Origin of the sequence: Pararhodobacter sp., assembly GCF_036802785.1 — a bacterium.
Taxonomy (GTDB): Bacteria; Pseudomonadota; Alphaproteobacteria; order Rhodobacterales; family Rhodobacteraceae; genus Pararhodobacter.
The window spans coordinates 1-43,987 of the sequence record NZ_DAIRVN010000034.1 but is presented as its reverse complement, the minus strand read 5'-3'; the positions used below and the strand labels follow the sequence as shown (position 1 = coordinate 43,987).

43 protein-coding genes are annotated in these 43,987 nt (G+C 65.6%); 19 read left to right on the top strand and 24 right to left on the bottom strand.

Features of this window, described 5'->3' with window-relative positions:
• From V7Q53_RS12810 to V7Q53_RS12760, 11 genes are all read right to left on the bottom strand, one after another.
• On the bottom strand, positions 1-256 hold a 256-nt coding region (locus V7Q53_RS12810), incomplete at its 3' end, for an iron-sulfur cluster assembly protein (RefSeq protein ID WP_333828962.1).
• Positions 257-345: 89 nt separating this feature from the next.
• Positions 346-1,332: a formate dehydrogenase subunit gamma gene (locus V7Q53_RS12805; RefSeq protein WP_333828961.1), complete on the bottom strand. Its 987-nt coding sequence runs from the start codon at positions 1,330-1,332 to the stop codon at positions 346-348.
• Positions 1,333-1,356: 24 nt separating this feature from the next.
• The gene (gene fdh3B / locus V7Q53_RS12800) at positions 1,357-1,953 is read right to left on the bottom strand and encodes a formate dehydrogenase FDH3 subunit beta (protein ID WP_333828960.1); all 597 of its coding nucleotides are present in this window, start codon (positions 1,951-1,953) and stop codon (positions 1,357-1,359) included.
• A gap of 16 nt (positions 1,954-1,969) precedes the next feature.
• On the bottom strand, positions 1,970-4,924 hold the full coding sequence (locus tag V7Q53_RS12795) for a formate dehydrogenase subunit alpha (protein WP_333828964.1): 2,955 nt from the start codon (positions 4,922-4,924) through the stop codon (positions 1,970-1,972).
• Between the two features lie 6 nt (positions 4,925-4,930).
• Entirely contained in the window at positions 4,931-5,140 is a 210-nt protein-coding gene (locus V7Q53_RS12790; protein WP_333828959.1) for a hypothetical protein, read from the bottom strand.
• Between the two features lie 54 nt (positions 5,141-5,194).
• Entirely contained in the window at positions 5,195-5,800 is a 606-nt protein-coding gene (locus V7Q53_RS12785; RefSeq protein ID WP_333828958.1) for a TorD/DmsD family molecular chaperone, read from the bottom strand.
• Between the two features lie 168 nt (positions 5,801-5,968).
• Positions 5,969-6,598 (bottom strand): DUF3306 domain-containing protein, encoded by a 630-nt coding sequence (locus V7Q53_RS12780; protein ID WP_333828957.1) that lies wholly within the window; start codon positions 6,596-6,598, stop codon positions 5,969-5,971.
• Positions 6,595-7,110 carry a DUF3305 domain-containing protein gene (locus V7Q53_RS12775; protein WP_333828956.1) on the bottom strand — a complete coding sequence of 172 codons (516 nt, stop codon included), beginning with the start codon at positions 7,108-7,110 and terminating at the stop codon, positions 6,595-6,597. Before V7Q53_RS12775 ends, V7Q53_RS12780 begins: the two co-directional genes overlap by 4 nt.
• A gap of 42 nt (positions 7,111-7,152) precedes the next feature.
• Positions 7,153-8,145 (bottom strand): DUF6352 family protein, encoded by a 993-nt coding sequence (locus tag V7Q53_RS12770; RefSeq protein ID WP_333828955.1) that lies wholly within the window; start codon positions 8,143-8,145, stop codon positions 7,153-7,155.
• Entirely contained in the window at positions 8,145-8,696 is a 552-nt protein-coding gene (locus V7Q53_RS12765; protein ID WP_333828954.1) for a DUF6505 family protein, read from the bottom strand. The genes V7Q53_RS12770 and V7Q53_RS12765 overlap by 1 nt, the downstream gene beginning before the upstream one ends.
• A complete protein-coding gene (locus V7Q53_RS12760; RefSeq protein WP_333828953.1) occupies positions 8,693-9,403 on the bottom strand; it encodes a biotin/lipoate--protein ligase family protein in 711 nt (236 codons plus the stop codon). The genes V7Q53_RS12765 and V7Q53_RS12760 overlap by 4 nt, the downstream gene beginning before the upstream one ends.
• Positions 9,404-9,535: 132 nt before the next feature.
• On the opposite strand from V7Q53_RS12760, the gene V7Q53_RS12755 reads away from it, so the two are divergent.
• The 3 genes from V7Q53_RS12755 (at position 9,536) to V7Q53_RS12745 (ending at position 12,984) form a co-directional block, all read left to right on the top strand.
• On the top strand, positions 9,536-11,521 hold the full coding sequence (locus V7Q53_RS12755) for a 4Fe-4S binding protein (protein ID WP_333828952.1): 1,986 nt from the start codon (positions 9,536-9,538) through the stop codon (positions 11,519-11,521).
• Between the two features lie 228 nt (positions 11,522-11,749).
• A complete protein-coding gene (locus V7Q53_RS12750) occupies positions 11,750-12,580 on the top strand; it encodes a cyclase family protein (protein ID WP_333828951.1) in 831 nt (276 codons plus the stop codon).
• Positions 12,580-12,984 (top strand): carboxymuconolactone decarboxylase family protein, encoded by a 405-nt coding sequence (locus V7Q53_RS12745; protein ID WP_333828950.1) that lies wholly within the window; start codon positions 12,580-12,582, stop codon positions 12,982-12,984. The genes V7Q53_RS12750 and V7Q53_RS12745 overlap by 1 nt, the downstream gene beginning before the upstream one ends.
• Before the next feature lie 254 nt (positions 12,985-13,238).
• Here V7Q53_RS12745 and V7Q53_RS12740 read toward each other — a convergent pair whose 3' ends face one another.
• On the bottom strand, positions 13,239-14,213 hold the full coding sequence (locus V7Q53_RS12740; protein ID WP_333828949.1) for a quinone oxidoreductase family protein: 975 nt from the start codon (positions 14,211-14,213) through the stop codon (positions 13,239-13,241).
• Positions 14,214-14,325: 112 nt separating this feature from the next.
• On the opposite strand from V7Q53_RS12740, the gene V7Q53_RS12735 reads away from it, so the two are divergent.
• From V7Q53_RS12735 to V7Q53_RS12710, 6 genes are all read left to right on the top strand, one after another.
• Complete coding sequence (locus tag V7Q53_RS12735) at positions 14,326-15,228, top strand: LysR substrate-binding domain-containing protein (protein ID WP_333828948.1); 903 nt, start codon at positions 14,326-14,328, stop codon at positions 15,226-15,228.
• A 194-nt stretch (positions 15,229-15,422) separates the two neighbouring features.
• The gene (locus V7Q53_RS12730) at positions 15,423-16,580 is read left to right on the top strand and encodes an ABC transporter substrate-binding protein (protein WP_333828947.1); all 1,158 of its coding nucleotides are present in this window, start codon (positions 15,423-15,425) and stop codon (positions 16,578-16,580) included.
• Positions 16,581-16,669: 89 nt separating this feature from the next.
• Positions 16,670-17,662 carry an ABC transporter ATP-binding protein gene (locus tag V7Q53_RS12725; RefSeq protein ID WP_333828946.1) on the top strand — a complete coding sequence of 331 codons (993 nt, stop codon included), beginning with the start codon at positions 16,670-16,672 and terminating at the stop codon, positions 17,660-17,662.
• Positions 17,659-18,639, top strand: coding sequence for an ABC transporter permease (locus tag V7Q53_RS12720; protein ID WP_333828945.1), 981 nt, complete (start codon positions 17,659-17,661; stop codon positions 18,637-18,639). The genes V7Q53_RS12725 and V7Q53_RS12720 overlap by 4 nt, the downstream gene beginning before the upstream one ends.
• Entirely contained in the window at positions 18,629-19,438 is an 810-nt protein-coding gene (locus tag V7Q53_RS12715; protein ID WP_333828944.1) for an ABC transporter permease, read from the top strand. Before V7Q53_RS12720 ends, V7Q53_RS12715 begins: the two co-directional genes overlap by 11 nt.
• Positions 19,439-19,464: 26 nt before the next feature.
• On the top strand, positions 19,465-20,889 hold the full coding sequence (locus tag V7Q53_RS12710; RefSeq protein WP_333828963.1) for a gamma-aminobutyraldehyde dehydrogenase: 1,425 nt from the start codon (positions 19,465-19,467) through the stop codon (positions 20,887-20,889).
• 267 nt (positions 20,890-21,156) lie between these two features.
• Here V7Q53_RS12710 and V7Q53_RS12705 read toward each other — a convergent pair whose 3' ends face one another.
• The 8 genes from V7Q53_RS12705 to V7Q53_RS12670 all read right to left on the bottom strand — a co-directional run bounded on the left by V7Q53_RS12705 (position 21,157) and on the right by V7Q53_RS12670 (position 28,679).
• On the bottom strand, positions 21,157-21,762 hold the full coding sequence (locus V7Q53_RS12705; protein ID WP_333828943.1) for a superoxide dismutase: 606 nt from the start codon (positions 21,760-21,762) through the stop codon (positions 21,157-21,159).
• 111 nt (positions 21,763-21,873) lie between these two features.
• Positions 21,874-22,440: a sarcosine oxidase subunit gamma gene (locus V7Q53_RS12700; protein ID WP_333828942.1), complete on the bottom strand. Its 567-nt coding sequence runs from the start codon at positions 22,438-22,440 to the stop codon at positions 21,874-21,876.
• Positions 22,433-25,432, bottom strand: a complete 3,000-nt coding sequence (locus V7Q53_RS12695) for a sarcosine oxidase subunit alpha family protein (RefSeq protein WP_333828941.1) — start codon at positions 25,430-25,432, stop codon at positions 22,433-22,435. The genes V7Q53_RS12700 and V7Q53_RS12695 overlap by 8 nt, the downstream gene beginning before the upstream one ends.
• On the bottom strand, positions 25,429-25,752 hold the full coding sequence (locus tag V7Q53_RS12690; protein WP_333828940.1) for a sarcosine oxidase subunit delta: 324 nt from the start codon (positions 25,750-25,752) through the stop codon (positions 25,429-25,431). The genes V7Q53_RS12695 and V7Q53_RS12690 overlap by 4 nt, the downstream gene beginning before the upstream one ends.
• A 93-nt stretch (positions 25,753-25,845) precedes the next feature.
• Entirely contained in the window at positions 25,846-26,160 is a 315-nt protein-coding gene (locus V7Q53_RS12685) for a hypothetical protein (RefSeq protein ID WP_333828939.1), read from the bottom strand.
• A 237-nt stretch (positions 26,161-26,397) separates the two neighbouring features.
• Positions 26,398-26,580, bottom strand: coding sequence for a hypothetical protein (locus V7Q53_RS12680; protein ID WP_333828938.1), 183 nt, complete (start codon positions 26,578-26,580; stop codon positions 26,398-26,400).
• A 147-nt stretch (positions 26,581-26,727) separates the two neighbouring features.
• A complete protein-coding gene (locus V7Q53_RS12675; RefSeq protein ID WP_333828937.1) occupies positions 26,728-27,435 on the bottom strand; it encodes a hypothetical protein in 708 nt (235 codons plus the stop codon).
• Positions 27,435-28,679 (bottom strand): sarcosine oxidase subunit beta family protein, encoded by a 1,245-nt coding sequence (locus V7Q53_RS12670; RefSeq protein ID WP_333828936.1) that lies wholly within the window; start codon positions 28,677-28,679, stop codon positions 27,435-27,437. The genes V7Q53_RS12675 and V7Q53_RS12670 overlap by 1 nt, the downstream gene beginning before the upstream one ends.
• A 231-nt stretch (positions 28,680-28,910) precedes the next feature.
• Between V7Q53_RS12670 and ccmI the strand changes: the two genes are divergently transcribed.
• From ccmI to V7Q53_RS12655, 3 genes are read left to right on the top strand one after another with little or no spacing between them, the layout of a single operon-like run.
• Positions 28,911-30,179, top strand: coding sequence for a c-type cytochrome biogenesis protein CcmI (gene ccmI / locus V7Q53_RS12665; RefSeq protein ID WP_333828935.1), 1,269 nt, complete (start codon positions 28,911-28,913; stop codon positions 30,177-30,179).
• A 4-nt stretch (positions 30,180-30,183) separates the two neighbouring features.
• Positions 30,184-30,657, top strand: coding sequence for a Holliday junction resolvase RuvX (ruvX, locus tag V7Q53_RS12660; RefSeq protein ID WP_333828934.1), 474 nt, complete (start codon positions 30,184-30,186; stop codon positions 30,655-30,657).
• Between the two features lie 15 nt (positions 30,658-30,672).
• A complete protein-coding gene (locus tag V7Q53_RS12655; protein ID WP_333828933.1) occupies positions 30,673-30,987 on the top strand; it encodes a DUF1289 domain-containing protein in 315 nt (104 codons plus the stop codon).
• A 10-nt stretch (positions 30,988-30,997) separates the two neighbouring features.
• On the opposite strand, the gene V7Q53_RS12650 is transcribed toward V7Q53_RS12655, so the two are convergent.
• Positions 30,998-31,432 carry a SufE family protein gene (locus V7Q53_RS12650; RefSeq protein ID WP_333828932.1) on the bottom strand — a complete coding sequence of 145 codons (435 nt, stop codon included), beginning with the start codon at positions 31,430-31,432 and terminating at the stop codon, positions 30,998-31,000.
• A gap of 177 nt (positions 31,433-31,609) precedes the next feature.
• Between V7Q53_RS12650 and V7Q53_RS12645 the strand changes: the two genes are divergently transcribed.
• The gene (locus tag V7Q53_RS12645; protein WP_333828931.1) at positions 31,610-32,065 is read left to right on the top strand and encodes a hypothetical protein; all 456 of its coding nucleotides are present in this window, start codon (positions 31,610-31,612) and stop codon (positions 32,063-32,065) included.
• Between the two features lie 143 nt (positions 32,066-32,208).
• Here V7Q53_RS12645 and rnd read toward each other — a convergent pair whose 3' ends face one another.
• Complete coding sequence (gene rnd, locus V7Q53_RS12640; protein WP_333828928.1) at positions 32,209-33,375, bottom strand: ribonuclease D; 1,167 nt, start codon at positions 33,373-33,375, stop codon at positions 32,209-32,211.
• A 214-nt stretch (positions 33,376-33,589) separates the two neighbouring features.
• On the opposite strand from rnd, the gene V7Q53_RS12635 reads away from it, so the two are divergent.
• Positions 33,590-34,747 (top strand): PQQ-dependent sugar dehydrogenase, encoded by a 1,158-nt coding sequence (locus V7Q53_RS12635; protein WP_333828927.1) that lies wholly within the window; start codon positions 33,590-33,592, stop codon positions 34,745-34,747.
• Positions 34,748-34,789: 42 nt separating this feature from the next.
• On the opposite strand, the gene V7Q53_RS12630 is transcribed toward V7Q53_RS12635, so the two are convergent.
• Positions 34,790-35,275 carry a hypothetical protein gene (locus V7Q53_RS12630; RefSeq protein ID WP_333828926.1) on the bottom strand — a complete coding sequence of 162 codons (486 nt, stop codon included), beginning with the start codon at positions 35,273-35,275 and terminating at the stop codon, positions 34,790-34,792.
• Positions 35,272-37,419, bottom strand: coding sequence for an efflux RND transporter permease subunit (locus tag V7Q53_RS12625; protein WP_333828925.1), 2,148 nt, complete (start codon positions 37,417-37,419; stop codon positions 35,272-35,274). Before V7Q53_RS12625 ends, V7Q53_RS12630 begins: the two co-directional genes overlap by 4 nt.
• Before the next feature lie 106 nt (positions 37,420-37,525).
• Here V7Q53_RS12625 and V7Q53_RS12620 point away from each other — a divergent pair, with 106 nt between their 5' ends.
• The 5 genes from V7Q53_RS12620 to V7Q53_RS12600 all read left to right on the top strand — a co-directional run bounded on the left by V7Q53_RS12620 (position 37,526) and on the right by V7Q53_RS12600 (position 43,921).
• Positions 37,526-38,323: an IclR family transcriptional regulator gene (locus V7Q53_RS12620; RefSeq protein WP_333828924.1), complete on the top strand. Its 798-nt coding sequence runs from the start codon at positions 37,526-37,528 to the stop codon at positions 38,321-38,323.
• 87 nt (positions 38,324-38,410) lie between these two features.
• Complete coding sequence (locus V7Q53_RS12615; RefSeq protein ID WP_333828923.1) at positions 38,411-40,501, top strand: 3-hydroxyacyl-CoA dehydrogenase NAD-binding domain-containing protein; 2,091 nt, start codon at positions 38,411-38,413, stop codon at positions 40,499-40,501.
• Between the two features lie 2 nt (positions 40,502-40,503).
• A complete protein-coding gene (locus V7Q53_RS12610) occupies positions 40,504-41,679 on the top strand; it encodes an acetyl-CoA C-acyltransferase (RefSeq protein ID WP_333828922.1) in 1,176 nt (391 codons plus the stop codon).
• A 12-nt stretch (positions 41,680-41,691) separates the two neighbouring features.
• Positions 41,692-42,885 carry an acyl-CoA dehydrogenase family protein gene (locus tag V7Q53_RS12605; RefSeq protein WP_333828920.1) on the top strand — a complete coding sequence of 398 codons (1,194 nt, stop codon included), beginning with the start codon at positions 41,692-41,694 and terminating at the stop codon, positions 42,883-42,885.
• A gap of 10 nt (positions 42,886-42,895) precedes the next feature.
• On the top strand, positions 42,896-43,921 hold the full coding sequence (locus V7Q53_RS12600) for an acyl-CoA dehydrogenase family protein (protein WP_333828918.1): 1,026 nt from the start codon (positions 42,896-42,898) through the stop codon (positions 43,919-43,921).
• Positions 43,922-43,987 lie beyond the last annotated feature (66 nt).

The window sequence follows — 43,987 nt, the reverse complement described above, 5'->3', positions numbered from 1 at the left end:
TGTCGGCGGTCAGCACCACCATCGCCTGCGCCACGCCGGGTAGGGCGCGCAAGGCGGCCTCGGCGGCGTCGCGCACCGGGGTAAAGCCTGCGGCTTCATGCGGGGCGATCCTGATCGCCAGACTGACCCTGCCGTCATTCACCGTCAGCCCCGCCACCCTGTCCGATGCTGCCAGCGTGCCGCCATCCGGCAGACGCACCGATGCCAGCGCGGCGCGGGCGCGGTCGGTCAGCGGGGGGGCGGCATTGGTGTTCATCGGGGTTCCGGGGGGCTAAGAAATGGCCCGGCACGAGGGGGTGCCGGGCCTTGATACGCTTGCCGGACAGCGCCGGAAGGGGGGGCGGCCTATTCTGCCGGGGTTGTCCGCGCATCATTGCGGACGCGCGTTTCCTTGACCTCATCCACCCAGAGCGAGTGATGCTCTTTCGCCCAGTTCTCATCCACTTCGCCGTTGCCCATGGCGTCAAACGCGCCCTCCATCCCGAGCGTGCCGATATAGATATGGCCCAGGATAAGCGCTGACATCCCTGCGGCGACAAGCGCGTGGATCACCTGATAGAACTGCCAGTCGGCCACGGTGCCCGCCTCGGCGGGGAACAGCAGCATGATGCCGGTGTAAGACATCGCCGCGCCGCCCAGAACCACCGCCCAGAACACAATCTTCTGGCCAAAGTTGAACTTGCGTGCAGGCGGATGGACGCCCTTTTTCAGGATTCCGCCGCCCTGCTTGATCCATTCCAGATCAATCCTGGCCGGGACATTGTGGATCACCCACAGCAGGAACACCATGATCAGCGCGGCCATGAAGGGCCATGCAAGGTAGTTATGCGCGATCTTGCCCCAGGCGGTCATCGTGCCGAACGCCCTTTCGCCGACCAGCGGCAGAATGACGGTGCGCCCGATGATCAGATTGAGCCCGGTCAGCGCCAGCACGATAAAGGTGGAGGCCAGCAGCCAGTGTGCGAACCGCTCCACCGAGGTGAAACGCAGGATCTTGCGGCCGGAAAAGCCGCCTTCGACACGGATGCGCCCGCGGATCAGATAGAACAGCACCAGCACCGCCAGCGTAACCAGTATCGCCGCAATCGACAGGGTGTGCAGCGTGGCCCCCTGCATGGCGGCCCAGAGCTTGTTGTCGGGGTTGATCAGCGCGGCGGCTTCAGGATTGGGGATCGACACGCGGCCACCAACGACCTCGCCCGATTGCAGGCCGCGCATCAGCGCCTCTTCGTTGACCGAACTGGCCGTCGGGTTGACCTGCGCCAGTGCCGCACTGGCCCCGGCCAGTGCCAGCCCCGATGCAGCAGCAAGGCGGGACAGTATCTGTTTCATGCTTTCATCCTCCCGTTTGCGGCCCTAGACCGAGACCGACTCGCCATACGCCGTACGCCAGCCCCAGGCGCCTGAGCCATAGCCGCGCGTGACCACGCGCTCGCGGTAGATATCGGCGATGATGTCACCATCCCCGGCCAGCAGCGCCTTGGTCGAGCACATTTCGGCGCAGAGCGGCAGCTTGCCTTCGGCCAGACGGTTTGCACCGTATTTCTGGTATTCGACGGCGCTGAGGTCAGCCTCGGGCCCGCCCGAGCAATAGGTGCATTTATCCATCTTGCCGCGGGTGCCGAAATTGGCCGTCTGCGGGTATTGCGGCGCGCCGAAGGGGCAGGCGTAGCTGCAATAGCCGCAGCCGATGCAGGTGTCCTTGTTGTGCAGCACAACTGCATCGGCGGTGGTGTAGAAGCATTGCACCGGGCAGACCGCCGCGCAGGGCGCGTCGGTGCAGTGCATGCAGGCCATGGAAACCGAGCGCTCGCCCGGAAGGCCGTCATTGATGGTAACCACCCGCCGCCGGTTGATGCCCCAGGGCACCTCGTGCTCGTTCTTGCAGGCGGTGACGCAGGCGTTGCATTCGATGCAGCGGTCAGCGTCGCAGAGGAATTTCATCCGTGCCATTTTTATCCTGCCTCCCTTACGCGGCTGCGATCTGGCAAAGCGTGGCTTTGCCTTCATGCATGCCGGTCACCGGGTCATAGCCATAAGTTGTGATGACGTTGACCGATTCACCCAGAACGATCGGGTCGGTCCCTTCGGGGTACTTGCCCCGCTGGTCCTCGCCCTGGAACCAGCCCGCAAAGTGGAACGGCATGAAGGCCAGACCGGGGTTGACCCGTTCGGTGACCAGTGCCTTCACCTTTGCGCGGCTGTCGCCTTCGGCCCCCGTCACCCAGACCCAGCCACCATCGACGATGCCGCGCGCGGCTGCGTCCTGGGTGTTGATCTCGACGAACATGTCCTGCTGCAGTTCCGCCAGCCATGGGTTCGAGCGGGTCTCTTCGCCGCCGCCCTCGTATTCGACCAGACGGCCCGAGGTGAGGACGATGGGGAAGCGCTCTGCCACCCGGTTGTCGACATTGGCCATCTGGATGCTATGCCCGATATTGGGCATCCGCTGGGTGCGGCCGTCTTCGCGCGTGGGGTATTCGGCCACCAGATCGGGGCGCGGCGAATAGATCGGCTCGCGGTGCACCGGGATCGGATCAGGCAGGTTCCACGCCACGGCGCGGGCCTTGCCGTTGCCGTAGGGCACGCAGCCATGCTCAATGGCGACCCGCTGAATGCCGCCGGACAGGTCGATCGACCAGCTGACCGCGCCCGCATTGTCGCCGCCGATGCCCTCGATGACAGCCAGTTCTTCGGCGGTCAGGTCAGCGTCCCAGCCCAGTTGCTGCAGCAGCGCATAGGTGAATTCCGGGTAGCCGTCCTGAATATCCGAATCCACCGGCCAGCTGCCTTCGGCGAGAAGGGTCTCGCCCTCGCGTTCCAGCCCGAAGCGGGGGCGGAAAGCGCCGCCGCCATCCTTCACCGCGATATTGGGGTTGTAAAGGATATGCGTGCCGGGGTGGCGGAACTCCGGCGTACCCCAGCAGGGCCACGGCAGACCGTAGTAATCGCCGCGCACCTCTTCGGGGGCATCGGGGCCGGCGCGCAGCGTCACCAGATCAAAGTGCTGCTGGTTGTTCATATGGGCCTTCAGCCGCTCAGGGCTCTGGCCGGTGTAGCCGGTTGACCAGCCGCCGCGATTGATCTCCTGCAGGATCGATTCCGCAGTTGGTTCCATGCTGAACTTGCCCTGAACCATCTCATAGTTCTTGAACATCTCGTCAGCAAAACCCAGCCGCTGGGCCAGCCCGTACATCACCGCGAAATCGTTGTCCGATTCAAAGATCGGCTCGACAATCTTCTGGCCCCACTGGACCGAGCGGTTAGAGGCGGTGCGCGAGCCGGAGACCTCGAACTGGGTGCAGACCGGCAGCAGATAGGTGTTGTCGGTACGCGAATGGAGTGCGGCAAAGGTTGTCGGGTGCGGGTCGGCGACGACCAGCAGCTCCAGCGCATCCATACCGCGCTGGGCGTCCTGCATCCGGGGCACGGTGTTGCCGCCGTGGCCGAAGACAAGCATCGCTTTCAGGTTGTCGCGCTGATCGATCTCGTCGGCATCCATCAGCGTGGCGTCGAACCAGCGGGTCGAGGTGATGCCGGGCACCTCCATATTGGCGACCGCATCGCGCGCCTCGCGCCCGCCTTTGGCCGGAACGGCGTCAAAGCGGCTGACGAAGTATTCATAGGGCACATCCCAGACGCGCGCCCAGTGGCGCCACGCCCCTACACCCAGACCGTAATAGCAGGGCAGGTTGCCCACATCGAGGCCGAAATCCGTGGCGCCCTGCACGTTGCAATGGCCGCGGAAGATGTTCGCCCCGGTACCGGGAAAGCCCACGTTGCCGGTGGCCAGCAGCAGGTCACAATAGGCGCGCACATTGGCGGTGCCCACGGTGTGCTGCGTGCCGCCCATGCACCAGATGAAGGTCGAGGGCTTTTGCGTTGCAAAGGTTTCCGCCACGCGGCGCAGCGTGTCACCCGGAATGCCCGATATGTTTTCAACCACTTCGGGCGGGTAGGCGCGCACGAATTCGCGGATCTGGTCCATGCCGTGAACGCGCTGGGCGATGAACTCGTCATCCTGCCAGCCGTTTTCAAAGATGTGCCACATGATGCCCCAGATGATGGCAATATCGGTGCCGGGGCGCATACGGACAAATTCGGTGGCATGGGCGGCCGTGCGGGTGAAGCGCGGGTCGATGACAATGACATTCGCCCGCTGCGTCTCTTTGCCCTCAAGGACGTGCTGCAACGAGACGGGGTGCGCCTCGGCGGCATTGGAGCCCATGAAGATAACGGTCTTGGAGTTGCGGATATCGTTGTAGCTGTTGGTCTGTGCGCCGTAGCCCCAGGTGTTGGCCACGCCCGCCACTGTGGTCGAATGGCAGATGCGCGCCTGATGGTCGACGTTGTTGGTGCCCCAGAACGCCGCGAGCTTGCGGAACAGATAGGCGCCTTCGTTCGAGAATTTGGCCGAACCCAGCAGATAGACGCTGTCGGCGCCGCTGGTTTCGCGGATGTCCTGCATCTTGGCGCTGATTTCGTCCAGCGCCTGCTCCCATGAGATGCGCTGCCACTGGCCGCCCACCTTCTTCATCGGATATTTCAGGCGGCGGTCGCCATGGACCACCTCGCGGACCGAGGCGCCCTTGGCGCAATGGGTGCCGCGGTTGATCGGGCTGTTCCAGCTGGGTTCCTGACCCACCCAGACGCCGTTCTGCACTTCGGCGGTGACGGTGCAACCGACCGAGCAATGGGTGCAGATGTTGCGCCGCCGCTCGATATCCTGGCTGTGATCGGTCGGTCCGGCCTCGGCGCGGCGGGTCATGCCTGCGCCGACGGTCCCCAGCGCGGCCAGCCCGGCCACGCCCAGCCCAGATGCGCGCAGGAAGCTGCGCCGGTCAACGGGCTTGGTGGCAAGGCCTGCTGCCATTTGCGAAAGGCGGCCGCCCTGCGCGGCCTCACGGGTTCTGCGTTTGACCAGCATCTCTTATTCCTCCCGGCGGTAGTAGCGGTTGGTGCGGTAGAAGGCTTCGACATGCTCGGTCACGCGGTAGCGCGCGCGGGTCCGTTCATCGCCGGTCTGCTGCGCGAGCACCGGGCGCGCGCCGCCTGCTGTCAGCGCGGTAGCCGCGCCCGCCCCCAGCGCCGCGCCAAACAGGCTGCGGCGGCTGATGTCACTATCCCGATCTTTCGTCATGTCCAACCTCCCTGGGTTCCGGGCTTGCGCCCGAAGACATTCAACAATTGCAACTCAGGCGGCCAGGGCAAATGCCCGTGCCTCGATATCCACCAGCAAGCGGCCGATTTCGGCCAGCGGACGGTAAAAGTTGGCGCTGGGGGCAACCGCAAGGTCGTCCATGCACTGGCCTGCCCATGGCGCGACATGGCGGCGGAAGAACGCAGCCTGATCGGCGGGGGCCACGCTCAGCTCGCCCGCGGCCATCTGGCCCATCACCTCGAACAGCAGCGCGATATGGTCTTCAGGTTCGTGCCGGCCCTGCGCGCGCGCGATCCCCAGCCGCTTCAGCTCGCCGCGCAGCTCCGCCAGCGGGCGCTCGTTCAGGAAGCCTGTCAGGTAGAAACTGGCATAGGGCAGCAATTCGCCCCGGCCCACGCCGATGAACAGCTCGAAATACTCGCGCTCCACCTGCGCGGCGCTGCTTTGCGCCGCCGCGCGCGCCAGTGCGGCATAGGCCTGACCCATCGCCGTGGCATCACCCCGAAGGTTTGAAATACCCTCCAGCGTCGCGGCGTCGGGCGGATTGGCAAGCAGACGGGAGAGGAAGCGATACTGCTCGCTCCGCATCAGATCGAACTCGTCGCTCGCTCGCCCGGGACCGGGCTGGCTTGCTGGCATCTGAAACGCCTCCCATTGCGCAGCGAAGGGCTGCTATGCAGATTTCCTCGTTTCCCTGCATTTGATACAGTATAGCTTCAGGTTCAAAGGACGGTCAATTGAAACCGGGGGCAGGGGATACGACCTTTGTCTAGGCGGGCCGCCCCTTGACGCGCGGCGCTTGGGCGTTCAGCCCGGCATCGCGCCGCCGTGCCGCCTGCCCTGAGACCTGTCCTGAACGCTTTCCTGAGCCCGCTCCGGGGCGACGGTGGGTGACGCCTGCACGGCGGGCTCTTCCGTCAGCCCTGCTTCAGTATCTTCCGCTGGTTCCGCGTCAGGCGATGCTTCCGCCACGGCCTCATGTCCGGCGTCCGGGGCCGCTTCCGGCGGCTCAACTGGCCTGGGGCCGGGGCCGCGCAGTCCTTGCAGCATCTTCTGCACGGCGTCGGGGCTTATCCGCCCTCCGGCACCGGGCACGCCGCCGGGGGTGTTCCAGTCCCAATGATAATCAACCGCGCAATCCTTGTGATCGCGAATCGCCGGGGTCAGCAGCCACATCTTGCGCATCGCGGCATTCTTCAGCGCCGAGGGCACGCCGGGCCGCAGAAAGGGCGCGAGGCTGCTTTCCGGTGTCAGTTCTTCGATCCGGGGCAGGGCGGCCAGTATCTCGTCGCTCAGCAGGGGTTCTTCGGTTTGCCCGGATGTGCCTTCTGCAGGGCTTTCGTGCAGGTCTTCGGCAGGCGGCGCGCTGCGCCCCTCCTCATCCTTGCGCCCCTCTTCACCTTTGCGGCGTGACCAGCGGTCCAGAAAGCCGCTCATGGCTTGCCCCCGCGATCATGCCATTTCTGGCCCTGCGCGAGAATGCGCGGTGCGCGCGATTGCATCGCATCGGGGTCAACGGGCTGGCGCTTGCGCTTCTTGAACGGGATTTCGACATGATGCGCGGCGACGAAAGCCGCGAGTGCATCGCGCACCGTGGCGGGCATCGGCAGGGCCTCCACCACGGCCTCAAGGTCACTGGCGTATCCCTCGCCCTCATAGGGGTCAACCGTCACGCAGGCCAGTTCCTCGCGGCGCATCACTACCCAGACCGAGGGGCGGCCGGAGTTCAGGTTGTCCAGATGATGCGCGGTATCCCCGGAATACAGCACCATGTCGCGGGCGCCCAGATACCATGTCTCGGTTCCGTTTTCAGACGAAATCAGGGTGCCCGCCGCCAGTTCCGGCGCTGCGGGCAATACCGATGTCGGGCGCAGTTCCGCCTGCCCCCAGCGGGTGACGGGCGGGCGGCGGGTTGCGAGAACACCCAGACGTAACCTTTGTTGCGGCATGTGTTCCTCATTTCGGTTCAGGCGCGGTTCAGCTCAGGCCGCTCAGTGCACCGGCGCGGGCAGGGTCAGCGGCAGGCCCGTCAGCAGGTTCTGCGGCTTCAGCCGCACCGCCATATCCGGCCCCAGACCCAATATAAGCCAGACCGGATGGCCTGCCAGATCAGGCAGCATGACCGAGGGGTCGGCAAATGCCAGCCGGAACAGCCCCACCATGGTATCGCGCGGGGTTTCACCCTTCCACAGGGCATTGCCGATGGCGGTGCCGGTCTGGTCCAGCCCCACGAACCAGTGCAGATCGACGGCATCGGCGCGGGTTTGCGGGGTGATGGTGACCTGATGGCCGGTCATATGCGCGACAAAGGCCTCCATCGCGCGGGCCAGCCCCTTGCGCGCCTCAGGATCGCCGCCGAAATTCAGCACCGTTGTATGCGCGTCCGAGCGTGACCAGTAGGTCCATTCATTCCCGCCGCCCAGCACATCCAGCCCGTCAATCCCGCCCGAAAACATGGCGGTGAGGGGGGAAGCGTGCATTTCGGCCTCGAACGCCTGCACCAGTTCCTCATCGGCCAGCATCAGCGTGCCGTCCTTCACCTGACCGCGCTGCGGGCGGAACATCAGCTCGGCGGCGCGGATCACCTGCGCGTCCTGGCAGCCATCCAGCGCGTTGCGCAGGATCAGCTGCACCAGCTGGTTCATGAAGACCACCGGCAGGCGTATACCCTCATGAACGATGCGGGCATAGCCGGCCTCGATACTGCCCTCTTCCATCAGGATTTCGCGCAGGCGTAACAGGAAGCCCCAGTTTTCACGCGCATCGGCATCGGCCATGCCCGCCAGTTGCAGCGCCGGGACAGGCGCGCGAGGGTCAGCCATCAGCCGGGCGTGGATGGCGCGTTCGGCGGCGCAGGCGTCAGTGGGCGGCAGCACCTCTGGCCGGGCAAGCCATGCCAGCAACAGTTCGTCGGTGACCAGCATGCGCCCGGCGCTGTCCAGCCGGGTCAGATGGTGGCCGCTGGCAACCCAGAATTCGGGCATCAGTCCCTCCCGCGCAGGGCGAACAGATCGACCGTATCGCCCGCTTCTTCTTCCTCGACGAAATGAAACGCCCGGTCATGGCCCTGCAGATGCGCCCCGCCAAAGGCGGTCTCATCGCGCGGCTTGAGGGTGCGGAACTGCTCGCGGATCTCGGCACCTTCAAAGCGGCGATAAAGGGCGATCAGCGTGTTCACCTCATGCCCCCGGCACAGGCTTTCGGCCAGCGCCACCTCTTCCTCGGCAGCGGGCAGGGCAGTGGCGATATCGGGCGCGCCCAGATGCGTCACCAGTTGTTCGGCCAATGCCTGCACCATCGCCGCGCGCTCGGCAGAGCTGGCGTCCTGCACCACAACCAGCGTGGAATGGCCAAAGCTGCCCACCCCCAGAAACCCGCTGCGAAAGGCGATGGCCTCCTTGCGCGACAGGCTACCCTCAGGGCGGCCCCAGAACAGGAAAGTGCCGGGCACCGCCCATTCGCCGGGTTCGGCGGCGCGCGTGAAAACCACGGTATCAGAGGGGTCCAGCCGGATGGTGCGGGGCAGGCGGGTCACAGCTTTGGCCCCGCATCGCCGCGCCAGCCGTTCTGGCCAAGCGCCTCCATCAGCGGCGGGAACTTCCGCCCGCCTGAGGGGGTGATCTCGATCAGCCGGTCCCCTTCCAGCCGCCGCACCCCGCGCAGAAGCGGCGGGTCAACGCGCATCAGGTAGCGGTTGGTCACGGCGTCCAGCCCGTCATGCGCCCAGCGGTCGAAATAGAGCATCATGTACGAGGCAAAGGTGGAAATGATCGCCTCAGGGGCGTCAAATTCATCTTCCTTCAGCGACAGGCTGTCGGGATAGTCGCCGGGGTTTTCCAGCTGGTCGCGGTCGGCGATCAGCTCAGCCGCAAAGACCATCCAGTCCGGCACCGCGCCGGGTTTGCAGCCCGGCGCCACCCTGAAACGCCCGCCGCCCAGCCTTGCCTTGTCATAGCGCAGCTCATCCGGCCAGACAAAACGCACCGGGCGCTCCGGCGGGCAATGCGCGGCCAGCGCATCCCCCAGCGCGGTCATGCCCAGCAAAAACGCCATCTGTGCCTGCTCAAGCGGCTCTTCCGGCTCCAGCACCACGGCGAAGGCCAGAAGGCCCGGCGCATGGCGCACCACCAGCGTGCCTGCGCCGTGTTCAGGGGCCAGCGCGGCGGCTTCCTCCAGAATATCCGTGCCCCGGCCTTCGATCAGCGTATAGGGCGGCGGCAGTATCAGCGGGTCTTGCAGCATTGCGGTCCTCTTCCTGGCCGGCAGTGTCGCGTTTGCGGCGGCTGTGGGCAAGCGGTTCTTTCTGGTGACTACCCAAGCGGCGGGCCAGGGGTTATATCAGACAGGTTGACACGCGCCAGCCAGGGAAACCCTATGCCAGAGACGCAGCACCGCATCCTGACCTGCACCTGTGAGGGCACGATGCCGGTTGATACCGCCGCCTTGCACAAGGCAGGCCTGCCGACCTCAGCGCGCCCGGCGCATCAGCTTTGCCGTGCCCAGCTTGACAATTTCCGCAGTGCGCTGGGTGATTTTGCGGCGGTCACGGTGACCTGCACGCAGGAAGCGGCGCTGTTTTCCGAGCTGGCCGAGGATGCGGGCTTTGATGGCAGTCTGCGTTTTGTGAACATCCGCGAAGCCGGCGGCTGGTCTGAACAGGCGGGCAAGGCGGGGCCGAAAATGGCCGCGCTGGTGGCGATGGCCGGTATTGAGCCGGCGGGTTTTGACGTTGTGAGCATGGAAAGCGCAGGCGTGGCGTTGGTGCTGGGCGCTGGCCCCGAGGCGCTGGAGGCCGCCGAGACACTGGCCGAGGCGCTGGATATCACCCTTCTGCTGACCCCCGGCGCGCAGGTCACGCCGCCCCGGCGCACCACGTTTCCCACGCTTCAGGGCCGTATCCGCAAGGCGCAGGGGCATCTGGGCGCCTTTGCGCTGACGGTCGATGCATTTGCCGCCCCCACCCCCTCATCGCGCGGCGCACTGCGTTTTGAAGATGCGCGCGACGGTGCGGTATCGCAATGCGATCTGGTGCTGGACCTGACCGGCAACGCCCCCCTCTTCCCCGCTGCCGATCTGCGCCCCGGCTACCTGCGCGCCGACCCGCGCGACCGGGTGGCGGTGGCGCGGGTGGTGGGGCAGGCGGCGCAGATGGCGGGCACCTTCGACAAGCCGCGCTACATTGATTTTTCAGCGGATCTTTGCGCGCATTCGCGCAATCAGGTCATCGGCTGCACCCGCTGCCTTGATCTGTGCCCGACGGGCGCCATCACCCCGGCAGGCGACAGCGTGGCGATTGACCCGATGATCTGCGCGGGCTGCGGCCAATGCGCGGCGGTCTGCCCCACGGGCGCGGCGGCCTATGCGCTGCCCACGGTTGAAAACCTCGCCGAGCGGCTGCGCGCGGGGCTGATCGCATGGTTCGCGGCGGGCGGCACCGGCGCGCCCGTGATCCTGCTGCATGACGAGGGGCACGGCGCGCCGCTGATCGACGCTGTGGCGCGCTTCGGCAAAGGGCTCGCGGCGCATGTCATCCCGGTTCAGATCAACGAGGCCACCCAGATCGGCCCCGAGCTGCTGGCCGCCGCACTGGCCTGGGGCGCGGGCGGCCTGCGCATCCTGACGCGCGCACAGCCGCAGCATCCGATTGACGGGCTCGATGAAACGCTGGCCATGATCGACGTGATCGGTGCAGAAACCGGCTACCCCGCCGACACCTGCGCGCTGATCCAGACCGATGACCCCGACGCGCTTGAAGCCGCGCTGCGTGCCCCCGCCCTGCGCGCCCGGGCCGCCCGTTCCAGCTTCCTGCCGCCTTCTGACAAACGCGGGCTTCTGACACTGGCGCTGTCGGAAATGAACCGCACCGCCCCGGAACCCGCCGCCTGTGTCGATCTGCCCGCAGGCGCCCCCTTCGGTGCCGTGGTGCTGGATACCGATGCCTGCACCCTCTGCCTCGCCTGCGTGGGGGCCTGCCCGGCGGGGGCGCTGCATGATAACCCCGACATGCCGATGCTGCGCTTCACTGAAAGTGCCTGTGTGCAATGCGGGATCTGCGCGGCCACCTGCCCGGAAGACGCCATCACCCTCGCCCCGCAGGCTGATTTTACGGCATGGGAAAACCCGCGCCGCCTGCTGAAGCAGGAGGAACCCTTCTGCTGCACGGCCTGCGGCAAGGCCTTCGGCACCCGCTCCAGCATCGCGCGGGTGCAGGAGAAACTGCAGGATCACTGGATGTTCGCAGGCGAAAGCGGCGCCAGACGCCGCGCGCTGCTGACCATGTGCGACGATTGCCGCACCATTCAGGTGGTGGCCGACGGCTTCGATCCGATCGACAAGGAAAAGGTCACAGGCGGGAACTGACCCCGGTAACGCACTGTGCCGATTGCGGGCGCGACCCCTGACGCCCGTATGTCTGCCGAAAACTTCACCGGCCCGGCGCGCATTCCCTGACACAGGCGATCCGCAGGAAAACTTCCGCTTGCCGGGAATCACCCTGCCCTGCAAGCTGGCTTCATTCCAGCCCGGCCCCTCAGGGCGGCGCGGGCGGGCTGGCGCCCATGACCGCCCATCCAGCAAGGGACCATCAGAATGTGCGATATCTGCGTGATGAACTCGGTCAGGGAACGCATGCTCAGCAGGCGTGATTTTTTCCGTGGCTCGGTGACAGGAGCCGCGGCGGTGGCCGCGGCGGCAGCGGGTATGGGCGCGGTGGCTCCGGCGGCCTTTGCCGCAACGCCCGCCAGTGTGGCTGACATGACGCACACGCTGCACCCTGATTTCCCCACCTTCTTCGGCGATCAGCAATTCTTTGAGGAACAGCTTTTCAATTACGCGGAACACATGTTCAACCTCAAGGAAATAAGGGTGAACGAGCATACCGGCACCCATATGGACGCGCCGCTGCACTTCTCGGCTGACGGGCTGTCGGTCGATGAAATCCCGGTGGAAAAGCTGGTGGTGCCGCTGGCGGTGGTGGATATCCGTGAAAAGGCGGCGGCGGATGCCGATGCGCAGCTGACGCCCGATGACATCCGCGCCTGGATCGCGCAGCACGGGCCACTGCCGGCGGGGTGCTGCGTGGCCATGCTCTCGGGCTGGGAGGCGCATCTGAATGACGCGAAATTCCGCAATGCCGATGATGACGGTACCATGCATTTTCCCGGCTTTCATATCGAGGCCGCGCAGATGCTGATGGAAGAGGCCGATGTCGCAGGCATCGCGGTCGATACCCTCTCGCTTGATCACGGGCTCTCGCCGGATTTCGCGACCCATTACGCCTGGCTGCCCTCCAACCGCTGGGGTATCGAATGCATCGCCAATCTGGCCGAAGTGCCCGCCAGCGGCGCGACACTGGTAGCGGGTGCGCCCAAACACCGGGGCGGCACCGGCGGCCCCGCGCGCATCTTCACGCTGTTCTGATGGCGACGGTTCCCCTGATCAGTGACGAAGCGGCCAGCCCTGAGGCGCTGACTGTCTTTGACGACATCCGTTTGAAGCGCAACACCGATTATGTGAACAACTTCTGGCGCGCGCTGGCCAATGATCCGGCGCAGCTTCAGGCGGTGTGGGAGAGGCTGCAGAGCGTCATGGGACCGGGCACACTCGACCCGCTGGTGAAAGAGATGATTTATATCGCCGTCTCGGTCAGCAACGGTTGCAGTTACTGCGTTCATTCCCATACCGCGGCGGCACGGGCCAAAGGCATGACGGCAGAGCAGCATGGCGAGTTGATGGCGGTGATCGCCATGGCCAGCCAGACCAACGCCCTTGCCACGGCACTGCAGGTCGAAACCGACGAACGCTTCAGCGCGCGCAGCGATTGAGCCTGAGGCGGGCAAAGGAGGGGGCTTTGCCCCCTCTTGGCCTGCGGCCAATTCACCCCCAGGATATTTATTGAACAGATGAAGGAGGCGCGCCGGCCATCATTTCACCTGTTCATAAATATCCCGGGGGAGGCGCCCGACGGGCGGCGGGGGCAGAGCCCCCCTGCCGCGCACCGTCGGTGCGCGGCCCGGCCCAACGGGATGAGCCGCGCGGGCAGCGCCCGGGCGCGAAGACGGGCGGGAGCGCCCCTGTTCTACGGGATCAGGACGGTGGAACCCGTGGTGGCGCGCGACTCCAGCGCGCGGTGGGCATCAGCCGCCTGATCGAGCGCGAAGCTCTGATCAATGCGGATTTTCACCGCGCCCGAGGTTACCTTCTCGAACAGGTGGCGCGCCATTTCCTGGCAGGTATCGGCATTCGCGGTATGGGTGAAGAGTGTCGGCCGGGTCACCTTCAGTGAGCCGCGCGAGGCCAGCATCGACAGGCTGAACGGCGGCACCGCGCCTGAGGCATTGCCATAGCTGATCATCATGCCCAGCGGTTTCAGGCAATCGAGCGAGGCCTCGAACGTCGCCGCGCCGATGGAATCCATCACCACATCCACCCCGCGCCCTTCGGTGATTTCGCGCACGCGGCTGGGGAAATCCTCGCGGTTGTAATTGATGACCTGATCGGCGCCATGCGCACGCGCCAGCGCGCATTTCTCGTCCGATCCGGCGGTGCCGATCAGCCTGATCCCTTCCGAGCGCGCCCATTGGCAGGCGATCAGCCCCACGCCTCCGGCGGCAGCGTGGAACAGCACGGTATCGCCGCGTCTGATCGGTGTGGTGCGGTGAAAGAGGTATTCCACCGTCATCCCCTTGAGCATCATCGCCGCGCCTTCCTCGAACGCGATCGCGTCGGGCAGGGGGCAGACCTGCGCGGCGGGCATCACCCGCTCGGTGCAATAGGCGCCCGGCGGGAAGGCGGCATAGGCGGCGCGGTCGCCGGGTTTGAGATGGGTCACGCCTTCGCCCACGGCCTGAACCACCCCGGCGGCCTCAAGCCCCAGCGCGGTGGGCAGTTCCATCGGGTAAAGCCCGCTGCGCTGGTAGCAATCGATGAAATTCAGCCCGCAGGCGTGGTGGCGGATACGGATTTCGCCGGGGCCGGGTTCGCCCACCGGGCGATCCTCGATTTCCAACACCTCGGGGCCGCCGTGTTTGCGGATGATGACCGTTTGCGCCATGTCTGCCTCCCTGATTGACACTTTACCCTGAGATACCCTGATTGTGCCGCGTCGGACAGGGGTATCCGCCCCCTCTTCCGCCTTCCCGGGAAACCGTTCTACACTGCCGACCATGGCCTTCACCCTTCGTCAGCTTCAGTTCTTCGTTGCCGCCGCCGAGCAGGGCTCGGTCACCGGGGCGGCGCGCGCGCTTTCCATCTCGCAAAGCTCGGTGACCGAGGCGATCCGGGCGCTGGAGGATGATCTGGGTGTGCAGCTGTTCGACCGTCAGGCCTGGGGGCTGGAGATCACGCATCGCGGCAGCCTGTTCCTGCGCCACGCCCGCCAGATCCTCAGCGATGTTTCCAACGCGCGCCATGCGTTCCGCGATGAGGTGGCGCAGGCGGGCGGGCGGCTGGCGCTGGGAGTGACCTCGCTTGTGGCGGGCTATGTGCTGTCGGATATTCTGGCGCGGTTCCGCCGGGCCTATCCGAAGGTGGAGCTGAGCGTGATCGAGGACAGCGGCGAATATCTGCAGCACCTTCTGATCGGGGGTGAGTTGGACGTGGCGGTGCTGCTGACCTCATCCATCCGCGACCGCGCCGCGCTGCATGTAGAGACGCTGCTGGTGTCGCCCTACCGGCTGTGGCTGCCGCTGGGCCACCCGCTGGGCAATGCCGAGGCGATCACGCTGGAGCAACTGGTGGAGGAGCCGCTGATCCAGCTGATGGTTGATGAGATTGAGGAAAGCATGCGCCAGCTTATGGCGGCGATGGAGGTCAAGCCGACCATCGCCTTCCGCACCCGCTCGGTTGAGGCGGTGCGCAGCCTTGTCGCCACCGGGGCGGGCATGGCGATCTTGCCGGGCCTTGTTTACCGCCCATGGTCGCTGGAAGGCGACCGAATCGAGATCCGCGATGTTTCCGGCGATCTGCCCTCGGTGCAGGTGGGGCTGGCGTGGCGGCGGGGGGCGCCGGTCAGCCAGCCTGCCCGAAATTTCATCAAGGTCGCGCAATCCACCCTGCCGGGGCGCTGATTGCCCGGGGCCTGCCCAAACCCTTGAAAATATGTTCCGGGCAGGGGCGGCTCGGCAATTTTCGAAGGGGCATCGGTAAAACCGATAGCTGTCTTCATGATTTTGATATTGCGAAACATGCGCCCCTCTCGTCTGTTCAGGGCAACCACAGGCGCGGTCACAACGGCCGGCCGATCCAACCGGGGAGCATTAATATGAAGCATCTGAAACTGATGGGAACGACGGCACTTGCAGGGCTTGTCGCCTTCACCCCCGCCCTTGCGCAGATCGCCGAGCTTGGCGCGCCCGAAGGGCAGGTCAATATCGTTGCATGGCCCGGCTATATCGAGCGGGGCGAAACCATGGCGGAGTTTGACTGGGTCACCAGTTTTGAGCAGGCCTCGGGCTGCACCGTCAACGTCAAGACCGCCAACACCTCGGATGAGATGGTTGCGCTGATGAACGAAGGCGGGTTTGACCTTGTCACCGCTTCGGGCGATGCCTCGCTCAGGCTGGTGGCGGGCAACCGGGTGCAGCCCATCAACCTGTCGCTGATCCCCAGCTGGAGCGATGTGGATGAGCGGTTGCAGAACGCGCCGTGGTATGTGGTCGATGGCGTCCATTACGGCGTGCCCTATCAGTGGGGGCCGAATGTGCTGATGTATAACACCGAGGTGTTCGGTGACAGCCCACCCGACAGCTGGAACGTGGTGTTCGAGGAGATGGACCTGCCCGATGGCCAGCCCAACCGGGGCCGCGTTCAGGCCTATGACGGCCCCATCCATATCGCCGATGCCGCGCAATACCTGATGTATCATCAGCCTGAACTGGGCATCGTCAGCCCCTATGAGCTTAATCAGGAGCAATACGACGCCGCGCTGGACGTGCTTCGCGTGCAGCGCACGCTGACGGCGCGCTACTGGCATGACGCTTTCATCCAGATGGATGACTTCCGCAATGAGGGCATGGCCGCCTCGGGCACATGGCCGTTCCAGGTGAACCTGTTGCAGGCCGATGGCGTGCCGGTGGCCTCGGTCATCCCGGTGGAGGGGGCGACGGGCTGGGCTGACACCAGCATGATGCATGTCGATGCCGCGAACCCGAACTGCGCCTATATGTGGATCGAACACACCCTCAGCTCCAACCTGCAGGCCGACCTGTCGGTCTGGTTCGGGGCCAACCCGGTGGTGCCTGCCGCCTGCACTGACGGGCGCGGCATGCAGACCGCCGAGGGCTGCACCCGCAACGGTTTCGATGATTTCGAGCGCATCCGCTTCTGGACAACCCCGGTCACGCGCTGCGAAAGCCAGGACGAATGCGTGCCCTATTACCGCTGGGTGTCGGATTACATCGGGGTGATCGGCGGGCGCTGAGCGCGCCCCCTTTCCCTTCCTCTCACACAACAAGGTTGCACCCCCGCGCAAGCGGGGGTCTGCGCCGCCTCATTCCTGTTGGACGCCCCATGCAAGCAGCCGTCGAATTCGCCAATGTATCCCGCCATTTCGGGCAAATCCGGGCCGTTGATGGTGTCGATCTGCGCATTGATGAAGGCACATTCTTTGCCATGCTCGGTCCCTCGGGTTCGGGCAAGACAACCTGTCTGCGGCTGATATCGGGGTTTGAAACGCCCACCGGCGGGGCGATCCGCATCTTTGGGCAGGATGTGGGCGCGGTGCCGCCCAACCGGCGCAATGTGAACACCGTTTTTCAGGATTACGCGCTTTTTCCGCATATGAACGTGCGTGACAATGTGGCCTACGGGCTGATGGTCAAGGGCGTGGGCAAGCGTCTGCGGCTGGACAAGGCCGATGCGCTGTTGTCGCTGGTCAAGCTGGACAGCTATGGCGGGCGCAAGCCGGGTGAGCTGTCGGGCGGGCAACGCCAGCGGGTGGCGCTGGCCCGCGCGCTGGTGAACGAGCCGAAGGTGCTGCTGCTGGATGAGCCGCTGGGCGCGCTGGACCTGAAGCTGCGCGAGGCGATGCAGGATGAGCTGAAGGCGCTGCAACGGCGCCTTGGCATCACCTTTGTCTTTGTCACCCATGATCAGGGTGAGGCGCTGTCGATGGCCGATCAGGTCGCGGTGTTCAACGAGGGCCGCATCGCCCAGATCGGCACCCCCGCCGATATCTATGACCGCCCCCGCACCCGGTTCGTGGCCGATTTCGTGGGGTCATCGAACGTGCTGTCCCCTGACATGGCCACCCGCTTTGGTGCCGCCGCCCAATGGGCCAGCCTGCGCCCGGAATCGGTGCGCATCGGTGCTGAGGGCGCGCGCGTCTCGGGGCAGGTCACGGCGCTGCGCTACCTCGGCGCTGGCACACGGGTGATCGTGGCGGTGCCGGGCGGCGAGATCGCGGCGTTCCTTGGCAAGGGCCAGCCGGTCCCCGCACCGGGCGAAACCGTCTCACTGGGCTGGAATGAGGACGCGCTGCACGCGATGGAGGGCGGGGCATGACGCTGACCGCCGACAGCCCACCCCCCGTTATGCCCGTTCAAGCCACCACCGCCATCCTGCCCCAGCGTGGCCCCGGCGACCGGCTTTCGGCGCTGTTCTGGCGTCATCCCAATGTGCTGCTGGCGGCGCTGCTGATCCTGCCGCTGGCATGGCTGGGCATTGTCTACCTCGGCTCGCTCGCGGCGCTGCTGCTGCAAAGCTTCTACTCAATCGACGAATTCTCGGGCCAGATCGTGCGCGAATTCACCCTGCGCACCTATCTGGAATTGCTGCGCCCGGCGAATATGGACATCATCATCCGCACCGTTTCCATGGCGGCGGCGGTGACGCTGGGCGCGGCAGTCATCGCCTTTCCCATCGCCTATTTCGCCGCCCGCTACGCGCGCGGCCACTGGAAGGCGCTGTTCTATCTGGGGGTGATGCTGCCCTTGTGGTCATCCTATCTGGTCAAGGTCTATGCGTGGAAACTGATCCTCGCGCGCGAAGGGATCATCACCTGGGCCGCCGATGCCGTGGGCGCCTCGGCGGTGCTGGCGGCGATCCTCTCGCTGCCGGTGATCGGCGGCACCTCGCTTTCAACCAGCTACCTCGGCACCTGGCTGGTGTTCCTCTACGTCTGGCTGCCCTACATGATCCTGCCGATGCAGGCGGCGCTGGAGCGGGTGCCGCAGTCGATGCTGGAGGCCTCGGCAGACCTTGGCGCCTCAAGATGGCAAACCTTCCGCACCGTGATTTTCCCGCTGGCGATGCCGGGGATTATCGCAGGCTCCATCTTCACCTTCTCGCTGACACTGGGCGATTACATCATCCCGCAGATCGTCGGCTCGTCGCGCCGGTTCATCGGGCAGGCGGTGTATCAGTTGCAGGGCACAGCGGGGAACATCCCGCTGGCGGCAGCTTTCGCCGTGGTGCCCATCGTCATCATGCTGATCTACCTCACCATCGCCCGGCGGAAAGGAGCGTTCGATGCCCTCTGAAAAACGCCCGCCGCTGGCCCTGACCATCAGCGCGGTCGCAGGGCTGATGTTCCTGCACCTGCCGATCCTGCTGATCTTCCTCTATGCCTTCACCACCGATGAGCGCACCTACCAGTTCCCGCCGCCGGGGCTGACCACCCAGTGGTTCGCGGTGGCATGGAACCGGGCCGACATCTGGCCGCCGCTCTATCTGTCGCTGCGCGTGGCGTTCATCTCCACCACCATGGCGATGATCCTCGGCACTTTGTGCGCGGCGGCCATGGCGCGCACGCGGTTTTTCGGGCGTGACCAGATATCGCTGCTGATCATCCTGCCGATTGCGCTGCCCGGCATCATCACCGGCATGTCGCTGCGCTCGGCCTTCGCGATCATGGATATCCCGTTCTCGACATGGACCATCGTGATGGGCCACGCCACCTTCTGCATCGTGATCGTGTTCAACAATGCCGTGGCCCGCTTCCGCCGCCTCTCGGGCTCGATCGTCGAGGCCTCGCTCGATCTGGGCGCGAACGGCTTTCAGACCTTCCGCTATGTGCTGCTGCCGAACCTCGGCTCGGCGCTGCTGGCGGGCGGGATGCTGGCCTTCGCGCTGTCGTTTGACGAGGTGATCGTCACCACCTTCACCGCCGGGCAACAAAGCACCCTGCCGATCTGGATGCTCAATGAGCTGGTGCGCCCGCGCCAGCGCCCGGTCACCAATGTCGTCGCCATCGTGGTGTTCGTCACCACCTTTGTGCCGATCCTGATCGCCTATTACCTGACCCGCGGCGGCTCGGAAACCGCGGGCGGGGGCAAGTAACCCAACGGAGGAACCCCATGAGCGATATCGACACCGCCCTTCTGATCGGCGACCGTTTTGAGCCGGGAGAGGAGGCGAAAGAGCCGATCCTCAACCCGCGCACCGGCGCGCTGATCCTCGATGTTGCCGAAGCTTCGACCGCGCAGGTTGACCGCGCCGTCACCGCTGCGCGCAAGGCGTTTGAACGCTGGTCCCGCACCACCCCGTCCGAGCGCTCTGCCGCCCTGCTGCGTATCGCCGACCGGATCGAGGCCGAGGCCGAAGGCTTCGCCGCCCTTGAGGCCCTGAACTGCGGCAAGCCGATCAATGCGGCCACCAATGATGAAATCCCGGCGGTGGTCGATTGCTACCGCTTCTTTGCCGGTGCGGTGCGCTGCCAGACCGGCGCTATCGCGGGTGAGTATCTGGAGGGGCACACCTCGATGGTGCGGCGCGATCCGATAGGGGTGGTGGCTTCGATCGCGCCCTGGAACTACCCTTTGATGATGATGGCGTGGAAGCTGGCCCCGGCGATTGGCGGCGGCAATACGGTGGTGTTCAAACCCTCGGAACAGACGCCGCTGACCGCGCTGAAAATGGCCCGCATCCTGGCCGAGGAACTGCCGGAGGGCGTGGTCAATGTGCTGCCGGGGCGGGGCCATACGGTGGGCAACTATCTGATCAACCATCCGCAGGTCGATATGATCTCGCTCACGGGCGATGTGGCGACCGGCAAGAAAATGCTCGATGCGGCTGCCAAGACGGTGAAGCGGACGCATCTGGAACTGGGCGGCAAGGCCCCGGTGGTGGTGTTCGACGACGCCGATATCGCCGAGGTGGTTGAGGGGCTGCGCGCGTTCGGCTTCTATAATGCCGGGCAGGATTGCACGGCGGCCTGCCGGATCTATGCGGGCAGAAAGGTCTATGACAAGCTGGTGGCAGACCTGACGAGCGCCGTGGCCTCGATCCAGCTGGGCAATGCCGATGATACCACCAATGAAATCGGCCCGCTGATCTCGCTGCGCCAGCGCGACCGGGTGGCGAGCTTCGTCAACCGCGCGCGCGAGTTGAACCATATCGAGATCACTACGGGCGGCGAGGCGATGGATCAGGGCTTCTACTATCGCCCCACCGTCGTTGCGGGCGCGACGCAGCAGGACGAGATCGTCCGGCGCGAGGTCTTCGGCCCGGTAGTGTCGATCACGCCCTTCTCGGATGTCGATGAGGCGGTGACATGGGCCAATGACAGCGACTACGGCCTCGCCTCCTCGGTCTGGACCCGCGATGTGGGCCGCGCCATGGCCACCGCCGCGCGCCTGCGCTACGGCTGCACATGGATCAACACGCATTTCATGCTGGTAAACGAGATGCCCCACGGCGGGATCAAGCAATCCGGCTACGGCAAGGACCTGTCGGCGTATGCGCTGGAAGACTACACCTTCGTGCGCCATGTGATGATCAAACACGGCTGAACCGTTGACCTGATTGCCTGCTTCGCAGAAGCCTTTTTTCAACAGAAAGGGGGCGCTGCCCCCGCCCGTTCTGCTGCGCAGAACAGACTCCCCCGGGATATTTCTGAACAGGTGAGGCAGGGGCGTAGCGCCTCCCTTTCATCTTGCCGGAAATACGCGGGGGTGAATGGGCCGCAGGCCCAGAGGGGGCAAAGCCCCCTTTCTTCGCCCGCGCAAGAAAAAAGGGGGCCGGTGCCCCCTTTTTCCGTTGCGTGAAAAATACTGCGCTCAGCCCAGGCGGGCGGCGACGTTTTCCCAGTTCACCAGCTTGTCGAGGAAGTTCGACAGGTAAGCCGGGCGCTTGTTGCGGAAGTCGATGTAGTAGCTGTGCTCCCACACGTCGCAGCCCAGAAGCGCTGCCTGGCCGAAGCAGAGCGGGTTCACGCCGTTTTCGGTCTTGGTGACCTTCAGCGCGCCGTCCTTGTCTTTGACAAGCCAGCACCAGCCCGAGCCGAACTGACCGGCGCCCGCTGCCGAGAATTCTTCCTTGAACTTGTCGACCGAGCCGAAGGATTCAACCAGTGCTTTTTCCAGCGCGCCGGGAATTTTCTTGTTTTCGCCCGGGCCCATCATCTCCCAGAACTGGGCGTGGTTCCAGTGTTGGCTGGCGTTGTTGAAGATGCCATTCTGGGCGACTGCGCCGGGCTGGTAGGTGCCGCGGACGATATCTTCGAGGGACTTGCCTTCCCACTCCGACCCGGCGATCAGCTTGTTGCCGTTGTCGACATAGGCCTTGTGGTGGATATCGTGATGATATTCCAGCGTTTCGCGGCTCATGCCCAGAGCGGCAAGCGCGTCATGGGCATAGGGCAGATCGGGCAGGGTGAAAGACATGGTGATCCTCATCTCTTGTTGTTTGCGTTGGGGCAAATAAGGGACTTTGGGTGCGAAAGGTCAAGGGTCCGGGGCGAAACAAACCCGGCCCCGGCATGGACCTGCCCATGATCAGCGCGGATAAAGCCCTACTTCGCCACCCGGGGCTGAGACGGTGGCGAGCAGCTCGGCCATGTAGCGCGCGACCGAGCGGAAGCAGATGAGGGTGAATTCGTCTGCCCCTTCGCGGATCAGGGCGGCGGCGATCTGGGCGGCGCGGGTGCGCCGGATCCCGCCGGGCGGGAAGGTGGCGAAATCGACCGGGCAGATCTTGGCGAGCACGTCGCAGGATTGCGGGCCGGTTATGGTAAAGACAGCGCGGGCGTCGGACACATCGGCCAGGGTGACGAAGGCGCCTGCCAGCGCGGCCTCCAGCGCGGTGATCATGGCCGGGGGGCGGGCAGGGTCAGTGAGGATCAGGAGTTCGTCAGGCGACATCCACGCCAATGCGCCGCCCGTGCCCCTGGTTACCCGTCGCTGGCCGGGGATGGCCGCGCCGGTTTCCTGTTGCAGGGCCAAAGCCAGCGCGGGCAGCGCGAGGTCGCCGCGCAGCGTGATCATGCCGCGCGGACCGGCCTCGGTTGCGTTCACCAGCCCACTGTAGTGAAAGCCCGGCAGGGCGCTGATGGTTTCAGACATTCTGTTTCTCCCCCGCCTTGTCAAAGAATACCACATCGACGATCCGCGCGCTGACCGGCTTGCCGTCTTCACCCATGAAGCTGATCACCTCGCCCATCCGGTCCGGCCCGCGATGGACCAGCCCCATGGCGATGCCCTTGCCCAAAGTGGGTGAGAAATAGGTGGAGGTCACCCGCCCTTGTGTGCGGCGCTGGCCGTTGGCATTCACCCCTTCCAGCGGCGACAGGGCGCCATCCGGCAGAACGGAGCCATCCAGCGTTTCCAGCCCCACCAGTTGCCAGCGATCCGTCGAGGTCATGCCCGGGCGCTCCATCCCGCGCTTGCCGAGGAAGTCTTCCTTTTTCTTCGACACGGCCCAGGAAAGCCCCAGATCCTGCGGGATCACGGTGCCGTCGGTCTCATCGCCGATCATGATGAAGCCCTTTTCGGCGCGCATGATATGCAGCGCCTCGGTGCCGTAGGGCATCACGCCGAATTCGGCGCCTGCATCCATCAGCCTGTCCCACAGCGCGCGGGTCCGGCCAGCGGGCGCGGCGATCTCATAGCTCAGCTCGCCTGAGAACGAGATGCGGAACAGCCGCACCGGAATACCGGCCAGCGTGCCCGCGCGCCATTCCATGAAGGGCAGTGCCTCACGCGTCAGATCAATGTCGCCGCCCAGCTTTTCCAGCACCTTGCGGGCGTTCGGCCCCACCACGGCGATCTGGCCGAATTGTTCGGTCAGGTTGACCACATGCACCTGCCAGTCCCACCATTCGCATTGCAGCCAGTCCTCCATCCACGCATGGATGCGGTCTGCCCCGCCCGAGGTGGTGTGGCACAGGAAGGCATCATCCGACAGGCGCGCGACCACGCCATCATCCATGAGGAAGCCGTTCTCGTTGCACATCAGGCCGTAGCGGCATTTGCCCGGCTTCAGGGTGCTCATCATGTTGGTATAGAGCATGTCCACGAAGCGCGCGGCGTCGGGGCCTTTGACCAGCAGTTTGCCCAGTGTCGAGGCGTCCAGCAGGCCAAGACTGTCGCGCGTCTGGCGTACCTCGCGCAGGACCGCATCATGGCGGGACTCGCCCGCGCGCGGGTAGGAATACGGGCGGCGCCAGTGGCCGACGGGTTCCCATGAGGCCCCGTGCGCGTCGTGCCAGTCATGCAGGGGCGTGCGGCGCAGGGGCTGGAAGACATCGCCCCGCGCCTCGGCCCCGATGGCGCCCATCGAGATGGGGGTGTAGGGCGGGCGGAAGGTGGTGGTGCCGGTCTGCGGGATGGGCTGGCCAAGGGCGTCGGACAGAATAGCGAGGCCGTTGATATTGCTCAGCTTCCCCTGATCGGTCGCCATGCCAAGCGTGGTGTAGCGCTTGGCGTGTTCGACCGAGGCATAGCCCTCCTGCGCGGCAAGCTGCACGTCCGAGACCTTCACGTCATTCTGCGGGTCCAGCCACATTTTCGCACGCAGATCATAGCCCGCGCGGGCGGGCATCATCCAGACGGGCAGCAGCGGCTCCTCAGGCTCAGCCGTGGCGGCCTTCGCCACCAGCGCCTCGCGGTCGCCGGGAAAGGCGGCAATGGCCTCGGCCAGAATATCGGCGGTGTTCATCAGGCCGTTGGCGCTGCCCAAGGCTGTAACGAAGCCCTTGCCGTCATGGCCCAGGGGCGGGCGCGCCGGGTCCGGGCGGAAGAATGCGCCCTGCTCATCCCACAGCAGTTTGCCGCCGCAATGCGACCACAGATGCACGACCGGAGACCAGCCGCCGGACATGCCCAATGCGTCGCAGGCGATGGTCTCGGCCACCGCGCCGCCGTCACCGTCCTGCCGGCAGAGCGCCACCGCGCTTACGCGCTTGCCCCCCTCGACATGATGCACCGCCATGCCCTCGGCCACGCGGATGCCAAGGGCGCGGGCGCGCTCGGGCAGGGTGCCGCGCGCCTCGGTGCGGGCATCGACCACGGCGGCAACCTCCACCCCAGCCCCATGCAGTGCCAGCGCCGTGCGATAGGCGTCATCGTTATTGGTGACAATCACCACGCGCTTGCCCGGCACCACTGCCCAGTTGGCCAGATAGTCGCGCATCGCGCTGGCCAGCATCACTCCGGGGATATCGTTGCCTGCGAAGGACAGGGGCCGTTCGATCGCGCCGGTGGCGTTGATCACATGGCCCGCGCGCACCCGCCACAGCCGGTGGCGGGGCTTGCTGCTGCCCGGCTCATGATCGGCGACGCGCTGATAGCCCAGCACATAGCCATGGTCATGCACCCCGGCGACCATTGTGCGCGGCAGGATCGTGACATTGGGCATGGCTTCCAGCGTTTCCATCGCCTCGACCTGCCAGCCGTCGGCGGACAGATCGTCGATGCGCGCGCCGTCGGTCGTCACGCGCCCGCCGAACCGGGCCTGTTCCATGACGATGACGCGCTTGCCCTGCTGCGCGGCCCCCAAAGCGGCGGTCAACCCGGCCAGCCCGCCGCCTGCCACCAGCACGTCGCAAAAGGCATAGATCTGCTCATAGCGGTCGGCATCGTGGGTTTCCGCATCCGGCGCGCGGCCCAGCCCCGCCGTGCGGCGGATGAAGGGCTCATAGATATGCTTCCAGAACGGGCGGGGATGGATGAACATCTTGTAATAGAAACCCGCCGTCAGGAACCGCGCAAAGGCGTTGTTCACCGCGCCGATGTCGAATTCCAGACTGGGCCAGTGGTTCTGGCTGGTCGCTTTCAGCCCGGCGAAAAGCTCGGTCGTGGTGGCGCGCTGGTTGGGTTCGAACCGCGCGCCCTCATTCAGCCCCATCAGCGCGTTGGGCTCTTCTGCGCCTGCGGCCATGATGCCGCGCGGGCGGTGGTATTTGAACGAGCGACCGACCAGAAGCTGATCATTGGCCAAGAGCGCCGAGGCGAGCGTATCGCCCTCAAAGCCCTGAAACTGCTTGCCGTTGAAGGTGAAGGTCAGCGGCTTGCTGCGGTTGATCAGGCGGCCGCCTGCAGGAAGTCGGTGGCTCATTTGTAACCCTCCCATTCCGGGCGGCGGGCCTTGATGGCCGCGACGATCTCTGCCGGTGGCTCGGTCGTCTGCGCCGCGTAGGTGCCGAACACCTCAAGCGTGACGGTGCAGCGCGCGGCAAGGAACCATTTGCCGCAGCCATAGGCGTGGCGCCAGCGCTCGAAATGAACACCGCGCGGGTTCTTGCGGTTGAACATATACGCCTCGTATTCGTCATCCGCGCTGCCGGGGCCGAAGCGCTTGAGATGCGCCTCGCCGCCGTTTGTGAATTCGGTTTCCTCGGCGGTGACGCCGCAACAGGGGCAGGTCAGAAGAAGCATGGGGCCTCCATCGGTGCGGCGGACAAGCAAAAGGCCGGACGCCCAAGGGCGTCCGGCCAGTCATTGGCAGGAAGAGTAGTGATTTGCTGCGCGTCAGTCGATCGGCGCAGCGGGCGCAGGGGCCGCGTCAGGCTGTGCCGGGGCAAGTTCGCCGCCGGTTGCTGGCGCAGTGCCGGTGCCGTCAGTCGCGGGCGCGGTGCCCATCGGTGCGACTTCGCCGCCGGTGGCCGGGGCGCCTGTGGTTGCCGGGGTCTGGTCGCCGGTGCCGCCAAAGATGAACAGCAGTGCCAGAATGGCGACGACCACACCTGCAAGCAGAAGCCAGGGCGTGGACTTGCCGGCGGGACGTACTTTGTTTTCGGGCCCCGGTGCGTTGCGACCGGTGACGGGATCATATTCATAAGCCATAAGGTATCCTCCGGTTTGGTTGCCTTCACGGAAGAAACTGTTCTGTAGCGTTCCGGGTCCATGGTCAGGTGCGGATCATGGCCTGTTGTGGCGGGAAACAGCCTAGCGGAAACCTGCCACAGGTCTTGCAGGATGCGGGCCGCCACGGCTCGGCGGGTACTGCGTATCAAGAACGCCGGGCGCGGTATGGTGACCTGCCCGGCGGTATCTGTTCCTCGCCAAAAGGGGCGGCGGCGGTCAGTCCGACAGCGGGATCTGGATGGGGTCGGATTCCGGCAGCTGAATGGTGATCCCGGGTTCGTTGCGCGCGAACGGGTTGCCGTCAGCGGCCAGATACCAGACGATACCGACCAGCACGACGACCACGGCCCCCAGTATGAACCCGACGGTTCCCCGTCCGGTGGCGTTTTCCTGCGGCATTGTTCTTGCTCCACTTTGTTCTGCTCTGATGAGAGAACGCCCGAGAGCGCCGAGCCGTTCCGTTGCGCAGGAGAATGACGGGGCATCAATGCGCCACCCCCGCCGCCACGCTTTCATCAATGAACCGTCCCTCGCGGAAGCGACTCATCATTGCTTGATCTCCTGTGGACGCCCACTCCAGTCCACCCCACCCATTGGGATCAGGTCGCCGAAGTGAGACTTCGCAGCTTCAAATGCCTCGTCAAATACTCCCTGCGCCTTAGAGCGTTCTTCGTCCGCGTACTTTATTATTTTCCAGAGTGCGATATTTGCTGATGCAAGTTTTGCATCGGCGATGGCTTTCTTGTTGTCGTTCACGTTTATTATTGTCATCCCCTCTTCTATTTCAAAGGTTACGCCCTCTACATGAAGAAACTTTTCGTAATCCATTCGCTTACAATTGTAGTCTGAAATATGTGAAAGGCAATTGAGGTATGTCATCTCGACTTCCCAGATGTCGCTGATTAACTTCGGCTTCTTAGCTGTTGCTAAAAAGCGCCATTTTTCAGCGCTATAGGCATTAGTATTGATATGAGGCAGAATGATCGTTCCTATCACATCAGAGGGTTCGGTATTTTCCTTTCCCCTAAGTTCAACGGACATTCTATGTTCAATATTGTGGATATAATTGGCAATGTGAAGTAACTCGTGGAGGCCTTCAATGGCTTTCACACAATCCAGTTTTTTCTCTTCTTCCTTTCTTCTTTCGCGTTCCCACTTCTGACTTAATCCGAGTACCACGAGAGTCGTTATTAGAGAGATGCTTGCGCCTAGAAGTGTAGGGACAAGCGACCACCAGTCCATCAGTGCACCCATCAATGCGCCACCCCCGCCGCCACGCTTTCATCAATGAACCGCCCCTCGCGGAAGCGGTTCAGCGAGAATTCGGCGGCCAGCGGCGACTCCCCTTTCGCCATCAGCTCGGCCATGGCCCAGCCTGAGCCGGGGATCGCCTTGAAGCCGCCCGTCCCCCAGCCGCAGTTGATGAAACACCCGCCCAGCGGCGTTTTTGACAGGATGGGCGAGCGGTCGCCGGTCATGTCCACAATCCCGCCCCACTGGCGCAGCATCTTCAGCCGCGACAGCATCGGGAAGGTTTCGATCAGCGCGCGCACCGTTTCCTCGATATGCATCCATGAGCCGCGCTGCGTGTAGTTGTTGAAATGATCCGCGCCGCCGCCGATCACCATTTCGCCCTTGTCGGATTGCGACATGTAGCCATGCACCGTGTTGGCCATCACCACCACATCCATGCAGGGCTTGATCGGCTCGCTCACCAGTGCCTGAAGCGCCACCGATTCCACCGGCAGCCGGAAGCCCGCCATATCGGCCAAATGCCCCGAATGCCCGGCCACCACCAGCCCCAGCTTCCTGCACCCGATGGTGCCGCGCGTGGTGTTCACGGCTGAAACCGTGCCGCCCGCGCTCTGAATGCCGGTCACCTCGCAATTCTCGATGATATGCATGCCCATGTCCGAGCATGCCCGCGCATAGCCCCAGGCCACGGCATCATGGCGCGCGGTGCCGCCGCGTGGCTGCCAGAGCGCGCCCAGGACCGGGTAGCGCGGCCCGTCGATGTTCATGATCGGCACCAGCCGCTTGACCTCGGCCGCGTCGATGAACCGCGTCTCCACCCCCTGCAGCGCGTTGGCACGTTCGGTCCGTTTGTAGCCGCGCAGCTCATGCTCGGTCTGGGCCAGCATCATCACGCCGCGCGGCGAGAACATGATGTTGTAGTTCAGATCCTGACTGAGCGTCTCATAGAGGCCGCGCGCCTTCTCATAGATCGCCGCCGACGGGTCTTGCAGATAGTTCGAGCGGATGATGGTGGTGTTGCGCCCGGTGTTGCCGCCGCCCAGCCAGCCCTTTTCCAGCACCGCCACATTGGTGATGCCAAAGTTCTTGCCCAGATAATACGCCGTCGCCAGCCCGTGCCCGCCCGCGCCCACGATCACCACGTCATAGCTTGCGGCAGGTTCGGGCGAAGCCCAGGCGCGGGTCCAGCCGGAATGCTGGCGCAGGGCCTCGCGGGCGATGGCGAATACCGAATAGCGTTTCATCCCGGGGCCTTTCTGACGCGCGCGTTGCCCTGTGGTGATGGAACGGGGCGCGATCCATCCCTTGGCTGCAAGCGGCACAATGCGGCGGAAACCGACATTCCGGTGCGACTGCGGCTGTGGGTCGCAGCCCTGCGGCGCTGTCGCGCCCGTTCCGGCGCCGATTTGGCACCGCTTGTGCTTTTTTCCCGCCGTGCAAACGGGTAGACCAAGGAAAGCGTTTTTGGAGACGACATGGAATTCTGGTCTTTCTGGTTGCCTGCGGCACTGATCACGCTGATCACGGCGGCGCTTGTCGTTCTGGGCTTCTGGCGCGGCATGCGCCTGCGCGACGGGGCGGAGGCCGGCGTGGTGCCTGGCAGGGAAGAGAAGCGCGAGATGCGTGTCTATGCCCAGCAGCTGAGCGAGATCGAGCGCGACATGAAGCGCGGGGTTGTCGCGGGGGATGAGGCGGAGCGCTTGCGCACCGAGATCGCCCGCCGCCTGCTGGAGGCTGACCGCACCGCGCGACCGTCCATTGGCCCGGCACCGGCGCAGGCGCGCTGGGCGGGGCTGGGGCTGGTGGTGCTGGCGGTGGCGGTGGCCGGGTTTGTGTATCTGCGCGAAGGGGCGCCGATGTATCCTGACCTGCCGCTGGCGCAGCGCCATGCCGAGGCCGCGCGCATGCATGCCGACCGCCCCGCGCAGATGGCGCTGGAGGAAGCGTGGCAGGCAAGCCCCGAGCGCGCCACGCCGGAGGAGGCCGATGAAGAATTTCTGGCGCTGATGGCGCAACTGCGCACCGCATTGGAGACCCGCCCGCTGGACCTGCAGGGCTACCGCCTGCTGGCGCGCAACGAGGCCAGCCTTGGCAACCACGCGGCCAGTGCCGAAGCCCAGCGCCGGGTGATCGAGCTTCTGGGCGATGAGGCGCCGGTGGCGGAGCATGTGATACTGGCCGAGCAGATGATCCTTGCCGCCGGGGGGGTGGTCTCGCCTGAGGCCGAGCGCGTGGTGGAGGGCATTCTGCGCCGAGATCCGCGCAACGGGGCGGCGCGCTACTACACCGGGCTGATGTTCGCCCAGACCGGGCGCCCTGACCTGACCTTCCGGCTGTGGCGCAGCCTTCTGGAGGAAAGTCGCCCGGATGCGCCCTGGGTGGGGCATATCCGTGGCACGATCGAAGATCTGGCAGCGATTGCCGGGGTGCGCTACACGCTGCCGCCGCTGAGCGCGCAGGGCGCGCGCGGGCCCAGCGATGCCGATATGGCCGCCGCGATGGAGATGTCGGAAGAAGAGCGCGCCGAGATGATCGGCGCGATGGTCGAAGGGCTGTCCGCGCGGCTGGCCACGCAGGGCGGCACCGCCGGAGACTGGGCGCGGCTGATTTCGGCGCTGGGCGTGATGGGCGAGGACGGGCGCGCGCGCGCCATCTGGGGCGAGGCGCGCACCGTCTTTGCCGACCAGCCCGACCAGTTGCGCGTGATCGAGGATGCGGCGCGCGGCGCCGGTTTTCTGGAGTAGGTCCATGGCAGTTTATCCTGATTTTGCGGCGTTCCACGCCGCGCTGCCGCCGCAAGGCCCGCTGGCGGGGCTGGATCTGGGCGAAAAGACCATCGGTGTTGCGGTGTCGGACCTGCGGCGCGGGGTGGCCACCCCGTTGGAGACAATCCGGCGCAAGAAATTCACCCTCGATGCCGCGCGCCTTCTGGAGATCGTCAAGGCGCGGGCGGTGGCGGGGATCGTGCTAGGGTTGCCCCTCAACATGGACGGCACCGAGGGGCCGCGCTGCCAGACCACCCGCGCTTTCGCCCGCAATCTGTCAGGGCTGAGCGATCTGCCCATCGGTTTCTGGGATGAGCGGCTGTCCACCGTCGCTGCCGAGCGCGCCTTGCTGGAGGCCGACACCTCGCGCCGCAAGCGCGCGCTGGTGATTGATCATGTGGCGGCGGGGTATATCCTGCAGGGTTTTCTGGACCGTTTGGCCGTGGCAGGTCGCTGACAGGCTGGACAGGCGGTGTGCAGCGCCTATCTTGGCCGGGGCGTGCCGGTTCTGAACGGCGTGGCGAAAGATGGGGCGGGCATGAACGACCAGTCGCAGAACCTGATCTGGAAGCGGGCCGAGATTGACAGCCCCTGTGTCAACCTCTGCGTGATCCATCCGCGCGTGGGGATCTGCGCGGGCTGCTATCGCACGCTCGATGAAATCGGCGCCTGGTCGCAGATGACGGCTGAGGATCGGCGCATGGTCATGGACGCGCTGCCGGAACGCGCCGGGCTGCTCAAGAAGCGCCGGGGCGGGCGTGAGGGGCGGATGCAGGGCGAGGGCTAGCGGCAGGCTGTCAGCCCGCAGCGGCCAGATGCGACTCGGCCACGGCATGGATGCGGCCCACCATCGCCCGCACCCCGTTCGAGCGCTGCGACGAAAGATGTTCATCCAGACCCAGCCGCGCCAGTTGCGCAAGCGCGTCGATGCGGGTGACCTCGGTCATCGTCCGGCCTGCATACAGCGCATGCAGCACCGCGATCAGCCCGCGCACGATCATCGCGTCGCTGTCGCCCAGAAAGTCAAACCGCGCGCCGGGGCCTTCACCCTCGATGCGGGGGAATATCCAGACCTGACTCGCGCAGCCTTCGACCTTGTTCGCGGGTACCTTCAGCGCGTCTTCCATCGGCGGCAGCGCGCGGCCCAGCTCGATGACATGGCGGTAGCGTTCCTCCCAGTCCTCCAGGAAGTCAAAGGTTTCGGCGATATCATCGAATTCGGGCTGTGCCATGCGTGTTCCCCGCGCCTGTGCCGCGCTGCATGCCTGACCTAGGGTGCCGGAAGCAAAAGGTCCAGCCCTGCGGGCGCGGAACTGTGCGCGCCCTGGAGGGCAAAACCGTTGCAACGCCTTTTCAAACCCTCCGCCATCGGCTACCCAAAAGAAGACCGATCACCGACGAGGGACACGATGACCAGACCAATCCTAGCCCTGATTGCGCTTTCCCTTGTTCTGGCGGGTTGCAGCGGCGTGCGCCAGTCGCGGATGAACCCGCTCAACTGGTTCGGCAGTTCAACCGAAGAGTCGGTGCTGGGGCCTGTACGGCTTGAAAACGACAACCGGGTGCTGGTGCAATCCGTGACGTCGATGAGCATCGAGCGCACCTCCAGCGGGGCGCTGGTGAGGGCCGAGGCGCAGATGGCCGGACAGGGCTGGTGGGATGCGGCACTGGTGGCCGAAAATGGCGGAAGGCCGGTGGATGGCGTGCTGACCTACCGCTTCGTTGCCGCCGCGCCGCGCGGCCCGATGCCGGGCGGGCGGCCGCAGACGCTTGTGGTGGCCACGCCGGTGTCGGAATACCTGCTGGAAGAGGTCAGCACGGTTGTGGTGCGCGGCGCCTCCAACAGCCGCAGCACCCGCCGCTGAGGGCGCGACAAGGCGCTCCGTCGCGCGGATGCAGCCGGTTGTCGCGGGTACGGGCAACGCGATGAGGGCATCGCGTTGAAGCACCTTCGAAGGCGCTTTTGTCCCGCCTCTGGCAATTGATGCGCGCTTTGCGGCGCGCGCTGTCAGTCCCGGTCCAGTTCGACCGTGATGACATTCTTGCCCTTCGCCGCCAGCGCCAGCTTGCCCTGACACAGCCGCAGCGCATCCTCCCCGAACAGCTCGCCCCGCCAGCCTTTCAGGCTGGGCAGGTCGCGCTTGCCCGCGGCGATCGCGTCCAGTTCCGAGGTGTTGGCGATCAGCTTCTGCGCCACGCCGCTTGATTCGGCGCGCGCCTTGAGCAGCACCCGCAGCAGATCGGCCAGCGCCGGGTTAACCTGAAGCTGGTCGCTTTCGTCGATCACCTGCGGGATGTCTTCGGCCTTCATCACCTGTGCTGCGCGGATCGCGGCCAGAATTCCCTCAGCGATATCGCCGCGCCGTGCCTCGCGCAGCAAAAGCCGTGAGCGGCCAAGTGCCTCCACGCTGTCGGGCTTGGTCGAGGCCAGTTCCAGCAGCGCATCATCCTTGTAAACCCGCGAGCGGGGGATGTTGCGGCTTTGTGCGTAATCTTCGCGAAAGCGCGCCAGTTCCTTGACCGCCGCCATGAACCGCCCGCCATTGCCGCGCGTCTTGATGCGCTGCCATGCTTCGTCAGGCTGGGTGATATAGGTCTCGGGCGTGGTCAGGATCTCAAGCTCTTCGGCGACCCAGTGCGCGCGCCCGTTCTTTTCGATCTCGGCCTTCAGGTATTCATAGATCACCCGCAGATGCGTCACATCGGCCAGCGCATAGCGCTGCTGCGCCTCGGACAGCGGCCTTTGCGCCCAGTCGGTGAAGCGCGAGGTCTTGTCCAGGCTGGCCTTGGCGATCTTGCGCACCAGCGTCTCATAGCCCGCCTGTTCGCCAAAGCCGCAGACCATCGAGGCGATCTGCGTATCAAACAGCGGCTGCGGGATCACGCCGCCGTCGATGAAGAAAATCTCCAGATCCTGCCGCGCGGCGTGAAAAACCTTGACCACATCGGGGTTGCGCATCAGTTCCAGCAGCGGGTCCAGCGAGATGCCCTCGGCCAGCGGGTCTATCAGCCAGGCGCGCTCACTCCCCTTGCCCGGCAGGGCCATCTGCACAAGGCATAATTTTGAGTAATAGGTCCGCTCGCGCAGGAATTCGGTGTCGAGCGTGACATAGGGTTCATGGGCGGCCTCGGCGCAAATGGCGGCCAGGGCATCGGTTGTGGTTATGATCTGCATCTTGCCTCATGCTGCGGGGTCGTCCCGCCGATGGCATTTCTATAGGGGGCGGCGCGGGGAAAGAAAAGCGCATCGGCGCAGGGCGTGCGCGGGCGCTCTGGCGCGGTTGTGAGGCGCGTTTCCTCGACATCCGGGGGTGCGGGGCTAAATCTCAGGGTCAGTTCATCATGAAGGGACGCCGCTGAAGGTGCCCGGCGCTACGGGAGATATGACAATGCCGCATGACAGGAAATTCCTTGCAACCCTCGCTCTGACCACCGCTTTGATGCCAATGAGCGGCGTGGCGCAGGCGCAGACGGACTACAGCATCGAGACGCTGGCAGAGGGGCTGAACCAGCCCTGGGCGCTGGCGTTCCTGCCGGGCAGCCCGGATATCATCCTGACCGGCAGAACCGGCGAGCTGATGATCTGGGAGGCTGAGAGCGGCACTGTGGTGTCGGTCGATGGCGCGCCTGAGGTGGATGCGCGCGGGCAGGGCGGCTTGCTCGACATCGCCCCCGCGCCGGATTTCGCGGAAAGCAAGCTGCTGTACATGACATGGAGCGGCGCGGATGACAGCGGTGATACCGCCACCCATCTGGGCCGCGCCCGGCTGGACCGTGCGGCGGGTACGCTGAGCGATCTGGAAGTGCTGCATGTGGTCGGGCCGTTCATGGATGCGCAGGGGCACTACGGTGCACGCATCGTTTTCGCCGATGATCACATCTTCATGGGCACCGGAGACCGCCAGCAGAAGGATTTCGGCGAGGAGCATATCTCGCAGCAACTGGGAACCGGCTATGGTGCCGTGCTCCGGCTGCGGATGGATGGCAGCGTGCCTGACGACAATCCCTTTACTGACACGCAGGGCGCGGCCCCTGAGATATGGTCTTACGGCCACCGCAACATTCAGGCGCTGGCCGTGCATCCAGAGACCGGCGCACTGTGGCTGGCGGAGCATGGCGAAAACGGCGGGGATGAGATCAATATCGTTCAGCGCGGCGAAAACTACGGCTGGCCGCTGGTCAGCTATGGGGTGGATTACCGCACCGGCGAGGCCTTTGCGCCCGAACCGTCCGAGGGCGACGGCTTCGTGGCCCCGGTCTTTCACTTCGGCCCCGGCCGCGATGACAATTTCCCGCCGTCGGGCATGGCGATTTATGACGGCGAGGCCTTTCCGGACTGGCAAGGCCACCTGCTGGTCGGCAATCTGCGCCACCAGTATCTGGGCCTGTTCCCCGTCGATGGCGAAACGGTGAGCGCGCCGGAGCGGCTTCTGAGCGATCAGGGCCTGCGCATCCGCGATGTGGCGGTGGGGCCTGATGACGGGTTCATCTATGTCATCGGTGACGGCGAAGGGGTGCCGCTGCTGCGGCTGGTACCTGCGGGGTAGGGCCCGCCGGGAGAACTTTGAGGGGCAACAGGTAACCGGCGCTCAGGGGGCACCTTCGGTCCGGTGGAGCAGCGCCTGACTGCGGGCAAAGCCCTCACGCCCGTCCCCCTCAAGGCGGAATTCCAGCGCCTCGCCGTTCAGCCGCAGCTCGAACAGGGCAGTGCCCGGCTCTTCGATCCGCAGGATGCCGTCGCCAAGGGTGCCCTGCATCTCCATCGGCAGCCCTTCGTCCTCCGCCTGTTGCATGGCGTTCTCGGCCCGCACCGCGCCGCCGGGCAGGGCGGTCAGCATATAGGTGAAGGACCGCGCCGCCTGTCCTGTCGCGCAACGCCCGGTGAAAAAGCTGCGCTGTGCATCGACGGGGCGAAAGCGGATCTGACAGCGCAGCCGCTGTTCGGGCTCCTGATTGAGCGAGAGCACCCCCTCACCGCGCCAGCGCCCGGCGAGATCGTCGAGCGTCAGCGCCATTGCCGGGCTGAACGCCAGCGACAGCGCGAGGGTCAGCGTCAGGGTGCGCGCGGTGTTCATCGCAGCACCCAGCGCAGCAGGGCGGGCAGCAGGAACAGGTCCGCCAGCAGCGCCAGCAGGACCGCCAACGCGATCAGGAAGCCGTACAACGCAACGCCCGGCAGGGCGCTGAAGCCGGTCACCAGCAACCCGCCGGCCAGAATGAGGGTGGTTGCGGTCATCGGCGGGCCGGCATGGGCCAGCGCGGCCTCGACACGGGCGGGCACATCGGGGCCCTTTGCCAGCTGGAAACGGTTGAGCATGTGCAGAGTATCATCCACCGCAATGCCAAAAGCCACCGTCAGGGCGATCACATTCATGATGGTCAGGTCGCGCCCGGTCAGCACCAGCCATGCCTCAACCCCCAGAATGGGGATCATATTGGGCACCAGTGCCACCAGCCCGATACGCCATGAGCGATAGACCAGCCCGATCAGCAGCGTGATGGAGGCGATGGTCGCATAAAGCCCCAGTCGCAGGCTTTCGATCAGCCTTGGCCCCTCGGTCAGCAGGGCGTGGCTGGGCCCGGCAAGGCGCGTGACATCGGCCAGCCCGGCCTGCGCCAGCCTCTCTTCCAGGGTGCGGATGGCCGTGTCGGCGGGGCCGGTGCCGGCGGTGATCGGCAGTTGCACGGGCAGGGCATGGGCGCTGCCGTCAGCGGCGGCGAGTTGCTCGAACAGGCCCGTCGCCTGCGCGGTGTCCAGCCACGGCGAGGGGGCGCCCGGCGTACCCCAGACCGCGCGTGCCGCGGCAAGCGCATTGGCCTGCGGGGGGCCATCGGGGCTGGCCTCGACCAGCACGAACAGCCGGTCGCTGCCCAGCCCGAACCCCTCCATCATGTGCAGTGCGGTGCTGATGGGGGCGCCTTCGGGCAGGTATTCGTGGTAGCGAAAGCCGGTGCGCGACTGGCTCTGCACAGCCAGAAGCCCCAGCAGGAGCAGCGCCGCCACCACCGGCGCGGGCCGTACCCGGCGCGAAAGCCAGAGCGCCGGTGCCACCAGCACCGCAAAGCTGCGCGGCAGGCTGGCACCGGGGCGGGGCGCGCCCAGCACCATCATCAGCGCGGGCGCGGCGATCAGCGCGGCCAGCAGGCTCAGTACCATGCCCACCACCCCGGCCTGCCCCATCGCATTAAGCGATGGCGCGCCCGGCAGCATCAGCGTGGCAAAGGCCACAATGGTAGTGAGCGTGGTCAGCGCCATGGCCGGGAAGGTTTCGACAGCGGCCTGCACCACGGCCTGCCTGTGGCCCGCACCGTTCTGCCGGGCGGCGATGGCGGCGTGGTAAAGATGCATGCAATCCGAGAAGCACAGCACGATCAGCACCACCGGCAGCGAGGCCATGACCGGGTCAACCGCCACACCCGCCCCGCCGAGCCAGCCGAAAAACCACAGCACACCGATCACTGGCGGCAGTGCGCAGACCGCCACGGCCCGCGCGCTGCGAAAGACCAGCGCGGTGAGTAGCGCACAAAGCACCACCGCCGCAGGCACCAGCACCCGCAGATCGTTGACCAGCGCGCGCCCGATGGCGCGGTGCACTTCCGACAGGCCGGTATTGTGGATGGTGAAAACCGGGTCGGCCAGCGCCACCGCCTCGGCCACACCGGCCAGAAATTCCGGCCCCGCCGCCCCGCGCCGGGGCACCACAACCACCAGCGTCGCGCGCAGATCCCCGGACAGAAGCTGCGCGGCCAGCGGGTTTTCCGCGCGCATCCGTTCCAGCCTGTCGCGGGCGGGCAGGGCCTGCATGTCCGGGCTTGTCAGCCAGCTGGTGGCCATGCCCGGCGCGGGGATGGCCTGAAGGCTGATCACCGTCTCGGCCTCATCGACGAACTGAAGCTCGATCAGCAGCGCCTCGAATGCCGCCAGCGTGGCCTCATCGGCCAGAGTGGGGGCGCTGACCAGAAGCACCTCGTCACTGGTGATCCGCCCGAAGCGCGCCTGATAGTCGCGCATGTTTTCCACGGCCTGTGACTGCGGGTTCACCAGCCCTGACAGATCGACCTCGACGCGCAGCTTAGCGGCCTGCGTCCCCGCCAGAAGCGTCAGTACCAGCAGCACGCCCCCCAGCCAGACCGGGCGCGCCAGAAGCCCGGCCAGAAGCCGGGCGAGGCCCCGACGCAGCGCGGGCAGCAGGCGGGGGGTGAAAAAACCCTTGTTCATCCGGAAGGTGATAGCACGCCTGCCCGCCCCTGCAAGGTGTGCAGCAGTGTTGCGCGCCGGGCGGGAAGGCGGTATCGTCTATCTGAATAGAGAATGGCATTCTGAAATGACGAGCATATCCGATACCGCTACCCCGCAACGCACGGTCGGCGCGCTGGTTCAGGCACTGCGCATCCTGCGGCATCTGTCGGCGCAGGGCACGCCCGAAGGGGTTTCCGCCATCGCCCGGGCGGCGGGGGTGAACGGGTCAACCTGTTTCAACATCCTGCGCACGCTGGCGGCCGAAGGGCTGGTGGTGTTCGACCCTGTCGCCAAGACCTACCGGCTGGGGCTGGGCGTGCTGGAGCTGGCGATCGGGCTGCTGGGCGCTAATCCCGGCGATCTGATCCGGCCCGAGCTGGAGCGGCTGGCACTGGCCCATGGCGCGCTGATCTGCCTTTGGCATATCACCGACAATGACCGGCTGGTGCTGATCGAGCGCGCGTTTGACCCCGGCTCGATCCGGGTGGAACTGCCGCCGGGCAAGCGCCTGCCTGCTCTGGCGGGCGGGGTGGGCCGGGTGATCGCCGCCCTGCGTGACTATAGCGAGGCCGAGCTGAGGCGTCGCTTTGCCGAATTGCGCTGGCAGTCTGCCCCCCGCTTTGAGGAATATCGCGCCTCCATCATCGAGGCCGGGCAGCGCGGCTACGGGCTGGATATCGGCCAGCTTTACATCGGGGTCGATGTTGTGGGCGCCGTGGTGCGTGACCATGAGGGCAGACCGCGCTACGGTGTCAGCAGCATCACCCTGCACGGCCATATTCCTGTCGAAAGCCGGGTGCGGGTGGGGCAGGACCTGAACGATTCCTGCCGGCATCTGGGCGCGTCACTCTTTCCCCGGCGCGGCAGCAGCGTCAGGGATTGACTATTCTGAATAGGGATAAGTATTCGTTATGCAAAATGATGTACCCCTTTGCGGGCTGCGTCAGCATCACCAGATCGAGAGCGAAACATGACCAACCCCGTGAGCTATGAAACCCAGGGCGAAATCGCCGTGATCCGCATCGATAACCCGCCGGTCAATGCCGCCGGTCAGGCCGTGAGGGCCGGGCTGGTTGCCGCCTTTGACCGCTTCAGCAAGGCGCCGCAGAAAGTGGCGGTGCTCTATGGTGCCGGGCGGACCTTTGTGGCCGGTGCCGACATCTCGGAATTCGGCAAGCCGCCGCTTGAGCCGAAGCTGGCTGATGTGGTTACCCATATCGAAGCGACGGAAAAGCCCATTGTCTGCGTGATGCACGGCACCACACTGGGCGGCGGGCTGGAGATTGCGCTGAGCTGTCATTACCGCGTTATGCTACGCGGCGCGCGTCTGGGCCTGCCCGAGGTGTTGCTGGGCATCCTGCCCGGTGCGGGCGGCACCCAGCGGCTGCCGCGCCTGACCGGCCTTCTGGCTGCCGCCGAGATCATCACTTCGGCCCGGCAGGTGCCAGCCGAAGAGGCGATGGAACTGGGGATCATCGACGCCCTCTCGGATGCGGAGCCGCTGGTGGCGGGGCTGAACTTTGCCACCGAGCTGCTGGTGCGCGGCCTTGGCGTGCGCCGGGTAGGCGAACTGCCTGCGCCCAAGCCGGATGCCGAGGCGCTTGCCGCCCTCAAGGCGAAGGTCGCCAAGGCCAATCCGGGGCAGATTGCCCAGGTGACCGCGCTGGAATCGGTTGAGCGCGCGGCCACGCTGCCGCTTGCACAGGGGCTGGCCGAAGAGCGCAGGCAGTTTCTTGAACTGCACAACACCCCGCAGCGTGCAGCACTGGTCCATGCCTTCTTTGGCGAGCGCAAGGTGGCGCAACTGCCGGAGCTGAAGGGTGTGCAGCCCCGCAAGCTGGCGCATGTCGGTGTTATCGGCGGCGGCACGATGGGTGGTGGCATCGCCGTGGCGAGCCTGCTCAACAAGCTGACGGTGACGCTGATCGAGCGTGATCAGCCCGCCGCCGACAAGGCCCGCGCCGGGATTGAAAAGATGCTGGGCGACAGCGTCAAGCGCGGCAAGCTGAGCGCCGGGAAGCGCGATGCGCTGCTGAAGGATGCGCTGACCATTGCCACCGATTACGCGGCGCTGTCCGGGGCCGATGTGATCATTGAGGCCGTATTTGAAAGCATGGATGTCAAGAAAGAGGTGTTCGCCAATATCGACCGGGTCGCCAAACCCGGTGCGGTGCTGGCCACCAACACCTCATATCTGGATGTGAACGAGATTGCCGCCGCCACCAGCCGCCCCGCCGATGTGCTGGGCCTGCATTTCTTCTCGCCCGCGCATGTCATGAAACTGCTTGAGATTGTCGAGGCTGACAAGACCGCGCCCGAGGTTCTGGCGACCGGCTTTGCACTGGCCAAGGCGCTGAAAAAGGTGCCGGTGCGCGCCGGGGTCTGCGATGGTTTCATAGGCAACCGCATTCTGAAGACCTATCGCACCGCCGCCGATCATATGGTGCTTGACGGGGCCTCTCCCTTCCAGATTGACCGGGCGCTGACCGGGTTCGGGCTGGCGATGGGCCCCTATGCGGTGGCCGATCTGGCCGGGATCGACATTGGCTACATGACCCGCCAGCGCCTTCTGCCCAGCAAAGACCCGCGCGAGCGGTGGGGGGAATGGGCAGACAAGCTCTATGAACTGGGCCGTCTGGGCCGTAAGACCGGGCGGGGCTATTATATCTATGACGATCAGTCCCCGCGTGGCCGCCCTGACCCGGAAGTGGACGCGATGATCGCCGAGGAGCGCGCGCGCCTTGGCATCACGCCCCGCAGCTTCACCGATGAGGAGATTGTCGAGCGCTACATGGCCGCGATGATCAACGAATCCGCCAGGGTGGTGGGTGAGGGGATCGCCGCGCGCCCGCTGGATGTCGATATGACGCTGCTGTTTGGCTACGGCTTTCCGCGCTGGCGCGGCGGGCCGCTGCATTACGCTGACGAGACCGGGCTGGACAAGGTTCTCGCCACCATCCGCACCGCCGCGCAGGAAGACCCGTATTTCTGGCAACCCGCGCCGCTTCTTGAACAACTGGTGGCTGAGGGCCGCCTCTTTGCCAGCCTGAACGGAGAATGATCATGAAAGAGGCCGTCATCGTCTCAACCGCGCGCACCGGCATCGGCAAGGCCGGGCGCGGGTCGTTCAACCGCACGCATGGCGTGACCATGGCGGGCCATGTCGCCGCCGAGGCCGTGAAGCGCGCCGGGCTGGACCCTGCGCTTCTGGAAGATTCGGTCTGGGGCACGGGCTATCCTGAGCATGTCACTGGCGGCAATCTGGGCCGTCAGGCGGCAATCCGCGCGGGCCTGCCGGTCACGGTCGCCGGAACCACGGTGAACCGTTTCTGCGCCAGCGGGCTGCAGGCGCTGGCGCAGGGCGCGCATATGATCACGGCTGAGGGGGCGGGGGCCATTCTGGTGGGGGGTGTTGAAAGCATCAGCCTCAACCTGCCGCCGGTGCGCGACTCACATGAGGCATGGATCGAAGAGCATAAGCCCGCGCTTTACATGGCGATGATCGAAACCGCCGATATCGTGGCACAGCGCTACGGTGTGAGCCGCGAGGCGCAGGACGAATACAGCCTGCGCTCCCAGCAACGGGTGGCGCGCGCGCAGGAAACCGGGCTTTACGCCGACGAGATCGTGCCGATGGCGGTGACGATGGCTGTCACCGACAAGGCGACGGGCGAGACGCGTGAGGTGGCGCATACCATCACCGGCGATGAGTGCAACCGCGCCAGCACGGTGCTGGAAGGCCTGCAAAAGCTGGAGCCCGTGCGCGGCCCCGGCAATTTTGTGACGGCGGGCAATGCCTCGCAACTGTCTGACGGTGCGGCGTCGCTGGTGCTGATGGATGCCGGTCTCGCCGCGCGCGAAGGCATCACGCCGCTGGGGGCCTTCCGGGGCTTTGCCGTGGCCGGGTGTGAGCCCGATGAAATGGGCATCGGCCCGGTCTTTGCCATCCCGCGCCTGCTGGAACGTGCGGGGCTGAAGATCGACGATATCGACCTGTGGGAACTGAACGAGGCCTTCGCCAGTCAGGCGCTGTATTGCCGCGACAAGCTGGGCATCGACCCTGAGAAATACAACGTCAACGGCGGCTCCATCGCCATCGGCCACCCGTTCGGCATGACCGGCGCGCGGATGGCCGGGCATATCCTGCTGGAGGGGCGGCGGCGCCGCGCGAAATGGGGCGTGGTGACCATGTGTATCGGCGGCGGTGCCGGTGCTGCGGGCCTCTTTGAAATCTTCTGAACGGGGGCTGCGATGGACCTGAGCTATTCGACCGAAGAAATCGCCTTCCGGGATGAGGTGCGCGCCTTCCTGCGTGACAAGCTTTCGCCGGAACTGGCGGCGAAGGTCGCGCACCACAAGATGCTGACCAAGGCCGAGTATGAGCACTGGCATGCGGCGCTCAACGCGAGGGGCTGGCTGGCGAATGGCTGGCCCAAGGCCTTTGGCGGGGCTGAATGGTCCGCCGCGCGGCGCCACATCTTTGAAGAGGAATGCGCGATGGCCGACGCCCCGCGCATCATCCCCTTCGGCATCAACATGCTGGCGCCGGTGCTGATGAAATTCGGCTCAAAGGCGCAGCAGGAGTATTACCTGCCGCGCATTCTGGATGGCAGCGACTGGTGGTGTCAGGGCTATTCCGAGCCCGAGGCGGGGTCAGACCTTGCCAGCCTGCGCACGACCGCCGTGCGCGACGGCGATCATTACATCGTCAACGGCCAGAAAACCTGGACCACGCTGGGCCAGTATGCCAACAAGATTTTCTGCCTTGTGCGCACCGACACCACCAGCAAGCCGCAGGCCGGAATCTCGTTCCTGCTGGTCGATATGGACACGCCGGGCATCGAGATCCGGCCCATCGTGCTGATCGACGGCACGCCCGAGGTCAACGAGGTGTTCTTCACCGATGTCCGGGTGCCCGCTGAAAACCTTGTGGGCGAAGAAAATCAGGGCTGGACGCTTGCCAAATACCTGCTGACGCATGAGCGCACGAATATCGCGGGTGTGGGCTTTGCCACCGCCGGTCTGGCCGCGCTGAAGCGTATTGCGGCGGTTGAGCGTTCAGGCGGGCGGCCGCTGGCCGAGAACCCGCATTTCGCCGCACGGATGGCGCGGGTTGAAATGGACCTTATGGCCATGGCCACCACCAACCTGCGGGTCATCGCGGCGGCAGAGGCCGGGGCGGCGCCGGGGGTGGAAAGCTCGATGCTGAAGGTCAAGGGCACGCTGATCCGGCAGGCGATCAACGATCTGACACGCCGCGCCGTGGGGCCATGGGGAATGGCCTTCCCGTCCGAGGGGGTGGAGGGCACGAACCTGCCCCATCCCGGCCCCGATCATGCGGGTTCAGCGGTGCCCACCTATCTGAACTATCGCAAGATTTCGATTTACGGCGGCTCTAACGAGATCCAGCGCGGGATCATCGCCAAGACCATGCTCGGATTGTGAAGGAAGCATCATGGATTTTTCACTGACAGAAGAACGCCGGATGCTGGCCGACAGCCTGCGCGGCACCCTGAAACGCGGCGCCGGCTGGGCGCAGCTGACCGAACTGGGCGTGTTGGGTGCGTTATTCACCGAAGCCGAGGGCGGGTTTGGCGGCAGCGGTTTCGATATTGCCGTGGTGTTCGAGGAACTGGGCCGCGCCGGTGCTGTCGACCCGGTGCTGGAAGCCGGGCTGGCCGGTGGGCTGCTGGCCGATTGCGGCGAGAGCGCGCTGGTGGAACAGGTGATCGACGGCAGCCTGCGCCCGGTCTTTGCCCATGACGAGCCGGGCCACCGCTATGACGGCGCGGTGCATGCGCGGGTTGAGGGCGGGCGGCTCAGCGGCACCAAAACCGTGGTGATCGGCGCGGAGGGGGCGGGTTTGCTGGTGGTCAGCGCGCTGGACGGGGAGGAGACGGCGCTTTTTGCTGTCGAGCCCGGCGCCGAGGGCGTGAGCCTGCGCCCGGTCCCCGCCTTGTCGGGCGGTGACGCCAGCGAGATCAGCTTTGAGCGCGCCCCGGCCCGGCGGATCAGCCCCTCTGGTAGCGCGCAGCCGCTGATCGACGCGCGGATTGCTGCCGCCACGCTGGCGCTTTGCGCCGACGCGGTGGGGGTGATGGAGACGGTGCGCGACATGACGCTGGATTATCTGCGCAGCCGCAAGCAGTTCGGGCGGCCCATTGGCAGCTTTCAGGCGCTCCAGCACCGCATGGCGGATGTGGTGATCGAGATGGAGCAGGCGCGCTCGGCGGTGATCAATCTGGCGGGCCACCTTGGCGCCGCCCGGGCGCTGCGCGACCTGCATGTCAGCGCGACCAAGAATGTCGTCGGGCGGACGGCGCATCTGGTGGCGGAAGAGGCCATCCAGATGCATGGCGGAATCGCCATGACCGAGGCCTATGCGCTGGCCCCGCTGGCGCGGCGGCTGATCGCCGTGGACCATCGGTTCGGCGATGAGGATTGGCATATGGAGCGCTTCATCGCCCTTCAGGCGGGCTGAGGCTTTTCCGGTGGGCGGGGGGGGGGGGGGGGGGGGGGGGGGGGGGGGGGGGGGGGGGGGGGGGGG

Bases quoted from the DNA above. Each gene is read 5' to 3' on its own strand.
- V7Q53_RS12805 (WP_333828961.1), bottom strand. From the start codon at position 1,332: ATGAAACAGATACTGTCCCGCCTTGCTGCTGCATCGGGGCTGGCACTG.
- fdh3B (WP_333828960.1), bottom strand. From the start codon at position 1,953: ATGGCACGGATGAAATTCCTCTGCGACGCTGACCGCTGCATCGAATGC.
- V7Q53_RS12790 (WP_333828959.1), bottom strand. From the start codon at position 5,140: ATGACGAAAGATCGGGATAGTGACATCAGCCGCCGCAGCCTGTTTGGC.
- V7Q53_RS12785 (WP_333828958.1), bottom strand. From the start codon at position 5,800: ATGCCAGCAAGCCAGCCCGGTCCCGGGCGAGCGAGCGACGAGTTCGAT.
- V7Q53_RS12780 (WP_333828957.1), bottom strand. From the start codon at position 6,598: ATGAGCGGCTTTCTGGACCGCTGGTCACGCCGCAAAGGTGAAGAGGGG.
- V7Q53_RS12775 (WP_333828956.1), bottom strand. From the start codon at position 7,110: ATGCCGCAACAAAGGTTACGTCTGGGTGTTCTCGCAACCCGCCGCCCG.
- V7Q53_RS12770 (WP_333828955.1), bottom strand. From the start codon at position 8,145: ATGCCCGAATTCTGGGTTGCCAGCGGCCACCATCTGACCCGGCTGGAC.
- V7Q53_RS12760 (WP_333828953.1), bottom strand. From the start codon at position 9,403: ATGCTGCAAGACCCGCTGATACTGCCGCCGCCCTATACGCTGATCGAA.
- V7Q53_RS12755 (WP_333828952.1), top strand. From the start codon at position 9,536: ATGCCAGAGACGCAGCACCGCATCCTGACCTGCACCTGTGAGGGCACG.
- V7Q53_RS12750 (WP_333828951.1), top strand. From the start codon at position 11,750: ATGTGCGATATCTGCGTGATGAACTCGGTCAGGGAACGCATGCTCAGC.
- V7Q53_RS12745 (WP_333828950.1), top strand. From the start codon at position 12,580: ATGGCGACGGTTCCCCTGATCAGTGACGAAGCGGCCAGCCCTGAGGCG.
- V7Q53_RS12740 (WP_333828949.1), bottom strand. From the start codon at position 14,213: ATGGCGCAAACGGTCATCATCCGCAAACACGGCGGCCCCGAGGTGTTG.
- V7Q53_RS12735 (WP_333828948.1), top strand. From the start codon at position 14,326: ATGGCCTTCACCCTTCGTCAGCTTCAGTTCTTCGTTGCCGCCGCCGAG.
- V7Q53_RS12730 (WP_333828947.1), top strand. From the start codon at position 15,423: ATGAAGCATCTGAAACTGATGGGAACGACGGCACTTGCAGGGCTTGTC.
- V7Q53_RS12725 (WP_333828946.1), top strand. From the start codon at position 16,670: ATGCAAGCAGCCGTCGAATTCGCCAATGTATCCCGCCATTTCGGGCAA.
- V7Q53_RS12720 (WP_333828945.1), top strand. From the start codon at position 17,659: ATGACGCTGACCGCCGACAGCCCACCCCCCGTTATGCCCGTTCAAGCC.
- V7Q53_RS12715 (WP_333828944.1), top strand. From the start codon at position 18,629: ATGCCCTCTGAAAAACGCCCGCCGCTGGCCCTGACCATCAGCGCGGTC.
- V7Q53_RS12705 (WP_333828943.1), bottom strand. From the start codon at position 21,762: ATGTCTTTCACCCTGCCCGATCTGCCCTATGCCCATGACGCGCTTGCC.
- V7Q53_RS12700 (WP_333828942.1), bottom strand. From the start codon at position 22,440: ATGTCTGAAACCATCAGCGCCCTGCCGGGCTTTCACTACAGTGGGCTG.
- V7Q53_RS12695 (WP_333828941.1), bottom strand. From the start codon at position 25,432: ATGAGCCACCGACTTCCTGCAGGCGGCCGCCTGATCAACCGCAGCAAG.
- V7Q53_RS12690 (WP_333828940.1), bottom strand. From the start codon at position 25,752: ATGCTTCTTCTGACCTGCCCCTGTTGCGGCGTCACCGCCGAGGAAACC.
- V7Q53_RS12685 (WP_333828939.1), bottom strand. From the start codon at position 26,160: ATGGCTTATGAATATGATCCCGTCACCGGTCGCAACGCACCGGGGCCC.
- V7Q53_RS12680 (WP_333828938.1), bottom strand. From the start codon at position 26,580: ATGCCGCAGGAAAACGCCACCGGACGGGGAACCGTCGGGTTCATACTG.
- V7Q53_RS12675 (WP_333828937.1), bottom strand. From the start codon at position 27,435: ATGGGTGCACTGATGGACTGGTGGTCGCTTGTCCCTACACTTCTAGGC.
- V7Q53_RS12670 (WP_333828936.1), bottom strand. From the start codon at position 28,679: ATGAAACGCTATTCGGTATTCGCCATCGCCCGCGAGGCCCTGCGCCAG.
- ccmI (WP_333828935.1), top strand. From the start codon at position 28,911: ATGGAATTCTGGTCTTTCTGGTTGCCTGCGGCACTGATCACGCTGATC.
- ruvX (WP_333828934.1), top strand. From the start codon at position 30,184: ATGGCAGTTTATCCTGATTTTGCGGCGTTCCACGCCGCGCTGCCGCCG.
- V7Q53_RS12650 (WP_333828932.1), bottom strand. From the start codon at position 31,432: ATGGCACAGCCCGAATTCGATGATATCGCCGAAACCTTTGACTTCCTG.
- V7Q53_RS12645 (WP_333828931.1), top strand. From the start codon at position 31,610: ATGACCAGACCAATCCTAGCCCTGATTGCGCTTTCCCTTGTTCTGGCG.
- rnd (WP_333828928.1), bottom strand. From the start codon at position 33,375: ATGCAGATCATAACCACAACCGATGCCCTGGCCGCCATTTGCGCCGAG.
- V7Q53_RS12635 (WP_333828927.1), top strand. From the start codon at position 33,590: ATGCCGCATGACAGGAAATTCCTTGCAACCCTCGCTCTGACCACCGCT.
- V7Q53_RS12630 (WP_333828926.1), bottom strand. From the start codon at position 35,275: ATGAACACCGCGCGCACCCTGACGCTGACCCTCGCGCTGTCGCTGGCG.
- V7Q53_RS12625 (WP_333828925.1), bottom strand. From the start codon at position 37,419: ATGAACAAGGGTTTTTTCACCCCCCGCCTGCTGCCCGCGCTGCGTCGG.
- V7Q53_RS12620 (WP_333828924.1), top strand. From the start codon at position 37,526: ATGACGAGCATATCCGATACCGCTACCCCGCAACGCACGGTCGGCGCG.
- V7Q53_RS12615 (WP_333828923.1), top strand. From the start codon at position 38,411: ATGACCAACCCCGTGAGCTATGAAACCCAGGGCGAAATCGCCGTGATC.
- V7Q53_RS12610 (WP_333828922.1), top strand. From the start codon at position 40,504: ATGAAAGAGGCCGTCATCGTCTCAACCGCGCGCACCGGCATCGGCAAG.
- V7Q53_RS12605 (WP_333828920.1), top strand. From the start codon at position 41,692: ATGGACCTGAGCTATTCGACCGAAGAAATCGCCTTCCGGGATGAGGTG.
- V7Q53_RS12600 (WP_333828918.1), top strand. From the start codon at position 42,896: ATGGATTTTTCACTGACAGAAGAACGCCGGATGCTGGCCGACAGCCTG.